The following is a 56446-nucleotide window of genomic DNA, read 5'->3' on the forward strand; positions in this document are numbered from 1 at the left end:
CCCGCAGACCCAGATGACGTTCAAATACGCAAACGAGATCCTGCCGCGCGCCTACGGCTTTCCGATGAAGATCCGCGTGCCGACCAAGCTCGGCTTCAAGAACCCGAAATACGTGGTCTCGATGGAAGTCACCAACGATTACAAGGGCGGCTATTGGGAAGACCAGGGGTATAATTCGTTCAGCGGGAGCTGAGAGGGCGAATAGCGAATGGGGAGTAGGTAAACGCACTCGCGGCTCACAATTCGCCGCTCGCTATTCGCCATTCGCCACTTTGGGCCCCACCTTCCGCTGGCACAACGCCGCCACCGCGCCCAGCGCCAGCAGCGCCGCCGACACATTCAGCGCGTAGCTCAAGCTTCCCAGCGCATCGGTGATCGCGCCGACCACGATCGGCCCGAGCGTCTGACCGACGCCGAACGAGATCGTCATCGCCGCGATCGCGGTCGGCCACACCTCTGGCGGATAGTTGAAGCGGACGAAGGCGGTGGTCGAGCCGACCACGGCGAAAAAGGCGACGCCGAACACGATCGCGGAGACCGCGAGCCAGGCCGGCGAATGCCCGAGCATCGGCAGCGCTGCGCCAGCTGCGTTGGTGCCGAGGATGATGGCGGTGGCGAGCCCGCCGCGGTCGAGCGCCAGCACGCCGCGCCAGGCCCAGGGCGTCACGAACGCGCTCAGACCGATCAACCCCCAGAACGCCGCCTGCGCCGCGGCCCCGCCGCCGCCGTCGCGCACATAGGCGATCATGAAGGTCATGTAGGCGATGTAGCCGGCGCCGAACAGGAAATAGCCGGCCAGATAAATCAGCACCGGCAGGATCGCGAACGAGGCATGACCGCCTTCGGAGAAGCGCGCGCCGCTCTCGATGCGGATCAGGAACAGCGGGATCGTCATCGCGACCGACAGCAGCGTCAGCGCCCACCACACGATCCACCACGAGCCCGGCCCGAAATATTGCAGCGTGAACGGGGCGATCAGCCCCGAGGACAGAATGCCGATGCCGGGTCCGGCATAGAACAGGCTGAGCAGAAAGTTGGCCCGTTCGGGCCGCGACTGGGCGATGGTGGCGGCGAGCGCGCCGCCGGCGACGAAGCCGGCCGCCGCGCCCAGGCCCAGCACCAGGCGCGCCAGGCTCAGCGCGACGAAATCCCCCGTCAGCGCGCAGGTGGCGAGCGCGGCGACGCAGGCAATGGTTCCGCCGCGGATCGCGGCGGCCCAGCCGACGCGCCGGATCAGGCGGGACGCCACCAGCGCGCCGACGAGATAGCCGACGGCGTTGATCGTGTTCATGAAACCGGCCGCCGAGTAGGACCAGCCGAGGTCCTCCCGCATGTCCGGCAGCACCAGCGCATAGGCAAAGCGGCCGATGCCGAGCCCGACGGTGGCTGCCAGCGACAGGGTCAGGATCAGCCGCGCGGGGTGTGCGTCGGGCAGGGGGCGATCAGGGGCGTGCAAGGGGTACTCCGGCCCGTCCAGTGTGGCAGGCCCCGCCGGCCTTGCACAGCCGCAGCGCGGCAATGGTGTCTTGCCAAGCGCGCAACGCCGCTCTAGCACTCCGGCGCCGTCATTCCGGGGCGCGCGAAGCGCGAGCCCGGAATCCATAACCCCGGCTGGTGGCTATGGATTCCGGGCCCGCGCTAAGAGGCGCGTCCCGGAATGACGAGAGAGGATCGAAAAGGACACGACCATGGCGACCCACAAACTGCTGCTGCTTCCCGGCGACGGTATCGGCCCCGAGGTGATGGGCGAGGTGAAGCGGCTGATCGACTGGCTCAATTCGGCCGGGATCGCCAAGTTCGAGACCGACACCGGCCTCGTCGGCGGCTCCGCCTATGACGCGCACAAGGTGTCGATCTCCGAAGGCGACATGGCCAAGGCCAAGGACGCCGACGCCGTGATCTTCGGCGCGGTCGGCGGTCCGAAGTGGGATGCCGTGCCTTACGAGGTGCGCCCGGAAGCCGGCCTCTTGCGCCTGCGCAAGGATCTCGCGCTGTTCGCCAACCTCCGTCCCGCCGTGTGCTATCCGGCGCTGGCGGATGCTTCCAGCCTGAAGCGCGAGGCGGTCGAGGGCCTCGACATCGTCATCGTGCGTGAGCTCACCGGCGGCGTCTATTTCGGCGAGCCGAAGACCATCACCGATCTCGGCAACGGCCAGAAGCGCGCCATCGATACCCAGGTCTACGATACCTATGAGATCGAGCGCATCGGCCGCGTCGCCTTCGAGCTTGCCCGGAAGCGCAAGAACAAGGTGACGTCGATGGAGAAGCGCAACGTCATGAAATCGGGCGTGCTCTGGAACGAGGTCATGACTCAGGTCCACAAGCGCGAATACCCCGATGTCACGCTCGAGCATCAGCTCGCCGATTCCGGCGGCATGATGCTGGTGAAATGGCCGAAGCAGTTCGACGTCATCGTGACGGACAATCTATTCGGCGACATGCTCTCCGACATCGCGGCGATGCTCACCGGCTCGCTCGGCATGCTGCCCTCGGCCTCGCTCGGCGAGGTCGACGTCAAGACCAAGAAGCGCAAGGCGCTGTACGAGCCCGTGCACGGCTCGGCCCCCGATATCGCCGGCAAGGGCCTCGCCAATCCCATCGCGATGATCTCGTCCTTCGGCATGGCGTTGCGCTATTCTTTCGACATGGGCGATCTCGCCGACAAGGTCGACCAGGCCATCGCTGCCGTGCTGGCCAGCGGTCTGCGCACCGCCGACATCAAGTCGGAAGGCACCACGGCCGCTTCCACCACGCAGATGGGCGAAGCGATCCTGAAGGAATTGCAGAAGCTGCACGCGTAAGGTGGGAAGAATCGTAGCCTGGATGGAGCGAAGCGAAATCCGGGTTCTCACCCCGTGGACAGACCTTCCCGGATTGCGCTTCGCTCCATCCGGGCTACGGCCTCATTGGAAACCGCCTCATGGATACACCCCGCCCCAAGATCGCGGAAACCGTCATCCATGAGACGGCGCGCCTGCGCGAGGCGCAGGTCGGGCGGCGTTGCGAGGTGCTTGCGGGCACGCGCATCGAATATGCTTCGCTCGGCGACTACTCCTATCTCGGCGAGAATTGCGACGTCGCCGACGCCGTGATCGGCAAGTTCACGGCGATCGCCAACTCGGTGCGGATCGGTGCGCCAAACCACCCGATGGGCCGTCCCTCGCAGCACCGCTTCACCTACGTCCCCGAATATTACGAGGCGGGCGCGACGCGCGACCGCGACTTCTTCGCAGGTAGGCGCGGCGACCGGGTGATCGTCGGCAACGACGTCTGGATCGGCCACGCCGCTATCCTGCTGCCAGGCGTGAGCGTCGGCGATGGCGCAGTGATCGCCGCAGGCGCCGTCGTTAGCCGCGATGTCGAGCCGTACACCATCGTCGGTGGCGTTCCCGCCCGTCCCATCCGCAAGCGCTTTGACGATACCGTTTCCGCAAGCCTGCGCCGCATCTCCTGGTGGGATTGGCCGGATGCGCTGATCTTCGAACGCCTCAGTGATTTCCGCTCCGAGGCCATCGAAGAATTTTGCCGGCGCTACGATCCGGCAGCCAATGCGTAAGACGGACGCATCTCGCGAAAAACAAAAATGGCCGGGCGTGAGCACCGGCCATTTTGATTCGGTCGTGACGCCCGCCTCAGTACAGCGGGAAGTTCTGCGGATAGCCGCCGACATCCTGCGGCGGGGAGAGCGGCTGGCGGTCGATCGGCCGGTTGAGGTTCTCGCGGGCGAAGGACGGATAGCCCACGGCCGGGGGGAAGGCGTAGTCGGTGAACTTGCGGTCGCCCGGATTGACCTCGGTGCCGCCATCGAGCCAGGAGCGCTTGCTCACATAGAGGCGGGTGCGGCCCTGTTGATAGACCGTGTTGGGGCCGCTCGGGCCGTAATAGGGCCGGCCGCGGTCGTCATAGCGCTGCTTGGTCCTGGTGTCGGCGGAAGCCGGGGTCGCGAACGCAATGGCCATTGCGGCGCCCGCCGCAAGCAATGTCGCCAGTTTGTTCGCGGCAGAAAATTTCAAGCTCATCACGTCCCCTTCAGGCGGCAGGCCGCCAGTCGATTTCACCCCATACTAGCCCGGCCGGGGCGGACGCAACTAGGTCAATTGGGTCACACCAGCTCGGAATAATCGTGCGCGCCGGCAAAAGTTGCATGCAAACCAGCTACTTGAGCTTGATGCAGAATCCTTGATGCAAGTCAAAGCGCTCCGCGCAATTGCGCGTTCGCTGCGCCCAGCAGCCAGTCCGGCGAGCCCTGAGGGTCACAGCCGCGGCGCCTGAGTTCGGCATGGGCGAACAATTCCGCCAGCCTCGGCTCGTTGCCCGAGGCCAGCAGCGTCAGCCGGTTCAGCGTGCAGGCGATCGCCGCGCGGCGGGCGGGCAAGCTGTCGCCCTGGCAGGAGAAGCCGGAGATCTGCAAGGCGGGCTCCTCGTAGCGCTTGAGATAGCCGAGGCAGGCCCGCGTCCCCTCTGTCGCGCCGACCGGCCGGAACAGGGCGACGGGGCCGAATTTGCTGTCAATCAGGCCGGCCTGCTCGAGCGGGGCATCTGCACCCAAACCCATCCGGGCGGCCAAGCCCGCGGCCGCCGGCCGTGTCACGTCGAATTCGACGCCTTGGCGGTAGATTTCGAGTTCGGCCACCGGCTTGTCCGCCATATCGGTCCAGCGCAGCACGTCCCTGCGGCCGCCCTCGGGATGCCTAAAGATGACGTAAGAGGCTGTTTTTTCTGATGAATCGATCCGGCTGACGGCGAAGGCCGGATGCGAGCGGTCGGCGATGCTCCAGCCCGGTCTGTCCGCCGGACCATCGCCACGCAGGTCAGGCAGCTGTCCCAGGCCTGCGAGGGCGAGGATGGCAAACAGGGCGAGCGCCCCCACATAGGCGACCAGATGCGCCAGCGTGCCGACGACCTCGTCGGCCAAGGCCAAGAGCGTCAGCTGGATCTGGGTAGGGCTAACGGCCGTGCTGGCCTCAGGCGACTGCATCCACGTCCCTAAGGCATGGTCTTAACGTTGTCTTGAGGCCGGTTCTCGCATAGAAGCGCTGCTCTTCCTGTTTAAGCGTCAGCTTCGGGAACGGGCTTTTTCATCGGAGAGTGAACGATGGGTTACAAAGTCGCAGTCGTCGGCGCGACCGGCAATGTCGGTCGGGAAATGCTCAACATCCTGGATGAGCGCAAATTCCCCGCGGACGAGGTCGTGGCCCTGGCCTCACGCCGCAGCGTCGGTGTCGAAGTCTCCTACGGCGACCGCACCCTGAAGGTCAAAGCGCTCGAGCATTACGACTTCTCCGACGTCGACATCTGCCTGATGTCGGCGGGCGGGTCGGTGTCGAAGGAATGGTCGCCGAAGATCGGCGCCGCCGGCGCTGTGGTGATCGACAATTCCTCCGCTTGGCGCATGGATCCGGACGTGCCGCTGATCGTGCCCGAGGTGAATGCGGCCGCGACCGAAGGCTTCAAGAAGAAGAACATCATCGCCAACCCGAACTGCTCGACCGCCCAGCTCGTGGTGGCGCTCAAGCCGCTGCACGAGAAGGCGACGATCAAGCGCGTCGTGGTCTCGACCTATCAGTCGGTGTCGGGCGCCGGCAAGGACGCGATGGACGAATTGTTCTCGCAGACCAAGGCCGTCTACACCAACGACGAGCTGGTCGCGAAGAAATTCCCCAAGCGCATCGCCTTCAACGTCATCCCTCACATCGACGTCTTCATGGAGGACGGCTACACCAAGGAAGAGTGGAAGATGATGGCGGAGACCAAGAAGATCCTGGATCCCAAGATCAAGCTGTCCGCCACCTGCGTGCGCGTGCCTGTGTTCGTCGGCCATTCCGAGGCCGTCAACATCGAGTTCGAGAATCCGATCACCGCCGATGAAGCGCGCAACATCCTGCGCGTGGCGCCGGGCTGCCTCGTCATCGACAAGCAGGAGCCCGGCGGCTACGCCACGCCCTATGAAGCGGCCGGCGAGGACGCGACTTACATCAGCCGCATCCGCGAGGACGCGACCGTGGAGAACGGTCTCGCGCTGTGGTGCGTATCCGATAACTTACGCAAGGGCGCGGCCCTCAACGCGATCCAGATCGCGGAAGTGCTGATCAACCGCAAGCTGATCAGCGCGAAGAAGAAGGCGGCGTAACCGGCTTACATTGGCCGGACTTCAACCACGTCAGGCACGAAGTGCTTGAGCAGGTTCTGGATGCCGTGCTGGAGCGTCGCCGTCGATGACGGGCATCCGGAGCAGGCGCCCTTCATGTTGAGATAGACAATACCGTCCTTGAAGCCGCGGAAGGTGATGTCGCCGCCGTCATTGGCGACGGCCGGCCGCACCCGGGTCTCGATCAGGTCCTTGATCATGTCGACGGTCTCGGCGTCGGCCTCGTCGAAGAACTCGTCCTCGTCATCGAGATCGGCCTCGCTTGTGGCCGTGCCGTCGGCCAGCAGCGGCGCGCCCGACATGTAGTGCTCCATGATGGCACCCAGGATCGCCGGCTTGAGCTGCTGCCACTCACCGCTCGCCTTCGTCACGGTGATGAAGTCCGATCCGTAGAACACGCCGGTGACGCCGGGCACCTCGAACAGCTTTTCGGCGAGCGGCGAACGCGCCGCCGATTCGCGGCTCGAAAATTCCATCGGGCTGCCGTCGACCACGACGCGGCCGGGAATGAACTTCAGCGTGGCGGGATTGGGGGTGGCTTCGGTTTGAATGAACATGGTTTTCTCCAGACGTCGCCGGTTCAAGGCCGGCGCGTGCTCTATCCCCTAGCAGATGGCGACGGCTAACGCACGGTCAAGGGGAGGCGGGATATTAGCTCATAAAAATCAGTGGGTTGGCCTTACCCTCCCCTGGAGGGGTCCGGGACGAGCGTAGCTCGCCCGTGGTCGATCGCGCGCAGCGCGAGCGGGGTGGGGTGATCTCTCCACTCGGGCAGTGTCGGATGTGGAGAGACCGTCACCCCACCCCGTCTCATGCCTCGCTTCGCTCAACATGAGCCGACCCTCCCCTCCAGGGGAGGGTAAGATGCATCGTCGCTAGGACAGCGAATCCACGCTCTCATCGCTCAGGGCACCCGAGATGATCGTCACCGGCACCGGGAACGTGCCGAGCGCATGCGCGAGCAGCGAGACCAATGGCCCCGGGCCCTCCGCGCCGGGATTTGCGGCGAGCACCAGCATGGCGATATCAGGATCCTCGTCGATCACTGCGAGCAGCTGTTCCATCGCGCTGCCTTCGCGAATGACGCGCTCCGGCGTGATGGCGGCGATGCCGTTGGCGCGCCCGGCGGCGCGGTCGAGCGCGGCTTCGGCGGCTTCCTGTGCCTCGGCGCGCATGATGTCGGCGACCCCCAGCCATTCCTGGCTCTGCTGCTCAGGCTCGATGATGCGCAGCATCACCACGCCGCCGCCGGCGCGAATCGCCCAGCGGCTGGCGTAATAGACGGCGCGATCCCATTCGGCGCTGTCGTCGACGATGACGAGGCATTTGGGCTTGTGACCCGGCTCGTAGCAAAGTCGCTTGCTGGTCATGCATGTCCCGGATTGTGCACGGGGAGCATGCTGCCACACTCCCGCGATGTTTGGGAGGGGCGAAGCGGCCGGCGCCGTGGCGCCAGCCGGTATCGCGAAGCGCGCCCTAGCGCCGGCGAATGAAGCCGACGATGTCCTTGGAGAGCTTCATGGTCTCGTCGGCGATCGCGCGCGCCCGGTCGGATCCGTCGTTCAGGATCGCCTCGATGTGGCCAGGGTCGGCGACGAGGCGCTTCATCTCGCCGGCGATCGGCGCGAGCTTGGTCACGCACAGCTCCGCCAGCGCGTTCTTGAAGCTGGAGAACTGGCCGCCGCCGAACTCGCGCAGCACGTCCGCCTTGGAGCGGCCGGACAGCGCGGCGAAGATGCCGACGAGATTGTCGGCCTCGGGCCGCGCTTCCAGGCCCTTCTCTTCCGTCGGCAGCGGCTCCGGATCGGTCTTCGCCTTGCGGATCTTCTGCGCGATGGTGTCGGCATCGTCGGTGAGGTTGATGCGCGAATTGTCGGAGGCGTCCGACTTCGACATCTTCTTGGTGCCGTCGCGCAGGCTCATCACGCGCGTCGCCGGACCCGTAATCAAGGGTTCCGGCAGCGGGAAGAACAGCCCGTCATTGACGCCCTGCGCGCGGATCGAGTCGCCGAAGTCGTTGTTGAACTTCTGCGCGATGTCGCGCGACAGTTCGAGATGCTGCTTCTGGTCCTCACCCACGGGAACGTGGGTGGCGCGGTAGAGCAGGATGTCGGCCGCCATCAGCACGGGATAGTCGAACAGCCCGACCGAGGCGTTCTCCCGGTCCTTGCCGGCCTTCTCCTTGAACTGGGTCATGCGTCCCAGCCAGCCCATGCGCGCGACGCAGTTGAAGATCCAGGCGAGCTCGGCATGGCCCGAGACCTGGCTCTGGTTGAACACGATGTGCTTCTTCGGATCGATGCCGGCCGCGATGAACGTGGCGGTCACCTCGCGGGTGTTGCGCGCGAGCTCGACCGGCCCGCCCCAGACGTCCACCCCTTGCGTGATCGCGTGCATGTCGACGACGCAATAGATGCAATTGTGGGTTTCCTGCATCTTCACGAAGTTGACGATGGCGCCGAGGTAATTGCCGAGGTGCAGATTGCCCGTCGGCTGGACGCCCGAAAAGACCCGTTCAACGAATGGCATGGTCAGCCTTCCCATAGGTATTCGGCCGTCGTTTCCAACAGCGGCGCTGCCCCGTCAAGGGTCTTTCGCGGAGGCCGTGGTCTAGCTGGGCCGTTTCAATGCGTTAACCGCCTCGCGCCAGGAGGCGGCACCGAGGATCTGCAGCAACAGGCCGTAGACGGCGATTCCGGCTGCGATCTGCACACCCAGCGCAATGAAGTGGATGAGCCCATGGGCGCCGGCCGGCACCAGACCTGCGGTCAGCCAGAGCAGGGCGCCCATGGCGATCGCGGCCAGCACGATCCGCGGCAGCCGCGTGCGGGCCGCCGCGTCGATCGAGAAGCCGAACTCGCCCGCGCCCTTGCGGAGCAGCGCGAGCGCGCTGCTCCAGGCGCCAGCCGCGATGCTTGCCGCGATTCCGCTTGCGCCAAAGACATGACCGAGCAGAACCGCGAGCACGACCGTCACCACGAAGCCCTTGGCAGTCGCGAGCAGCGGCGTCATCGTGTCGCTGCGGGCATAGAACGCCGGCGACAGCGCCTTGATCAGCACATGCGCCGGCAGGCCCAGCGCCAGCCACATCAGGGCACGCGCGGTGGCCGCGCTGTCCGCCGCACCGAACGCGCCATGCTCGAACAGCAGCCCCACGATCGGCTCGGCGAGCACGATCAGGCCGACCGTGGCCGGCAGTGCCAGCCCGGCGGCAAGCTCCAGCGCGCGGGATTCGGCATGCGCCACCGCGTCGCGATCGGAGCTCGCGACGGCGCGCGTCAGCTCCGGCACCAGCACGGTGCCCATGGCGACGCCGACGATGCCGAGCGGCAGCTCGATCAAGCGGTTGGCGAAATAAAGCCAGGACACCGCGGACGGCGTTGCGGACGCGATGATCGCACCCGCCACCATCAGCCATTGCGGCCCCGAGCTTGCGATCATGCCGGGGATCGCCTTGGCGAAGAAGCCGCGCATCTCCTTGTCGAAACTCGCGCGCAGCGGTGTCGCAAGGCGCGCGCTTCGCTGCGACAGCAGCATCAAGAGTTGCAGCAAGCCGGCGAGGCCGACGGTCGCTGCCAGGATCCACGCGGCGAAGCCGGCGTCTGCATGCCAGACCAGCAGCATCGCGATCGCGGCGATCAGCGCAATGTTGAACAGCAGTGGCGAGAACGCCGTCAGCGCGAAGCGTCCCTGCGCATTGAGCAGCCCCATCAGCACGGTGACGGGACCGGCGAAGGCGAGGTAAGGCAGCATCAGCCGCGCGTTCTGAACCGCGAGATCGAGCGTGCCACTGCCGAGGAATCCCGGCGCGATCACCGTCATGATCAGCGGCATCAACAATGCGAGCAGGAGTGAGATCCCGATCAGGGCCGTGCTGACCGTGCCGATCACGCGCCCGGCGAACGCCGCGGCTTCCGCCACCCCGTCGCGGTCCCGCACCCGCAGCCAGGCTGGGATCAGCGCCGCGTTCAGCGCGCCCTCGCTGAGCAGCCGCCGCACCACGTTGACGAGCTGGAACGCCGCCAGAAACGCATCCGCCACGGCGCCGGTGCCGAGCAGCGCCGCAATCAGGGAATCGCGGGCGAAACCCAGCAGGCGCGAGGCCAGCGTTCCCGTCGAGACGGTCAGGAAGGAGCGGATCATGCTCTCGAAAATACCGTTGCTTGCCCGCCAAGGCCCGGTCGTGATAGGCCGCGAGCTTGGATTTCAGGCCGACAGGAAGCGGATTTCCGGTTAGATCGCAATCCGGCAAACAGGATCAAGGTGAATGGCTGACGTGAAATATGACGTTCTCGGCATCGGCAACGCGCTGTTCGACGTGCTGGTTAGGACCGACGAGGCCTTTCTGGCCAAGCATGGCATGGCGAAGGGCAGCATGTCGCTGATCGACGAGGCGCGCGCGGCCGCCATCTACAAGGACATGGGTCCGGCGACCGAGGTCTCGGGCGGTTCGGCCGCCAACACCATCGTCGGTATCGGCAGCCTGGGGGCGCGCGCCGCCTATGTCGGCAAGGTCAAGGACGACCAGATCGGCAAGCTCTACGTGCACGACATTCGCGCCGCCGGCGTCGCCTTCAACACGCCGGCCGCCAAGGACGGCCCCGCCACCGGCTGCTCCTACATCCTGGTCACCGGCGACGGCGAGCGCACCATGAACACCTATCTCGGCGCGGCGCAGGACCTGTCGCCCGCCGACATCGATCCGGCCGAGATTGCCGGCGCCGGCATCGTCTACCTCGAAGGCTATCTCTGGGACCCCAAGAACGCAAAGGAGGCCTTCGTCAAGGCGGCCAAGATCGCCCATGACGCCAAGCGCAAGGTGGCGCTGACGCTGTCGGATTCCTTCTGCGTTGATCGTTATCGCGACGAGTTTCTCTCGCTGATGCGAGGCGGCACCGTCGACATCGTGTTCGCCAACGAGTCTGAGCTGCACTCGCTCTACATGACCTCGGACTTCGACACCGCGCTGAAGCAGCTGCGCAACGACGTCAATCTCGGCGTCGTCACCCGCAGCGAGAAGGGCTGCATGGTGGTCTCGTCCGAGGATGCCGTCGCAGCGCCGGCCTTCCCGGTCGAGAAGGTGGTCGACACCACCGGCGCCGGCGACCTGTTCGCCGCCGGCTTCCTCTACGGCCTCGCGCGCAACTTCGGCTACAAGCAGTGCGGCGAGCTCGGCGCGCTCGCCGCCGCCGAAGTCATCCAGCACATCGGCGCGCGGCCTCAGGTATCGTTGAAGGAGCTGGCCGAGCAGCGCGGGCTGACGGCGTAAGAAATTATCTCTGCCTCCACGATGCGGTCGGCATAGCGACCGCACTTTGCCGGCGTGCCGCGTAGAACGAGGCGCTCTCTCTGGCTCCTGATCAAAAAAAACGGCTCCGAGCCGAATGGCCGGAGCCGGGATCTTGGGCTTCTTCGCTTCTCAGTACTTGGCCATCATCGGCCCGCCGAACTTGTAGTTCAGGCCGGCCCGCACGGTATGGAAGGTGAGGTCCTGCGAGATGCGTTCGACGTAGTTGGAGCCGGGCGGAGCAAAAGTGCTGCCGGGCACGTAGGTCGATGTGTAATCCACGCCGCCGAGATCGGTGTAGAGATATTCGAGCTTAACCGTCCAATTCGGCACGAAGGCGTGCTCAACGCCGGCGCCGACCGTCCAGCCGACCTTCGTCTCGGACACCGAACCCGTCTTGGTATAACCATTGGACGAGGTGAGATCCCAGCTTCCCTTGACGCTGCCGACGGCCAGACCGCCGGTGACGTACAGCAGGGTCTTGTCGACCGCATAGCCGGCGCGGCCGCGAACGGTCACGAGCCAATCGTTGCGGATGCTTTCGTCGAATGTGCGGATCACCGGCGGATTCGCTCCGGTGAAAACGGTGCGCGCACCGATATCTGTTGCGTTGGCGTCGGCTTCTACACCCAGAACCCAAGCACCGGTCTGCCAGTTCGCGCCGATCTGAAGACCGCCGATAGCGCCGGCCGGATCGAGGCGGCGATTGCTCAGCGCCACAAACTCGTTCCTGAACGCTACGCCTTCCACGGCCCAGCTGCTGGTGGGATCGAGCACGGTGCCGAGATCCGACTGCCCCCAAGCGTAACCCGCATTCACGCCCACGTAAAAACCGGTCCAGTTATAGACGGCTACGGCGGTCGCTGGTGCCTTGAAGGGCCGGGCCGCGAGATCTGCAGCGCTTGCCGAGCCGACGGTTGCAAATCCAATTCCTGCAACCAGGATGGTCCTCCAAGCCAATTTCATGGCATTCCCCCTAGATCAACAATCGATCAAGTCAGGACACGACCGTAACATTGTACTGCCGCCGATGGCTGTGCCGGGCCTGCCACAGGTGATCGACATTGAACGCGCGTGGGAGACGCCACAAGCAGAATGAATGGCGCACCTGTCCAAATAGCTGGAACTAAGGGTGCCGCGCAGCATCCGGCGGCGTAACGCTCGTCATCCCCGTCATTGCGAGCGCAGCGAAGCAGTCCAGAATCTCTGCGGGGAGACAGCTGGATTGCTTCGCTGCGCTCGCAATGACGATGTAGGCAGGCGCGGGCCTCAATCAAAACTGTCATCGCCCGGCGAAGACCGGGCGATCCAGTACTCCGAGCGGCTGTGATGGATCGAGAAGCCGCGGCGTACTGGATTCGCCGGCGGGGGGAATGACGGTCGTTGTATATGGAGAGCGTTCAACACTTTCACGCCGTCTTCGCCGCCTTCAATCCGAGCCGCTGCTCGACTGCCTCGCGCATCAGGAATTTCTGGATCTTTCCGGTCACGGTCATCGGAAATTCGTCGACGAACTCGACGTAGCGCGGGATCTTGTTGTGGGCGATCTGGCCCTCGCAGAAGGCACGTACTTCCTCAGCCGTCAGTTGCTCGCCCGCTCTGACACGAATCCAGGCGCAGAGCTCTTCGCCGTAGCGGGTGTCTGCGACGCCGAAGATCTGCACGTCCTGGATCTTGGGATGGCGATACAGAAACTCCTCGATCTCGCGCGGATAGAGGTTTTCGCCGCCGCGGATCACCATGTCCTTGATGCGGCCGACGATGTTGCAATAGCCTTCGTCGTCGACGGTGGCGAGATCGCCGGTATGCATCCAGCCGTTGGCGTCGAGCACGTCGGCTGTCTTTTCCTTCTCCTCCCAATAACCCAGCATGATGCTGTAGCCGCGGGTGCACAGCTCGCCGCGTTCGCCGCGCTTGACGATCCTGCCCTCGAGATCGACGATCTTGACCTCGACATGCGGATGGATACGTCCGACCGTGGAGACACGTCGCTCCAGCGGATCGTCCACCGCGCTCTGGAAGCTGACGGGGCTGGTTTCGGTCATGCCATAGGCGATGGTGACCTCCCGCATGTTCATCTCGGTGTTGACGCGCTTCATCACCTCGATAGGGCAGGGCGCGCCGGCCATGATGCCGGTCCGCAGCGATGTCAGGTCGAAGCCGGCGAATTCGGGGTGATCAAGTTCGGCGATGAACATCGTCGGCACGCCGTAGAGCGCCGTGCATCTCTCCTGCTCGATGGTGCGCAACGTCGCGAGCGGGTCAAAACCCTCGCCGGGATAGACCATTGCGGCGCCGAGCGTCACGGAGGCAAGGTTGCCCATCACCATGCCGAAGCAATGATAGAGCGGCACCGGAATGCAGATGCGGTCCTGCTCGGTGAGGCGCATCGCGCGGCCGACGAAATAGCCGTTGTTGAGGATGTTGTGGTGGGTCAGCGTCACGCCCTTCGGTGATCCGGTCGTGCCGCTGGTGAACTGGATGTTGACGGGATCGTCGAACTGCAGCTCGGCGCCGAGCGCGGCCAATTGCTGACGGTGCCGGTCGCCACCCATCTGCGCGACCTCGTCGAAGGCAATTGTGCCCGGTGCGGCCGAGCCGCCGATCTGGATGACATTGCGGAGGGCCGGCAGCCGTGCCGCTTGCAGCTGTCCGGGCCTTGCGCCCGCCAGCTCCGGCAACAGCGTGTTGAGCATCTCCATGTAGTTGCTGGTCTTGAACGCCGTCGCGGTGACGATCGCCGCGCAGCCGACCTTGCGGAGAGCAAATTCCAGCTCGCTCAGGCGATAGGCAGGATTGATCGTCACCAGGATCAGGCCGGCCTTGGCGGCGGCGAACTGGGTCAGCGTCCATTCCGGTCGGTTCAGTGACCAGATGCCGATCCGCTGGCCCCGCTCGAGTCCGAGCGCGAGAAAGCCGGCGGCGAGCGCATCGACCCGTTCGGCGAATTCCGACCAGGTCCATCGCACCCCGTGGCTGGGCGAGACCAGCGCTTCGCGATTGCACCAGCGCTGCGCGGCCTGGTCGAGACTCCGGCCGATCGTGTGGCCGAGCAGCGGCGCGTCCGAGATGCCGCAAACGTAGCTGTCCGCTTTGTCCGCCAAGTCGAAATCCTTTCGTGAGTGATGATCGGCACACTCTACCCGTCGTCATGCCCGGGCTTGTCCCGGGCATCCACGTTCTTTGTGCCGCGTGGCAAGTCGTGGATGGCCGGGACAAGCCCGGCCATGACGTCAGGTGAGAGGTTGCGAGTCACGCCGCCTTCTGCCCGCTTCCGGCAGCATCGAGCCCGGCATAAACGCCGCGCTCGAAGCCCGCGAACGCCTCCAGGCATTTCGCATCCGCGAACGGCAGCAGCTGCATCAGGATGACGCCGGTGACGTCGCGCGCCGGATCGATCCAGTAATAGGTGTTGGCAAGGCCTGCCCAGGCGAGGCTGCCGGCGCTGCGGCCCTCGGCGGTCTTGGCGGTGTTGATCATGAAGCTGAGGCCCCACTTCTTCACCTGCTCAGGATAGAGATCGACGTCGTTGGTGTACATCGGCGCCGCCGTCGTCATCTTGCCCATAGCGAGATCGCCGATGTGGTTCTGCCCCATCGTCGCGACCGTCTCGGCTTTCAGCACCTGGTTGCCGTTGCCGCGCCCCTTGTTAAGGATCATCTGGGTGAACTTGATGTAGTCGCCCGCCGTCGAGTACAGGCCGCCGCCGCCCATGTGGAATTCCGGCTCCTGCTCCAGCTCGAACGGGATCGCTGCCAGCTGGCCGTCCTCGCCGCGCGCATGCATGCCGACCAGGCGCTTGCGCATGTCGTCGCTGATCTTGAAAGCGGTGTCCCGCATGCCGAGCGGCGCGAACAGATTGTCGCGCAGGTACGCGTCGAGCCGCTTGCCGCTGGCGGCCTCCACCGCCTTGCCGACGAAATCGATGTTGGTGCCGTATTCCCAGCGCGTGCCGGGGTCGGACATGATCGGCGTCTTCAATGCCGCGTTCTGGCAGGTGGTGATGGCGGGAATGCCGTTCTTGTCCAGATAGACCGCGAGATCGCCGTTCCACATGTTGTAGCAGAAGCCGGCGGTGTGGGTCATGAGCTGGCGCAGCGTGATCGGTCCTTTGGCCGGCCGCAGCTTCGCCTCGCCATTGGCGTCAAAACCTTCGAGCACCTGCGGATTGGCGAGCTCCGGCAAGACATCGCCGATCGGCGCATCCAGCGACAGCTTGCCCTGCTCGACCAGCTGCATGGCGCCCGCTGTGGTCACCGCCTTCGTCATGGAGGCGATCCAGAACACGCTGTCGACACTCATCGCATCGGGCTTGGACAGATCGCGCTTGCCGAACGCGCCCTGATACAGCACGTCTTGACCGCTGGCCGCGATGGCGACGACGCCCGGAATCTCCTTGGTCTCGCTCTTCTGACGCAGAATCTCATCGATCTGTGCTTGGCTTTGCATGGCGTTTCCTCGGGTTTGATTATTGTTGGAAGTGATCGATTGTCTTCCCGGATCTCCGGCGCGGCAAGCGCCATCTATGTACCTGCACCGGTCGCGATGTCGTGACTTGACGGTCTTGATCCAACGCAGGACGACAACGAGGCTGAGCGCGTACGCTCTTCTACAATCTGCGGTGGATCGACGTGTCTCGCCTCACCTTGGATGGGTTGCTCGCGATATGCTTCGTGGCTCTCGAACCCCTGAAACATTTCGTGAGCTGCCGCGTTCAGCACCCGGCCCGATCGACGAGCCGTTAAGACTTGATGCAAATGTGCCGGCCGTGGATGGGCGGCGAGGGGGACCTCAGATGATTTCGACCTGGAGCGAATGGAAGCGCTATCCCCGTCCGGGACGTGGCGAGAACCTGGAGGCGCCGATTTCGCCGGGGATCTACGAGGTCCGCGTCGCCGGTACCGGCGCCCTTTATTCCTTCGGGGCGGTGGACAATCTGGCTCAGGCGCTGGCGCTGCTGCCGGTCGGCTCGAAGTCATGGTTCGGTCGCCGCGACACCTCGTCAGTCCCCGATTTAGAGTACCGGACATGCGCGACGTCCACAAAAGCGGATGCCAAGGCCGCCGCCGAGCGCATGATCGGCCGCCGCGAGACCTATATGAGCGGCGCGGCCTAAGGCCGCTGCCAGTTTAGCTGCCATCTGACGTGCGTTTGCAGGGCGGTGCATTGCGCACCGTCTGTCCCTATATTGCGGCCGATCCGATCGCCGCCAGGGAGAAACGCCATGACCCAGACCACCGCCGCACGCGCCCCGCAAGCCACCGCCACCCTGCGCGACCGGTTGAAGGACCCCTCGCTGCTGAAGGAGGCCTGCTACATCGACGGCGCCTGGGTCGGCACGCCGGTCTTCGCCGTCAACAATCCCGCCACCGGCGTCGAGCTCGCTAAGGTGCCGCAGCTTGGTGCCGACGACACCACCCGGGCGGTTGAAGCCGCCGAGCGCGCCTTTCCGGCCTGGGCCAAGCACACGGCCAAGCAACGCTCCAACATCTTACGCAAATGGTTCGAGCTGATCACCGCCAACCGCGAGGATCTCGCGCTGATCCTCACCTCAGAGCAGGGCAAGCCGCTCACCGAGGCGCTTGGCGAGGTCGATATCGGCGCGGCCTATATCGAGTTCTTCGCCGAGGAAGCGAGGCGCGTATATGGCGAGACCATCCCGACCCAGCGCGCCGATGCGCGCCTGCTCGCCATCAAGCAGCCGATCGGCGTCTGCGGTGCGATCACGCCGTGGAATTTCCCGAACTCGATGATCACGCGCAAAGTGTCGCCGGCGCTGGCGGCCGGCTGCACGGTGGTGCTCAAGCCCGCCAATGAGACGCCGCTGTCGGCGCTGGCGCTGGCCGTGCTCGCCGAGCGGGCCGGCATCCCCAAGGGCGTGCTCAACATCATCACCGGCGATGCACCGCCGATCGGCAAGGTGCTGTGCGAGCATCCGGCGGTGCGCTTCGTCGGCTTCACCGGCTCGACCGCTGTCGGCAAGATCCTCTACCAGCAGGCCTCGGTCGGCGTGAAGCGGCTCGGCCTCGAGCTCGGCGGCAATGCCCCCTTCATCGTATTCGACGACGCCGACATCGACGCCGCGGTCGAAGGCGCGATCGTCTCGAAATATCGCAACATGGGCCAGACCTGCGTCTGCGCCAACCGCATCTACGCCCAGGACAAGATCTACGACGAGTTCGTGCAGAAGCTGTCGAAGAAGGTCGCGGCAATGAAGATCGGCGACGGCACCGAGAGCGGCGTGACGCAGGGCCCGCTGATCAACATGAAGGCGGTCGACAAGGTCGAGCGCCACATCGCCGATGCCGTCAAGCGCGGCGCCAAGGTCGTCACCGGCGGCAAGCGCAGCGAGCTCGGGCGCTCCTTCTTCGAGCCGACGGTGCTCGCCGACGTCAAGCCGGACTCGCTGGTGTCGCAGGAGGAGACCTTCGGCCCCCTCGCACCCGTGATCCGTTTCAAGGACGAGGCCGACGTCATCGCGATGTGCAACGCCTCGCCGTTCGGCCTCGCCTCGTACTTCTATTCCCGCGATATCGGCCGGGTCTGGCGTGTCGCCGAGGCGCTGGAATCGGGCATGGTCGGCGTCAACACCGGCCTCATCACCACCGAAGTCGCGCCCTTCGGCGGCGTCAAGGAAAGCGGCCTGGGCCGCGAAGGCTCCCGTCACGGCATGGAAGAATATGTCGAGATCAAATACGTGATGATGGCGGGGGTGTGAGCGGCTCGCTCGTGTCAGCGCGAATGCGAGCCAGGCGGAGACGTTGGAGAGGCCGACCGGCCTCTCCACGTCATTGCGAGCGCAGCGAAGCAATCCAGAATCCCTCCGCGGAAACACTCTGGATTGCTTCGCTGCGCTCGCAATGACGGAGCGAGACGCGACAGTCGCGCCTAAATCTTCAGCTCTGTCCCCGTCACGCGCCGATACGCTTCCAGGTACCGCTTGCTGGTCGCGTCCACCACGCTGGCCGGCAGCGGCGGCGGCGGGGCGTCGCCGTTCCAGCGGCCGGCGCGGCGCTCGACGTCGAGATAGTCGCGCAGCGGCTGCTTGTCGAAGCTCGCCTGCGGCTGGCCCGGCTTGTAGGCGTCCACCGCCCAGAAGCGCGACGAGTCCGGCGTCATCACCTCGTCGATCAGGATGATGCGGCCGTCCTTGTCGCGGCCGAACTCGAACTTGGTGTCGGCGATGATGATGCCCTGCTCGCGGGCGAGCTCCTCGCCGAGCGTGTAGATCGCGCGCGTCATGCTCTCCAGCGTGTAGGCCACCTCGTCGCCGATCACCGCGCGCATCTTCGCGATGGTGATGTTCTCGTCATGGCCGCTCTCGGCCTTGGTCGCCGGGCTGAAGATCGCGGGCTCCAGCTTCTCGCTCTCGATGAGGCCGGCCTTCAGCTTCTCGCCGGCGAGCGTGCCGCTCGCGGCATATTCCTTCCAGGCGGAGCCTGAGAGATAGCCGCGGATCACGCATTCGATCGGAAACACGGTGGTGCGCTTGCACAGCATGGCGCGGCCAAGGATCTCCGCGCGATGCGGTTTCAACGCCGGCACGGCCGCAATGATCTCGTCGGTATCCGCGCTGATCATGTGATGCGGCACCACGCCTTCGAGCTCATTGAACCACCACGCGCTGATCTGGGTCAGCACCGCGCCCTTCATCGGGATGGTCTCGCCCATCACCACATCGAAGGCGCTGATGCGGTCGGTGGTGACGAGCAGCAGGCGGTCGTCGTCGACGGCGTAGATATCGCGCACCTTGCCGCGTCCGATCTTGGATAGAGGCAGGTCGCTGGAGAGCATGGTGGTCATCGGCAAAGCCTTCGCACAGGACATCCGGCCGCGTCTGATGGCGCGGCCGGACACCGGATTAGCCTATTCCGGCAGCGGAATGAACTCGTGTTCCTGCGGAACTGCGGCGAAGCGCCCGGTTTTCCAGTCCTGCTTGGCCTGCTCGATCCGCTCCTTGCTGGAGGAGACGAAATTCCACCAGATGTGGCGCGGGCCTTCCAGCGCATCGCCGCCGAGAAACATCATTCGCGTCGCCTTCAGCGCCTTCACGGTGATGCGGTCGCCGGGCCGGAAGATCAGCAGGCGCGGCCCCTCGTAGCGCTCGTTGGCGATCTCGACCTCGCCGTCGACGACATAGATCGCACGCTCCTCATGATCGGGGTCGAGCGGCACGCTCGCGCCCGCGAGCGCCGTGACCTCGGTGTAGAACCAGGGCGAGACCATCGAGACCGGCGAGGTGATGCCGAAGGCGGAGCCTGCGATCACCCGCGCGGTGAAGTCGCGCTCGGAAATCATCGGCAAATCGCCTGCCGCATAATGCTGGAACGACGGCGCGATCTCTTCGGAGCCCGCCGGCAGCGCGATCCAGCTTTGCAGGCCGAGCATCTTCTGGCCCGCGGCGCGCTGCGCATCCGGCGTGCGCTCGGAATGCGCAATGCCGCGGCCGGCCGTCATCAGGTTCATTGCGCCGGGAGCGATCTCCTGGACGTTGCCCTCGCTGTCGCGATGCATGATGGCGCCGTCGAACAGATAGGTGACGGTGGCGAGCCCGATATGCGGATGCGGCCGCACGTCCATGCCCTTGCCGGAGACGAACTGTACCGGGCCGAAATGATCGAAGAAGATGAAAGGCCCGACCATCTGCCGCTTGCCGTGCGGCAACGCCCGCCGCACCGCGAACCCGTCACCGAGATCGCGCGTGCGCGGCACGATGACGAGATCGAGCGCATCGCAGGACATGGGATCGCCGAGCACGGGATCGTTCGAGGGCTGCCAGCTCATGGGGGGACTCCTTTTGGCTTTGTTGAACGCGACGCTAGCAGGATTTGGCGTCGCCGTCGCGACAAAGCTCCGCTAACCCTTGCATGCGGATCGTCCTTGAAAAACCGGGCGCAACGAACGATGTTCGGCTGCCTTCAACCGCGACCGTTCGCCCCAGCCGATGACCCTTGCCGCAACCGAACTTGCCTTCCGCGCTGCCAGCGTCGCGCTGCTATTGGTGCTGGCGGCGTCACTGCTCTCCGATTTCCGCAATGTGCTCGCGGCCCGCCTCGGCGCGGCCTTCGCGCTAGGCTCGGCGGCGCATGCCGCGAGCTATTCCATCGGCGTGTCGTCGCTCGTTCCAATCTGGCACGCGCCGCTGATTGCACTGTCGACCGGCAACATCGTCGTGTTCTGGCTGTTCACGCGCGCGCTGTTCGACGACGAGTTTCGGTTACGCTGGTGGCATGGTTTGATCTGGGCCGCGGTGACCGCCTTCAGCTTCGTCGGATGTCTCTGGATCGCGCCGGGCGGCAACGCGCGGTTCTCCGTGACGGCAGTGAACCTGATTGTGCTCGGCTTCATCGCGCTCGCGGTGGTGCAGACGATCGGATCGTGGTCCGCCGATCTGGTCGAGCGTCGCCGCCGCCTGCGCGTCGTCATCGTCTGCGCCGCCGCACTCTATGGCGGGTTGAATGCGCTGCTCCAGATCCTCGTTGCCTTCAGCGCGAGCGATGTCGCCGACACCGTCAATACAGGCGTGCTCGCCTGCATCGTTGCCGCGATCGCCTACGCAATGTTGCGAGTCGATGGCGCCGATCTGTTTCCGATTGCGCCAGAGCCCGCACCCGCGATCGCGCCGATCCAGCCTTTGGCCGAGGACTCCGACCAGAAACTCATCGATGCCCTGATGCGCCTGATGGCGGACGAGCGGATCTATCGCCAGGAGAACATTACCATCGGTGTGCTGGCGGGCCGGCTCAGGATTCCCGAATACAGGCTGCGCCGCCTGATCAACCAGCGGCTCGGCTATCGCAATTTCAATGTGTTCCTGAACAACCACCGCATCGAGGAAGCCAAGGCCGCGCTCGCCGATCCCTCCCAGGCCGAGGTCCCCGTCATCACCATTGCCATGGACGCCGGCTTCCAGTCGCTGGGACCATTCAACCGCGCCTTCAAGGCGGTGACAGGCGTAACGCCGACCGAGTACCGGCGGTTGAAGACGAGTGCGGCTTGATCTTTCTTTACCTCTCCCCGCTTGCGCGGAGAGGTCGGATCGCTCTTGCGATCCGGGTGAGGGGGTACGGGTCCGTCGGCAGTCTCGCGTGCGGAGAGGCCCCTCACCCCAACCCTCTCAGCGCGAGCGAAGCTCGTCGCGGCCCCGTAAGAACGGGGCGAGGGAGCGCACCACCGCTGTGACGGCACGGTACCTCTAAGAATTTGGAATGGCTTCACAATTCCAAAATCGGCCAGCCCGCCCCGATTTCAACCAACCCCTTTTCCAAATCCGGCGAGCATCCCCCGCCCGCATCCCGCTTCCTCCCCGGCATACGCCTCAGCCGGAGAACGCCCGTGACCCGCCGCCGCAAGATCCTCCTTTTCGCCTCCGCCATCGCCGCAGCCGGCCTCGCGCTCGGCGCGGCTCGAGCCCACGACGTGCCGAAGGTCGCGACCGGCTTCGTCGCCGACATCCTGTGCGCCGAGACGTTCGTGTCCGGCCTCGATCCCGGGCGCAACTTCGCCGAGACCACCGACGCCATGCCCGGAGCGGGCCTGATCAGCTGGGCGATGGAGTACAGAATCGACCGCGTCCGCAAGGATGTCACGGTGACGCTGTTCGGCCTCGGCCGCAGCCACGCCATCTATCGCGAGGGCCTCGGCTGCACGCTCGAGCACGGCGCTGGCATTGCCTCCGTCGAGCCGCTGCCCGACGACAAGCGGCCCGCGTTGCTTCCCGCGATCGCCGGCCCCGCGATCGTGCCGCCGCAGAGCCCCGAGCTCGGCGCCGCGCTCGACCGCGCCTTCGCCGAGCCCGCTCAGCCGCCTTACCGCCGCACCCGCGCCATCGTCGTGATGAAGGCCGGCCGCGTCGTCGCCGAACGCTACGCCGACGGCATCGGCCCCGAGACGCCGCTGCTCGGCTTCTCCATGACCAAGTCGGTGGTCTCGGCGCTGATCGGCGTGCTGGTGCGCCAGGGCAAGCTGAAGCTCGACGGCCCCGCACCGGTCGCCGCCTGGAAGGATCCCGACGATCCGCGCCATGCCATCAATGTCGATCAGCTGCTGCGCCACACCGCGGGCCTCGCGCTCGGCAGCTCGTTGCAGGCCTCGCTGGGCTCCGCCTTCGAGCCGGTCAACAGGATGAAATTCGCCGAGAAGGACATGGCCGCCTATGCCGAGGGCATGCCGCTCGCGACCGCGCCCGGCACCGCATGGAATTATCACGACGGCAACACCCTCATTCTCTCGCGTCTGATCCGCGATGCGGCCGGCGGCACACCGCAAGACGCACTGCGCTTTGCGCGCCGCGAATTGTTCGCCCCGCTCGGCATGCGCCATGTCGTGCTCCAGCTCGACGGCGCCGGCACGATCGAGGGGTCGACCGAGATGCTCGCCTCCGCCCGCGACTGGGCGCGCTTCGGCCAGCTCTATCTCAATGACGGCGTCGCCGGTGGCAAACGCATCCTGCCGGAAGGGTGGGTCACCTATTCGGCGACGGCCACGCCGAATGCGTGGGTCGGCATCGGCGCCGGCTTCTGGACCAACCAGGGCGACAGCTTCGGCGCAAATCTTCGCATGGAGCACGGCTGGCCGCGCGATGCCTTCTTCGCCAAGGGCACGATCGGGCAGTACACCATCGTGATCCCGTCGGAGCAGCTGGTGATCGTGCGCATGGGGCGCTCGCCGAATGCGCCGCCGCACGCCGATGGTGTGTTCGACCTCGTGCGCGATGTGGTGGCGGCAACGCGCGAGAAGGGGAGGCTGGCGGGAGGGGATTGAGGTCTTCTTACCCTCCAGGGGGGAAGCGGAGCGCCGCGGTGAACTTACCTCCCCAATTCCGTTGCCTGCGCCACGCGGTCGAACCGCTCCAGCGTCATGATCGCATCCGCGAACTTTTCCGCGCGCGCGTTCAGCACGGGGCGGGCCAATGTCAAAAATTTCTGCTGCATCGCCTGTGTATCCGGGAACGAGGTCGGCTCTCCGGACGGATCGGCGTAGAGCCGCTCGTGCACGCCGTCGTCCGTGGTGATGCTCACGCGCGCGCCGAAGGGATGAGTGCGGCCGATCTCGAGCCGGTCGTCCTGCACCACGTCGAACTTGTCGGCGAGCGCGTCGATGGTGGCGTCGCCGAGCCGGCTGTAATCGTCCCAGCCGAATGAACCCTGGTCGAGTGCGAGCGCGCCGGTGAAGAACATCGAGAACTGGCCGCCGACGATCGAGCGCGGGTGCCGCTTGGTCGCGGCGTCGCCGGTCAGCGTGATGCCGTTGCGGTGCAGGCCGATCTCGACGCGCTTGACCTGCTCCGGCGTCAGATTGTGCTCGCGCCGCATCGCGATCAGCGCGTCGATCGCGGCATGGGTGTAGCGGCAGCTCGGATAGGGCTTCACGCCGATCTTCATGGTCTCATAGGTCTTGCCGAGCTCGGCGACTGCCTTGTCGGGATGCGCATCGTCGGTGTAGCCGGCGAGCAGGCCGTGCTTGCCCTCGACCGACTCGGTCGCGCCGACGAAATCGTTACGCGCCAGCGTCGCGGCGATCACGCCGTTCATCGCGGCGGCGCCGACCTGGTAGCGCTTGTTCCAGGCGCCGTTGACCAGGAATTGCAGCGAGCCCGCGGCCTGGCTGCCGGAGACGCCGAACGCGGCAATCAGCTGCTTTTCGCTCAGGCCGAACAGCTTGCCCGCCGCTGCAGCCGCGCCATAGGTGCCGGCCGTCGCCGTCGGGTGGAAGCCGCGCGCGTAATGCGAGGTCGGATCGAGCGCATTGCCGAGGCGGCAGCAGACCTCGTAGCCAGCAACGATCGCCGTCAGCACGTCGCGCCCGGAGGCGCCGACCATCTCGCCGACAGCGAAGGCGGCCGGCACCACCGGTGCGCTCGGATGCAGCGAGGAATCGGCATGGGTGTCGTCGAAATCGAGGGAGTGGCCGAGCGCGCCGTTGAGCAGCGCCGCGACCGCCGGCGTCCAGGTCTTGGTATCGCCGAACACGGTGGACTCGCCCTTGGTGTCGAGCGCCAGCGCCTCCAGCATCTTCAGCATCGACGGGGTCGATTCCGCCTCGCGCCGCGCCCTGATGGCGATGCCGAGGAAGTCCAGCGTCAGGACCTTGGCGCGCTCCAGCACCTCCGCCGGAATATCCTGGTACTTGAGATTGAAGACATAGGCGGCGAGCGTTGCGGTTTCGTGAGCCATCGTGTTTCCTCGATTTGGCGCGCAAGTTAGGCGGGCTGATTTGGCCTTTCAAGCGGCCTTGCGTCGGCGGGGATCAGCCATGCTTTTGCTTAGGCGAAAAGGATCGGGATATTCCGCATGACGCGCGCAAGGCAGCTGTTCGACCGGATTCGAGCGCGGCGGACGCAATTGGGGCTGGCGATCCGGGTCACGGTCGCCGCGACAGCGGCCTATGCGATCGCGACCGCGCTGCATCTGCTGCTGCCGCTCTGGGCGGTGCTGACCTCGCTGATCGTGACCCAGATGAGCGTCGGCCGCTCGCTGAAGGCGACGCGCGACTACATGCTCGGCACCATCGGCGGAGCCGTCTATGGCGGCGCCATCGCCATCCTGATTCCCTATTCCAGCGAGGCGGGCCTGCTCGGCCTGCTGGTCCTCTCCGTCGCCCCGCTCGCCTTCATCGCCGCGATCAATCCGAGCCTCAGCGCCGCCACTGTCACCGCCGTGATCGTGCTCCTGGTTCCGACCCTGCATCATGCCGATCCGCTGACCTCGGCGATTGATCGGGTCAGCGAGGTCGGTGTCGGTGCCGTCACGGGATTGCTGGTCTCCTTCCTGGTGCTGCCCTCGCGCGCGGTGCGGCAGATCCGCGCCAGCGCGGCGGTTCTGCTCGAATTGATCGCCGATGCCCTCGCCGAGCTGCTGGCAGGCCTCACGCGCGGCCGCGACAACGACGCGCTGCACCGGATCCAGGACGGCATCGGCACCGCGATGGTCAATCTGAATGCGATCGGCTCCGAAGCCGAGCGTGAGCGCGCGGCGCGGCTGTCGAGTGGCCCGGACACCGGCCCGTTGCTGCGAACGATCCTGCGGCTGCGCCATGACGTCGTGATGATCGGCCGCGCCACGGTGGTGCCGCTGCCGGTGGAAGTGCAATTGCGGCTGGCAGCGCCCCTGTCGGAAGTGTCGACCGTGATCGCCCGCTTCCTCCGCTCGGCCGCTGGCGCCTTGCGCGAGGGCGCCGGCGCGCCGCCGATCCATCCCGTCCATGTCGCGCTCCAGCACTACGCCGAGGCCGTCGCGTCCGTCCGTCAGGATGGCCTGATCCGCGGTCACCCCAGCGACACCGCCGAGCGCTTCTTCGCGCTCGGCTTCTCCCTGGAGCAGATGCACCAGAATCTCGGCGACCTCGACCGCGTCGTCGGCGAATGGTCGGAGGCCTCGACAGATAAAACCGCACGCGTTGCGGAGTGAGTTCGGGCGCGTCGTCGTCAACGTCGGCTTTCGACAGTAATGCGCGTGTGCGAAGCGCGGCGGTGATCGGCGGTCTGCGGCTCTGAGTCGCTCCACGCACGAGGTTCCATCGGGTCATGTTGCTGACGCATTTTCTGTTTTAATCGGCGAGAAGCTAAACACGACGTGAGACCACTCCGGTTCTCACAACGGTTCCGTAGCCAGGGGTTGGCTCGAATCCGCAAAACGTTCGGCAAGTTCATGAGCGCTGCTGCGTTCGCTTGACCACGTTTGCGGTTCTGGAACCGGACAATCTAAAAAATCACAGGACTCATGATGCTCTTCCGCTCGAGCGCCGCAGTTTGCGGCGCCCTGGTTACGCTTGCCTTCTCTGTTGCCGTTGCTCGAAGTGAAACGCGTGGGGATCACTCAAGTGCCGTCGTCGATGCCGCCTCGGGCGATGCGATTATTGGCGCGGCGTCCACCTATAATCCGTTCAAGCCCGGCAAGGAGGAGGGCGGTCCGCAGACGGCTTCCGGCGAACGTTATGATCCCTCCGCCTGGACGGCTGCCATCAAGACGAGCCTGCGCCGGAAATTCGGTGGGGTCGGATTCGGCGCGAGGCCGAAATATGCTCTCGTCGAGGCCGTGGGCAAGAAGGTCATCGTCAAGATAAACGACGTGGGACCACTAAGACCTGGCCGCATCATCGACCTCAATGAGCGAACGATGCGCCATTTCGATCCGAGCATGGACCTCGGTGTCATTCCTGACGTGAAAGTCAGTCCGCTCGCTGGCGACAATTGGACTGCAGGGCCGGTGGGCTGAACAGGGCGTGTTCGTTCAATGTCGGCCCGCACAGTTCATCGGGCCGTCTCCACGATGCGTCCCATCATGTTGCGGACCACGAGCTTGTGGAAGGGCATGATCAGCGCAAGATAGGTCCGGCCGAGCAGGTTGTGCGTGCGCACCAGCGTGGTCGAGGTCACATGGCGGCGCGCGGCATTGCCTGAAACGTCGACTACGATGCGGAAATCGAGGTGCGAATCATCGAAGCCCGCGACCAGCTGCTCCGGCGTCTCGCTCAGCACCGGAAACAGGCCGATCATGCCGCCCGGCGCCGGGGCGCCTTCGCCCGATGTCTTCAGCCCGAACGGCCTCACCAGAATGTTGCGCAGGCGCAGCAGTGCGTCGATCCAGCGCGGCCCGTGCAGCACCATCCTGGTGCAGGCTTCGCGGGCATTCACCGCCGCGGCGCCGATGTCCACGCAAAACGCGTCGATGAACTGCGCGCCGGCGAGCAGCGCATCGGCATCGACTTCAGGCGCGACTTCGCGGACCGTCCCGATCATCCCGCCATTTTGCGCGTCAGCATCCGGAAGCGCAAGATCAGGAGCCCGGCATAGACGAACGTGCCGATCGAGAATCCGATCCAGACGCCGATCGCGCCCAGCCCTGTGTGGAACGCCAGCAACCAGCCGATGGGAAAAGAGACGCCCCAATAGCCGATCGCGGCGAACAGCAGGGTCATCTTGGTGTCGTTGATGCCGCGCAGCGCGCCGCCCATGATGGTCTGCAGGCCGTCGGCGATGAAGAAGCTGGCCCCGACCAGCAGCAGCGTTGCCGTCAGCTCGACGGTGGCCGCACTTTCGCTGCCGGCGCCGAAGAACAGCCGGCCGAGCTGATAGCGACCGATCACGATGGCGATCGTCAGCGCGGAGACCAGCGCGAGGCCGAGCACGGCTGCGACGAGTCCTGCGCGCTTCACCGCCGCCGGATCCTTGCGGCCGAAGGCATGACCGACCCGCACGGTCGCCGCCATGCCGATGCCGAGCGGCACCATGAACAGCACGGCGGTGACCTGGAGCGCGATCTGGTGCGCGGCAATCGCGGTGGTCGAGATCAAGCCCATCAGCAGGGCGGCCGAGGAGAACAGGCCATATTCCAGCAGCAGGGAGAACGAGATCGGCGCGCCGATCGAGATCAGCTGGCGCATCAAGGGCCAGTCGATCCGCCAGAGGCGGGCGAGCGGATGATAGTCCGCGAACGGCTTGCGTAGCCCGGCGATCGCGAGCGCGGCGAGGAAGGTGCCGAGATTGACCAGCGTGGTCGCAAGCCCCGCGCCGAACAGGCCAAGCTCGGGCAGGCCGAACAGTCCGTGGATCAGGGCATAGACCAGCGCGGCATTGACCGGGATCGCCGCCAGCGTGATCCACAGCGGCGCCTGCGGCCGGTTCACCGCGCTCATCATGCTGCGCAGCGCGATGAATCCGAGTGCCGGTGCGATGCCCCAGGCGAGGCCATTCAGGTAGTGCTGTGCCAGCGCGGCCGAGTGCGGCATTTGACCGAGCGTGAGCAAAATCTGCTCGCCATAGAGCGGCGAGGCCATCATCGGCAGTGAGATCAGCAGCGCGGCCCACAGACCGACGCGCAAGGAGCGCCGAATGCGCCTGACGTCGCCGGCGCCGTACGCCTGCGCCGCCAGCGGCGACACTGCGGAGGTCAATCCGAGCCCGAAGGTGAAGCTGACGAAATAGACCGTATGTGCCAGCGCCGCCGCGGCCACCGCCTCCTCGCCGAGCCGCCCGATCATCGCAAGATCGGTAGTGATCATTGCGATCTGCCCAAGCTGGGTCAGCATCAGCGGCACGGCGAGGCGCAGCGTCTCGATGAATTCTTCGGCAAGATGGTTCTGCCGTGCGTCCAGGCGTGCCCGGTACCGCCGTTTGGTATCCAAAAGCTCGGTCATGCCGGGGACATAGCAGCCTCGATCGGCGAAGTAACGGCAAAGAAATGTGAGGGCGGGTGCCGCTGAAAAAAGGCGGGGGCTCAGGCGAAGGAAAGGTCGGGTTGCACCGTATTCGTCATGTGCGGCGAATCTGGGCCGGTCTCACATTGGGAATTGAGTATGATAACGAGATTTAGACTGACGTTCGCCGCACTGTTCATCGGTTCTGCCATCCTGGGTGCCGGCGCCGCTGCAGCGGCCGACCTGAGGCTGCCCGCAGCACCGCCGGCGCAGGCGGCGTCGGCAGCCCTGCTGAGCTGGGCGGGGCCCTATTTCGGCGTTCAGGCCGGCTATCTTTCGGGCCGCTCCGAGATCTCGCTGCCCGCGACGGGTGAATTCCACTTTGTCGATCCGAAGGGCGCGATCGTCGGTGCAACGGCGGGCTTCTCGGCGCAATGGGGCCGGATCGTCGCCGGGCTCGAGGGCGACGTGAACTTCGTCGATGCGCGCGCGACGATCGATACCGGCTTTGCGCCTACCCCCGCGGTCACGCAGCTTCAATCCGCGGTCAATTGGAACAGCCATCTCCGTGGACGGATCGGCTATGCTTTCGACCGCACGCTGCTGTTCGCCGCCGGTGGCCTTGCCGTCGCGGGCGTCGAGAGCAAGGCGTTCGACAATGGGATCGGGGCCGTTGCGAGCTGGAGCGATACACGGATCGGCTGGTCGATCGGAGCGGGCGGGCAATTCCGCCTGGCACCGCAGGCCTCGGTCCGGCTCGAATATCTCTATGACAATTACGGCTCGAAGACGCTGGCCGCCCAGACGGTCGGCGCGACGACCTTCGGCGCGCGCGAGTCCCGGCTCGACACGCACACGGTGCGAGCCGGAGTCTATTGGCGCTTTTGATGCTCGGTTGGAGGCGGCTATCGCCTGGTAGGATCGGTTCGCAATTCTCGACTACGATGTCCGCAGGCCAGAGCAACAGATCGATGTGATGGAAGAGCCATCGGACGAGGCCTTGATGGCGGAGGTTTCGGCGCAGCGGCAGCATGCGTTTCGCGTCCTCATGCGGCGCCATATGCCTCGGGCGCTGCGGGTCGCGGAGCGGATCGTGCGCGACCCGGCCGAGGCCGACGATATCGGCCAGGAGGCGTTCATGCGGGTCTGGACGCACGCAGCCTCTTTCGACCCAGAGGTTGCGAAATTCACGACCTGGCTCTACCGCATCGTCCTCAACCTGACGTTCGACCGCACGCGGCGGCGAACGTTCCTGCCGCTCGAAGACGCCGGCGACGTACCCGACATGGGACCGCATGCTGTCGAGCGGCTGATCGCGGATGAGGAGCTCAGTCTTCTCAATCGCGCGATGGCCGGCCTGTCGGACCGGCAGCGCGGCGCGATCGCCCTCTTCCACATGGAGGGATTGAGCGGCGAGGAGGCGGCGAACGCGATGAATCTCAGCGCCAAGGCGTTCGAATCGCTGCTGGGCCGCGCCCGCACGGCGCTGAAGGCAAACGTCCAGAAAATACAGGAGACAGGGAGCTACGCATGACGCCGGATCAGTTCAGACGATTGGCCGAGACATGGGGAGGCGATGTCGAGCGTTGGCCCGCGGCAACGCGCGAGGCCGCGCGGCGATTTGCGGCAAGTGCGGAAGGCGCGGCCGTCCTGGATGAGCAGGGACGGCTCGATCGCCTGCTCGCGGTGGCCCCGGAGATCGACGAGGCGAGGGCGGATCGTTCGAGCCTGCTCGTCCTGCAGCGGCTCGCCGCGGTCCCGCAGCAGCATCGGCCGGCATGGTATCGACGCCTGCTGCGCTGGCCCACGCTCGTTCCCGCCGCAAGTCTCGCCTGCTCCGCGATCGTCGGCGTGTGGCTGGCGGGGGCGATGCCCTATGTCCATTCGGCGTCGGACCCGTTGTCCGTCATGAGCGGCGTCTTCGACGTCTACTCAATCGGTTTGGGATCGGTGCAATGAAGTTCCGGCGAGAATGGTCCATACCCTGGCGGGCGCTCATGCTGCTGTCGCTGTGCGTCAACGTCGTCCTGTTCACCTATGTCTCGGTGCAATGGCTGCGGCCCGGCGGCTTCCGGGCCGGCGCGGGCGTGCCGCTCCGCATGATCGAGCGCGTCGCGGAGCGATTGCCGGCGGAAGACGCGGAGATCCTGTGGAGCATCTATCGCGGCAAGGAGGCGGAGCTGGCCCCGCTCCAGGCCGAGTACCGGCTCGCGTTGATGAAGGCGATGAAAACGGCGGCGCAGACGAATCTCGACAAGGCCGAGCTGGAAGCAGCCGTGAAGGATGCCCGCGACAAGCGCGTGAAGATTGGCGACCTCGTCGTCTCGACCTTCGTCGAGATGCTGGAACGAATTTCAGCGAAAGGACGCCGACAGCTCGTCGGCGGCTATTTTCGCTGAGCCGCGCAGAGTGAACGAGGGATTCGGCCCGTCCAGACGTATCACCTACATCGATGTCTGCGAATTGATGGAGGTGACATGGTGCAACGATTTGACAGGACGGCAAGCGGACCAGTGGTGAGGTTCTCGCATCGGACGGCCGTCTACGTGCGTGCGGGGCTTGCGGCCGCGAGCCTGATCGCAATTCTCGTGCTGTTTCTTTCGCAAGCCTCCGCAGGTGATGCGCGGAGTGAGGCGAAGCAGGCCTGCAAGGCAGACTATTCACGGTTCTGCGCCGGCACCATGCCCGGGGGCGGCCGCATCCGCAAATGCCTCGGCGACAATTACGCGAGCTTGTCCGCGGCCTGCAAACAGGCCTTCGACGCGAATCCGCCAAAATAGAACAGGTTAGCTCCGCTCCGGCACGCGCTTGATCTTCGCACCAAGCGCGTTCAGCCGCTCCTCGATGCGCTCATAGCCGCGCTCGATCTGGTCGGCGTTGTTGATGGTCGAGGTGCCCTCGGCGCAGACGGCCGCGAGCAGCATCGCCATGCCGGCGCGGATGTCGGGCGAGGTCATTGTGGCGCCGTGCAGGCGGCTGGGGCCGGCGATGATGGCGCGGTGCGGATCGCACAGCACGATGCGCGCGCCCATCGCGATCAGCTTGTCGACGAAGAACATCCTGGATTCGAACATCTTCTCGAACATCAGGATCACGCCCTCGCATTGCGTGGCGGTGACAATGGCGATCGACATCAGGTCGGCCGGGAAGGCCGGCCAAGGCTGGTCCTCCAGCTTGGGTACATGGCCGCCGAAATCGTCCTGGATCTTCAATGTCTGGTTGGAGGGCACGATAAGATCATCGCCCTCGATGCGGCAGACGATGCCGAGCCGCTCGAAGCCCATGCGGATCGAGCGCAGATGCTCGACGCCCGCGCGGGCGATGCGCAAGGGCGAGCGCGTCACCGCGGCAAGCCCGATCAGCGAGCCGACCTCGATGTGGTCGGGCTGGATTCGGTACGTCGTCCCGCCGAGCGTCGCTTGACCATGGATGATCATGGTGTTGGTGCCGATGCCTTCGATCCTGGCGCCGAGCGCGACCAGGAAATTGGCGAGGTCCTGCACATGCGGCTCGGAGGCCGCGTTGCGCAAATAGGTGATGCCGTCGGCGGCGACCGCCGCGACCAGCGCGTTCTCGGTGGCGGTGACGCTCGGCTCGTCCAGGAACACGTCCGCGCCCGCGAGCTTTGGCGCGCGGAATTCGAGCCGATCGGTCGCGGTGACCTTGGCGCCGAGCTGCTCCAGCGCGAGCACATGCGTGTCCAGTCGCCGGCGGCCGATGACGTCGCCGCCCGGCGGCGGCAGCATCACCTCGCCGCAGCGGGCGAGCAGCGGCCCGGCGAGCAGGATCGAGGCGCGAATGCGCACGCACAGCTCGGGGTCGAGGTCGGCGGCGCGGATGCTCTTGGCGTGGATGTGAAGCGTGTTGCGCGCGGACCATTCGGCCGACGCGCCGACCGAGCGGACCAGCTCGACCAGCGTCTCGGTGTCGCGGATCCGCGGCACGTTCTCCAGCACGACCGGATGCTCGGTCAGCAGCGCGGCGGCGATGATCGGCAAGGCCGAGTTCTTATTGCCGGACGGCTCGATCGAGCCCGAGAGCCGGTGACCGCCCTCGACGATGTATTGGATGGGCGCCACGGGGTTCTCGCTGTCCTGTTGGGTGGGCTGTTTCGGGCGGAAACTACAGAGATTTGAGCGCGGGAGCAATTGTGCCGGCTGGGACCCGCACACGTCCGTCCGTCGCTTGTGGCAGGACCCGCCCTCAGAACAACCCGATGATACTCCCGACCACATAGAGGAACGCGATCAGGATCAGGACGCCCATCAGGAAGAAGGAGATTTCGATGGCGATGGCGCCGGTGCCGAGTGCGGCGGCGACAGCGGCAAGGAGCCGTTCCTCCCGAAAGATCAGCGAGAGCACCGACAGCAGGATGGCGAGCAGGCCGAGCGAGATCGCCGTGACCGATGCGATATCACGCCAGCTTCTTCCAGCCGACTTCTCGAGGTCCGGAGCCTTGAACTCCACGCCCTTCACCTTCGCGACGATGCGGTCCTTGATGCGATGTCCGGTATCGACGATCACCTTGTCCGCCGGCGGCGGCGGAAACACCATCGGCACGACCCAATGCGGCAGCACCGCCGCTATCAGAGCCAGCACGCCGACGATGCTGCCGATGATGCCGAGGCGGCGCGAGGGCGCGGCGGAGCTGGTCGTTGCAGAGGCGGTCATGGCGCGACACTTCCCGGCCCGAATTGGCCTTGCGGGGGCATGCCGTTTCGTCGCGATGGCGGGTGGGGAGGTTCAGGGCCGGATTGGTGCTGCCGTCATGCCAGGGCTTGTCCAGGCTTGTCCCGGGCATCCACGTTCTTTGTTCCGCGCGGCAAGACGTGGATGGCCGGGACAAGCCCGGCCATGACGCCGCGGAAGCAGCGAGCCCTCAAATATCGATCGTCGCGCTCAGCGAATGTTCCTGAATGAAATCGCGGCGCGGCTCGACGACGTCGCCCATCAGCTTGGTGAAGATGTCGTCGGCCTCGTCGACCTCCTTGACCTTCACCTGGAGCAGCGAGCGTGCCTCGGTGTCGAGCGTCGTTTCCCAGAGCTGCTCCGGGTTCATCTCGCCGAGGCCTTTATAGCGCTGCAGGCTGATGCCCTTGCGACCCGAATCGGTCACGGCCTCGAACAGATCGACCGGGCCGTGGACCACGTGCTCGGAATCCTTGCGCCGCAGCTTGCCGGAGCGGGCGTAAACGTCCTGGAGCTTGGTCGTGTATTCGTCGAGCTTGCGCGCCTCGGCCGAGCCAAGCAGCGCATCGTCGATGACGGCGGCTTCCTTGACGCCGCGCACGGTGCGCTCGAACAGGAAGCCCTGGCCCTCGATGAATTGTCCGACCCAGCCCCGCTCGACCTCCTCGGCCTGGTTGTCCAGCCGGCTCGCGATGTATTGCGCGGCGGCCGCCGCCTTCTCGGGATCGCCGTAGATCTCCTTGTTCAGCACGCCGGTGATGGCGGCCTGCTCGACCACCTTGCGATTATAGCGGCTGTGCAGGTTGCGCAGGACGCTGCGGACTACGCGGGCGTCGTCGACCAGCGCGCGCAGATCGCGCCCGGAGCGGTCGCCGCCGGTGCCGGGGATGTACACGCAATCATCGAGGCCGGCGTCGATGAGATAGTCTTCCAGCGCCCGCTCGTCCTTCAGGTACTGCTCGGACTTGCCGCGTGAGACCTTATAGAGCGGCGGCTGGGCGATATAGAGATAGCCGCCATCGATGATGTCGCGCATCTGCCGGTAGAAGAACGTCAGCAGCAGCGTGCGGATGTGAGCGCCGTCGACGTCGGCGTCCGTCATCACGATGATCTTGTGATAGCGCAGCTTCTCGACCGAGAACTCGTCGCTGATGCCGGTGCCGAGCGCGGTGATCAGCGTGCCGATCTGCTCTGACGACAGCATCTTGTCGGGACGGACGCGCTCGACGTTCAGGATCTTGCCGCGAAGCGGCAAGACGGCCTGGAATTCGCGGTTGCGGCCCTGCTTGGCGCTGCCGCCTGCCGAGTCGCCCTCGACGATGAAGAGCTCGGACTTGGCCGGATCCTTTTCCTGGCAGTCGGCGAGCTTGCCCGGCAGCGAGGAGACCGAGAGCGGGCTCTTGCGCGTCAGCTCGCGCGCTTTTCGCGCAGCTTCACGGGCCGCCGCGGCCTGGATCACCTTGCCGACGATCATCTTGGCTTCGCTCGGGTGCTCCTCGAACCAGGCGGCAAGCGCCTCGTTAAGGACGTTCTCGACCACGGGGCGCACTTCCGAGGACACCAGCTTGTCCTTGGTTTGCGACGAAAACTTCGGATCGGGCACCTTCACCGAGAGAACGGCGGTGAGCCCTTCGCGGCAATCGTCGCCGGTCAGCGCGATCTTTTCCTTCTTGGCATTGGCCTCGGCATAGCCGTTGACCTGGCGCGTCAGCGCGCCGCGGAAGCCGGCGAGATGGGTGCCCCCGTCGCGTTGCGGGATGTTGTTGGTGAAGCACAGCACGTTCTCGTGGTAGCTGTCGTTCCACCACAAAGCGGCCTCGACGCCGATGCCGTTGGCTTCCGAGCGCACCATGATCGGCGCCGGCACCAGGGCCTTCTTGTTGCGGTCGAGATATTTGACGAACTCCTCGACGCCGCCGGAATAGAACATCTCCTCGCGCTTCTCGACCGCGTGGCGCATGTCGGAGAGCACGATGTTGACGCCGGAATTGAGGAAGGCGAGCTCGCGTAAGCGATGCTCGAGCGTGGCGAAGTCGTATTCGATGTTCTTGAAGGTCTCGGTCGAGGCCAGGAACGTCACCTCGGTGCCGCGCTTGCCCGGGGCATCGCCGACGACCTTGAGCGGTGCGACGGCATCGCCGTGGGCGAACTCGATATAGTGCTCCTTGTTGTCGCGCCAGATGCGCAAGCCGAGCTTGCTCGACAGCGCGTTGACGACGGAGACGCCGACGCCGTGCAGGCCGCCGGAAACTTTGTAGGAGTTCTGGTCGAACTTACCGCCGGCGTGCAGCTGGGTCATGATGACCTCGGCCGCCGAGATGCCTTCGCCCTTGTGGATGTCGACGGGAATGCCGCGGCCGTCGTCGCGCACGGTGACGGAATTATCCGCGTTGAGGATCACCTCGACGCGCGAGGCATGGCCGGCGAGCGCCTCGTCGATGGCGTTATCGACGACTTCGTAGACCATGTGGTGCAGGCCCGAGCCGTCGTCGGTGTCGCCGATATACATGCCCGGGCGCTTGCGGACGGCATCGAGTCCCTTGAGCACGCGGATCGATTCCGCGCCGTAATCGCTCGCGTTGGAGGGCTCGTTTTCGGCAGCGTGCTGCCGAGCAGGTTCTGTCATGAGAGGCCTTCGAGATGTCGCCCGAATCAGCGGCGCAAAAGGCGCTGATTTGCGGGGCTATTTGTGCCATGAAAGACCGCTTGCGCCTAGCGCAAAGTATCCTCCGGCAACCCTTTGAGCAGATAGGGTTTTTCGGCCGGCTTTCAAGGCGCCGGAGGGCCGATTCTGGGCGCCGCAAAAAGCCCGATTCGAGGGCAGTTTTTTGCCTCGAAAAGCCGTGGATTTTGCGGGGCCAGGAAGAGTGGTTTTGGGGCACCTGAAACTGATTCATCGATCGCCGTCATGCCCGGCCTTGTCCTGGCATCCACGTTCTTGGCGTCGCGGAAGACGTGGATGGCCGGGACAAGCCCGGCCATGACGATACCGCGAATCTGAAAGCGTGCAGCCTCAATACATCTGCAGCGGCAGCACGTCGCCGCTCGGGCCCACCAGAAGGCCCCAGGCCTCGCCGGCGGCAACGGTCAGGGACTCGCTACGCGCAGGGCGGCCGGGCAGGCGCAACGCGTACACGTATTTGCCGGGCGGTAGGTCGAGCATCGGGCCTTTCGGTGATTGCGGGCCGCCGGCGCCGGCTGCGATCTTCACCGTCTGCTTGTTGATCGTCAGCGCGACCTCGTTCGCTGCCATGTTTCCGAGCATGAGCCGCGCTTGTCCCGCCTTCGGCATGATCTCGGCCTTGGCCGCGGCATCGGCATTCTTCTGCGCCAGGCTGACCGTGGTCTCGCCCTTGGCGCGGCCGAGCTTGAGCACGGCGGGACCTTGCGGCGAGGTGAAGTCGATCTGCGCGCGTTCCGCGGACACGGTCGCGCCGTCGGCTCTCTCCCGCCAGCCCAGCTTTGCAAGCTCGGCCCGGTAGAAGGCGAGGACCTCGTCGAGCGAAGCGGGGATGCGGGCCTCGAGCTCGCGGCGGAGCGGCGCTTCACCTCCGGGTATCTTGGTGGTGGCGAGCGATTTCGACGAACGCTGCGTCGGCACCGGCAGCGGGGACTCAGGATCGGGCTTGAGCGGCTCGGCGGATTTGGCCTGAACCTCCACCTCCGCGCCGGCCGCAGCCTTGGCCGCTTCGGTCACCAGGCCCGATCCGTCGGCGCGGACATTCACCTTCGGGCCCATCTGCATCACCGTCATCGAGATCGACTTGCCGCCCTTCGAGAACGCCATCACCGCCATGTTCGGCTGGTTGATGACGGAGGGCTGCTCCTTCCAGCCCGAGCTCTTCAGCGCGGTCCGATAGAAGCTGCTGAGCGCCTTCACGCTCGACGCCGAGGAGAATTCCAGGTGGCCGTCGCCGCCTTCGAACTTCACGGCTTCGGCGTTTTCGGGCAGCGGCACCGGCGTCTTGCTGTCAGCGAGCGCATTGAGCGGGGCGTCCGACAGGGAGGCGGCCTGCGTCTTGCGCCTGATATCATCGGCCGCAATGAGCTGCTGAGCCGTACCCAAGGCATCGCTCAGGAACCTCGCGTCGGCCTCCTTCTTCGCCTTGGCGCGAGCGGCGAGCGCGGATTCCTTCACCTGCGCGGTCAGGCTGACCATGGTGAAATCATACTTGCGGCCGAGCCGCAGCACGCCGGTTTCATCAGTGTTGGAAATCTTGATCGCGATCTCGTCGCCGGGTGCGAGCGGCGCGTGGCCGTCCTCCTGCCAGCCGCGCGCGGCGAGCTCGCGCTGATAGAAGGCGCGCACGGCGGGCAGCTCGGCGATCGCGGCGGCCGAGATCTCGCGCTTGTTCGAGCTGGCGCTGCCGAGGCCCCGCGCAGATTTGGTTGGCTTCGGCCGCGGCAGGCCGGCCATGTCGTCGTCGGCCTCGAGCACCTCCGGCAGCGCGAACGGCGCGACCCGGATCTCGACATTGGTGCGACCATCGTCGCGGCGCGTCAGGGTCAGCATCACCGGCTTCTGGTAGACGTGCGTCGCGTCGCGATCGGGGTGGTCGTAGAAGGCGCGAACGCCGTTCGGAACGTCCCCGGCAAGATCGGCGTTCGGCCAGCGCGATGCCGTATCGGGGTTCAGCTTGCGCCATCCCATCGCCGCCATGTCCTTGGTAAAGAATGCTGCGGTCGCATCGAGCGCGCCGGGCGCAATGCAGCTGAGATAGGGCCGGGTCTCGTCGAACACGAGATCGATCGCACCTTCCGGAAAGGGCACGTTCGCATAGATCCGGTTCGGCGTGTAGAACACGGCGGACTGGTCGGGTCGCCCGCGCGCCTGTGTGAAGGAAACGCGCAGCCCCTGCCGTCCCTTCTTGAAGGTCAACGCTGTGCTTTTCTCATCCAGCGGATACACATAGGGCACCCAGCCGTCGGCGCTCAGCAGCTTCCTGGTGGCGTCCGACGTGGCGGCAAGCGGGGTCGGCACGGTGTAGATCACGCGATAGGTGTCGGGACGCGAAGTGTCCTCCACCGCGCCGTCGAGCCGCGGCAGCGTATGGACGTCGACGATGCCGTCGTCTGCCGCGCCGGCGGGACGCGAGGGGATCACTATCGCGAGAATGCCGCAGGCAAGCAGCAGCCATCTTGCCGGGACTTGCGCCCCGCGCCGGATCATCGGCATCGTCAAAAAACTCCTGGATGTCGCGCGGGTCGTCATGCCCTTGCGCATTGGCGGGCTGCGGCGCCGTCGGTGCGGCCTCAGACGAGAAGTCGCGCCGGGAACCGGAGAGGTTCAACAGGCTCAGTACAGCTGCAGCGGCGGCCAGGCGTCACCGTCGCGCCCGACCGTGAGCTCCCAGGTGTCGCCGGCGGCGACGGTGAGGATGTTCGTGGTGGCGGGTTGGCCCGGGACGCCCAGCCTGTACAAATATTCGCCCGGCGCGAGGTCTAGCGCGACGGCGTTCGCGCCGGCCGGGCGCGGGATGGTCCGCCCGTTGATGGTGAGGACCGCTTCCTTGTCGCCGATATTGCTGAACACCAGCTTCGCCTGGCCGGGCTCGGGCAGCACGTTCGCCTTCGTCGCCATGACCGCGTTCTTCTGCACCAGATGAACCGAGGTGCCGGAATCCTTGCGGTCGAGCTTCAGCGCGGCCGGCCCCAGCGGCGAGACGAAGGCGAGCCGGACGTGATCGGCGTTGATCACGGCGCCATCATGCTGCTCTTGCCAGCCGAGCTTGCGAAGCTCGGTCCGGTAGAAGGCGAGCACGTCGCTGATCCCCGCGGGCACGGTGGCCTCCAGCCTGACGCGGAGCGGCGCGTCGACGCCCTGCATCAGGGTGGTATGGATCCCCCTGTAAGTATAGCGGGTCGGTGCGGGCAGCTTGGCATCGGAATCCAGCGTCAGCGGCGTCGGAAACAGATGCGGCAGCGAGGCACCGGCGCTGGCCGCGAGCATGCACATCGCAAACAGGGCGAAGCCGCACGCAAACAACTGCCATCGTGCCGGAGCTTGCGCCCCATGCCTCACCGCCGTCATGCTCATGCTCCAAAAATATCGCGAAGGATGTCGCGCATGTCCGAGTGCTGCGCGATGGCCGCTTCTTGCGGCCTCAAGCAGCTAGTCGCGATCTGGAACAGGCGGGTTCAATGCGGCGGCCTAGCTGCGGGCCGAGACTCGTCCGCTCTCGACGTCAAACACTTCGCCCCCCGCGCCGATCTCGGTGAAGGCGGCAGGATCCGCACCGGTCAGCCACACCTGCGCGCCGAGCTTCTTCAGCTCATCGAACAGCGCCGCCCGGCGGTTCGGATCGAGATGCGCAACCACCTCGTCGAGCAGCAGCAGCGGCACGATGCCGGTCATCTCGGCGACCAGGCTCGCATGCGCCAGCACGAGGCCGATCAAGAGCGCCTTCTGCTCGCCGGTGGAGGCATCGCGCGCCGGCATGCTCTTCGGCGCGTAGATCACCTGGAGGTCGGTGAGATGCGGGCCGTCGGTGGTGCGGCCGGCGATCGCATCGCGCGGGCGGTTGTCGCGCAGGATCTGGCGGTAGCGGTCCTCGACCGAGGTCGCTGTCTCCTCGAGCAGCGCGTTCTCCATCCAGCCGTCGAGCGCGATTTGAGCGGACGGAAATGCGGATGCTTGCGCGCGCGCGTTGAGCATGCCGGTGAGCCTTGCCGCGGTCTGGCCGCGGGTGGCCGCCACCGCGACGGCGAGCTCGGCCGTCTCGCGCTCGATCGCGTCGCACCAATGATCGTCGTAATTGCGTGTCTCGAGCAGGCGGTTGCGCGAGCGCAAGGAGCGCTCGAGCGCGTTGATGCGGCTGGAATGCTCGCTGTCGATGGCGAGCACGAGACGGTCGAAGAAGCGCCGCCGTTCGGACGCTGCGCCCATGAACAGCCCGTCCATCGCCGGCGTCAGCCACACCATGCGGATATGATCGCCGAAGGCGCTGGCCGAGCCCACCGGCTCGCGGTCGATGCGGCAGCGCCGGCTCACCGTGGTATCCGCGCGCGGCGCATCGATGCCGGTGCCGAGCGTGGCGAGCCCCAGCGCGCCCTCGACCTGCGCCGACACCGCCCAGGAGCCGTCGCCCTGGTTGTCGGCGACATCCTCCAGCGTCGCCCGGCGCAGGCCGCGGCCCGGCGACAGGAACGAGATCGCCTCGATGCAATTGGTCTTGCCCGCCCCGTTCGGTCCGACCAGCGCCACCAGATCAGCCGCCGTCTCGAGCCCCGCCGCCCGGTAATTGCGAAAATGCGTCAGCGTCAGCCGATGAATGCGGGAGGGGGTCATGAGATCCGTTTTCCGTCATGCCCGGCCTTGTGCCGGGCATCCACGTTCTTGGCTCCGAAGACGTGGATGGCCGGGACATAGGCGGAGCAAAGCGACGCCGTCCTTTCGGACGGCTACGCCGGCCATGACGATGTAGTGACAGGTGTGGATGCCGGTAGGTCTCACACCCGCATCGGCATCAGCACGTATAGCGCGCTCTTGTCGTCGCGGTCCTGCACCAAGGTCGGCGAGCCGGGGTCGGCGAGGCGGAGCGTTGCGACGTCGCCTTCGATCTGGGCGGCGATGTCGAGCAGATAGCGGGAGTTGAAGCCGATATCGAGCGCGTCGGAGGCGTATTCGACCTCGAGCTCTTCGGTCGCGCTGCCGGAATCCGGATTGGTCACCGACAGCACCAGCTTGCCCGCCGACAGCGACAATTTGACCGCGCGGCCGCGCTCGCTCGAAATCGTGGAGACGCGGTCGACCGCGTTCTCGAAATCCTTCTTGTCGACCACGAGCTCCTTGTCGTTGTTCTGCGGAATGACGCGGCCGTAATCGGGGAAGGTGCCGTCGATCAGCTTCGAGGTCAGCACGACGTTGCCGATGGTGAAGCGGATCTTGGCCTGCGACAGCTCGATCGTCATCTCGGCCTCGGTGTCCTCGATCAGGCGCTGCACCTCGCCGACCGTCTTGCGCGGCACGATCACGCCGGGCATGCCCTCGGCCCCCTTGGGCTGCACCAGGTCGAGCTGGGCGAGGCGGTGGCCGTCGGTGGCGACACCGCGCAGGGTGGCGGCCTTTGGCGTGCCGGCGGCATGCAGATAGATGCCGTTGAGGTAATAGCGCGTCTCCTCGGTCGAGATCGCGAACTGGGTGCGGTCGATCAGCCGCTTGACGTCCTTGGCGGCGAGCGAGAACGAATGCGACATGTCGCCGGCGGCCAGATCCGGGAAATCGTTCTCCGGCAGCGTCTGCAGCGTGAAGCGCGAGCGGCCGGCGCGGATCGCGAGCACGGCGCGGTCGCCGTCGGCCTCCAGCACGATCTGCGAGCCGTCCGGCAGCTTGCGCACGATGTCGTAGAACATGTGCGCCGGCACGGTGGTGGAGCCCGCGGTCGCGGTTTCCGCCGGCAGCGTCTCGGTCACTTCGAGGTCGAGGTCGGTCGCCTTCAGCGACAATTTCGCGTTCTCGGCGCGCACCAGCACGTTGCCGAGAATCGGGATCGTGTTGCGGCGCTCGACCACGCGGTGGACATGGCCCAGCGACTTCAGCAGTTGTGCGCGTTCGACCGTAACCTTCATTGCACTACTCGCCCGATCCCTTAGGAAAACACAGCGTTGAGAAGGCCGGGCGGCGGGACGCGCGCCACGGCATCGAAGACCCCGACCGGCCGGATCATTCCTGCCGATATGACCAAAGCCGTCTGGGTCGCGCAAGGTGGCGCGGATAGCCCGCAGATTCAAGGCATTGGGGCCAGTTCCCCACGATTTACCGCCTCAAAACGAAGACGCCGCCCAGGCAAGCCGGGGCGGCGGGAGCAGGGCGGGAGCCCTAGGCCTTTATTCCTGAAGCTGGCGCTTCAGCGATTCCACTTCCTCCGACAGCGCGGTGTCCTTGGAGACCAGCGCCTCGATCTTGCGCACCGCGTGCAGCACGGTGGTGTGGTCGCGCCCGCCGAAGCGGCGGCCGATCTCGGGCAGCGAGCGTAGCGTCAGCGTCTTGGCGAGATACATCGCCACCTGGCGCGGGCGCACCACGTTGGCGGTGCGGCGCGAGGACAAGAGGTCGGAGCGGCTGACATTATACTGCCGCGCCACCACGCGCTGGATGTCCTCGATCTTGATCCGCTTGGGCTCCTGCGGCCGCACCAGGTCGCGCACCTCGTGCTCGGCCATCTCCAGCGTCACCGGCCGGTTGTTGAGCTTGGAATGCGCCAGCAGCCGGTTGATAGCGCCTTCGAGGTCGCGGCCGTTATGGGTGATGGTGCGCGCCAGATAATGCAGCACCTCCTCGGGCACCTCGAACGTGGCGTGATGGGCGCGGGCCGCCGCGACGCGCGACTTCAGGATGCCGTGGCGCAGCTCCTCGCCGAGCGATCCCATCTCGACCACGAGCCCGCCGGCGAGCCGCGAGCGGACGCGATCGTCGAGGCTTTCCAGATCCGATGGCGGACGGTCGGCCGCGATCACGACCTGGCGGCCGGCGTCGATCAGCGCGTTCAGCGTGTGGCAGAACTCGGCCTGGGTCGACTTGCCCTGCAGGAATTGGAGGTCGTCGATGACAAGCACGTCGATGCCGCGCAGCGCTTCCTTGAAGGCCAGCGCCGTCTGCGTCTTCAGCGCGGCGACGAAGCCATACATGAATTTTTCGGCCGTGAGATACAGCACCTTGCGCTCGTTGCCGGAATTGCCGGCCCAGGTCACGGCCTGCAAGAGATGCGTCTTGCCGAGGCCGACACCGGCATGGATGTAGAGCGGGTTGAACATCACGGAGTCGCCGCGACGCCCTTCGGCGACCTGGCGCGCGGCCGCATGGGCCAGCGTGTTGGAGCGGCCGACGACGAAGCTGGCGAAGGTCAGGCGCGGATCGAGCGGCGAGCCGCCGAGCGCGTCGTGATTGGCCGAGACCGGCGCGGTCGCGGTCGAGCGCAATTCCGGCATCGGCGCGCGGCGCGCCTCGACCGGCGCGGGCGCTTCCTTCGGCTGCGCCGAGGGGCGCACGGCGGACCGCACCGTGAGGTCGATGCGATGCACTTCCGGCATCTCGGCCTGCCAGCACGACAGCACGCGCTCGGCATAATGGGCCTGAATCCAGCTCTTCAGGAACCGCGTCGGCACCGAGAGCCGCACGCTCTCGTCCTGCACGCCTTCCAAATCCATGCGCGCAAACCAGCTTGTGTAGACGTCCTCGCCAACGCTCGAGCGCAGCCGACCCTTCACGCGTGACCAGCGATCCTGTTCCATTGTCATCGTCAGAAAACTTCTCTTGAGAGATATAGTTGCGTTTGTGAGCGCCATGCAGGGTTCCTGCCACGGTCCCTGGAGTGGCGCGACCTCGAGCGAGTCCATCGTCGGGCATGGCTCGACCGTTCGGCGCGAACGCCGCGGGTCAGATCAGCGATGTCAGAGATGGAGCAGTCGCGAGGTCAGCGCGTACTCGGCGCTCCGTCACGCGCGGGAGGCTGGAGATCCGACGGAGCTGAAACGGCATCGTTGGAAAAGGAAACGTGCTGCAATACCGCGTTGAGTCCGTAAGACATGATACCTCCCCGTCCTGCCGTGATCGCCCACGACAAGGTCCTGCGTGTCCTAAAGACAACCGCGCCGTACTCCTGTCGCGGATGCCTGCCCAAATGTACTAGTCGTCCGCTCGACTTCGCCACCTTGCGTGCCGGGGTAGCTTCGCGATGTCTCTCATATGAGCCTGGCGCGAGTAGATGCGCCTGGCGCGAGCGGGAAAGGTCCCGCTTGGAAACATTCAGACAAAGAGCTACCATTCCCACATTGCTGTGGGTTTTGCACCGACATCACTTTTTGAAGCGTCGCCTACGTGCACACCGCCGCCGATTTGCACGCTCGCCCCGTTTCCTAAACCGCGCTGGTCTGAAGATCGTGGGCGCCGCTGACTGGGTTAAGGAATACACTAAGCGGAAAGACTCGCAACGAAATTGATTCACAGTTGAGCCGTCAAAAAACTTGACCTCGGTTAACGTCGCACAGGAGTTGTTCACAGGCTGCGAAGCAAGTTTTTGAATCCGTGCACAGAATCGAGAAGGCCGCGCGTCATGTGACAATTCTCGTTCAGCGCCAAATTATTTTTATAAATTCGTCATGCGCCCGACGTGCGGGCGAATTTTCCAAATGCTTGTCCCTGCTATGTTGATAAGTGATTATCGAGCCATCGCTTTTCGAGACTCGTTTTGCAGGGTAACTCCACCGTGACACACGTTCCGGTGAATCTACGGTGTGCAGAACTCTCATCGGCCATCGATTCAATTCGCGCCCGCCTCACAGGGGTTTTTTGCAACGCAGTGAAGTTTCCTCTGTTGCAGAACATCGGCAGGTAGAATTACGGAATGAAGACTGACGCAGACGATGTAAATCATCCAAGCGAGGCGTGAGCCTCGCGTGACTGCTTGCGTGAATGTGACAGTCAACAAAAAAGCCCGGCGCGAGGCCGGGCTGTTTGACGCGCTGACCGGATCGACCGATCAGACGATGTCGCCAAGATGACTTGGCAAGATTTACTTCGCGAGCTTGGCGATCTGCGCGGTGAGGCGCGAGACTTTGCGGCTGGCGTTGTTCTTGTGAATGATGTTGCGCTGGGCGGCGCGCATCAAGGCGGGCTCGGCCGTCGCGAGCGCCTTCACGGCAGCGGCGCGGTCGCCGCTCTCGATGGCTTCCTCGACGTTGCGCACGGCGCCACGCATCTGGGTGCGGCGCGACTTGTTGACGGCAGTGCGGCGGGCGATCTTGCGCGTCGCTTTCTTGGCGGAAGTGGTATTGGCCATGGTCTCAATGTCCTTTGCGGGTACCGGTCGCGTCTTGGTCGGGTAGCGCCGGCTTGCTTGACCGCGGAATCGACGCTCGGATTTAGGGTGTTCGGTTGCTGGGCCGTTCCCGGAACATGAGCGACCGCCTTGCGGCTGTCTCTGAGGCTCCAAGGTGTCTTCAAGCTCGGATGAGTCCTGAAGCCCAGGGTGCCTGCAACTGCTCAAAGAACAGCGGCGGCGGGATTGCGCCCACCGCCAGTTGGCGCCCTTATAGAGAGGGTCTTTCGCACCGTCAACGCTTTCGGGCGCCGGAAACGCCCCTTTGGCGGCCTGGATGAGTGCCGTAACGCCCTGAAGAGGTTGAATTTCTGCCGTCGCCCGGCTATTGGCTGGCATCGTTCCGAAAAGGTCGTCCGCTTCGACGGCCATCGTAGGTGAGGCATGATCCGCGGCTTTTTCCGACTGATTGGGCTGTTGCTGCTCGCCGGCGGGTTCATCTTCATGGTCTATGACGGCGCCCGCTGGGTGGCCGACCAGACCCTCAAATTCACCCGCTTCGGCCAGTTCTGGAACGATATCAATCAGGCCAGCCAATCGGCCTTCCGCACCTGGGTCGAGGCCAAGGCGCCCTGGCTCTGGACCTCGGTGATCCGCCTGGTGCTGGAGCAGCCGGTCTTCGCCGTCCTCGGCATTCTCGGCATCCTCCTGATGATCTTGTTCCGCCCGCGGAAACCGCTGATCGGCTATTCCCGGGATTGAGCCTGCAGCTGGCGCCGCGTAACAGCGCTGCCTCCAACCCTCCCCCTCCAGGGGAGGGTTGGAGCCCCACTCAACGCTTTATTAACCATAACCGGTGCATCACTGGAGCCGTCTCGTTTCGAGGATGGGTCCGGTGCCGGTTGCACGCGCGTTTCGATGGTCGAACTTGGCGTCCTTGGCAGCGTCCGCCGCGCTCGCTTTGGGCGGCTGCATGCAGACCGCAACTCCCGTCGCGATGGTGCAGCCTCGTCCCGATCTCGATGCCATGGCCTATGGCCAGCCCTATAATGCGCCGCGGCCGGTCGTCGTCGCCAATAACGGCGGTGGCGCGATCGCAGCGCTCAGCAATTCCTTTGCCGCTTCGCCCGCACCGATGCCTGTCGGCTACGCCGCGCCGATGGCGGTGCCGGTGCGCAATGGCCCCTCCTACCATCTCGACGCCGGCGACAAGCTCCGCGTCGTGGTCTACGGCCAGGAAGGTCTCACCAACAGCTATGCGATCGACGCCGGCGGCTCCATCACCATGCCGCTGATCGGCGCGGTGCCCGCCCGCGGCCGCACCACGGCAGGGCTGGCCGGCGAGATCGCCGCACGCCTGCGCAACGGCTACATCCGCGAGCCTTCGGTGGCGGTCGAGATCGAGACCTATCGTCCGTTCTTCATCCTCGGCGAGGTCCTCGCGCCCGGCCAATATCCATACGTGCCGAACATGACGGTCGAGAGCGCGGTCGCCATCGCCGGCGGCTTCTCGCCGCGCGCCAAGCGCGACATGGTCACCGTCACGCACACCGAGAACGGCGGCGCCATGCGCGCCGTGGTGCCGCTCGGCACGCCGCTCGCGCCCGGCGACACCGTGTTCGTCGGCGAGCGCTGGTTCTAGGGTTCAAGCCCGACTCTCTCCTTCGTCATTCCGGGGCGCGACGAAGTCGCGAGCCCGGAATCCATTCATCCACGAACGCTGACGCACGATGGATTCCGGGCTCGCGCTGCGCGCGCCCCGGAATGACAGTGGAAAGAGCCGCGCGCTACTTCGTCAAATGCTTCGCGAAAAAATCCATGCTGCGCGGCCAGGCGATGTCTGCGCTGGCCTTGTCGTAGCTGGCGCGCTCGTCGCAATGGAAACCATGCTGGGCGCCTGGATAGATGAAGACCTCCACATCCGGCCGCTTCGACTTGATGGTCTCGACATCGGCGAGCGGAATGCCGGCATCCTTCTCGCCGAAATGCAGCTGGGTCGGCACCTTCGGCGTCTCGTCGGCGAAGCGCACGACGGCGCCGCCGTAATAGCCGATCGCAGCCTTCAGGCCGGTCAATCGCGTCGCCGCGACGAAAGCGATGCTGCCGCCTAAGCAAAAGCCGATGATGCCGACGGGCCCGATGCTCTTCACCGCATCGATCGCAGCTTGCGTGTCGCGCAGCATCGCGGCCCAGTCCGGATTGGCCACGAACTTGCGCGCCTCCGCGATCTCGTCGGGCGAATAGCCCGACTGGAAGTTCGGCGCCGTCCGGTCGAAGATCGACGGCGCGATCGCGACATAGCCTTCCCCGGCAAGGCGGTCGCAGACCGAGCGGATGTGGTGATTGACCCCAAAGATCTCCTGGATCACCACCACCGCGCCCTTCGGCGTGCCGGCGGGATCAGCGCGATAGGCGCCGAGCTGGAAATTGTCCGAGGCTGTCAGCTTGATGTCCTGTCCCACGCGGGTTGTCCTTCTTGGTTGGTATTGATCCGAGGTCGCGTTCGTTCCACGCGCTCGTCATGCCCGGGCTTGTCCCGCCTGCGCGCCGAAGCCGCTTCGGCGAGGCGAAGGCCCGGGCATCCACGTCTTGTCTCAGCGCGAGAACGTGGATGGCCGGGACAAGCCCGGCCATGACGATCCGGAATATCGGCGCTCAACACTACTCCCACATCCAGTTCTCGCCGTAATCCTCCTTCCATCCGGCCAGCCGGCCGTGGCGGAATTGCAGGAACAGGCGATGGCGATAGGGGATCAGGCCGCTGCCGCCGATGTTGCGCAAGGCGAGATAGATCTCGTGGCCGGGACGTCCCCGCACATATTGCAGCCTCTGCCCGAGGGCGCGCGCGGTCTGTTCGGCATCCATGCCGAAGGCGAGCGGCGTGTTGTTCGACAAGGTCGTGACGAAGGGCTGGCGCGGCGGCACGGCGCCGATCGGCTCGGCCTGTGCGGATAGCGACAGCAACATCGTCCCCGCAGCCAGCATCATCAGCTTCATCGCCTGTGTCCCTGCTCGATCGGCCTATGCCGGCAAGTTCTTCAGGAAAGGCACGACCGCGTCAACAAAAGCCTGGGGCTGATCGATGTTGACGGCGTGGCCGGCGGCGGGGATCACGACCTTTTGTGCGCCGGGGATTTTTGCGGCCATGTAGTCGGACGCGGCGAGGAACGGGGTGTCGTCGGCGCCGACCACGATCAGGCTGGGCACCTTGATCTCAGGCAACAGCTCCATCACGCGCGCATCGCGCTGGGTCAGCATGCCGCGCGCGGCGAGCGCAAGCCCGCTGGCGTTGCGATGGTTCGCGGTGGCGCGCTCGCGCGTCGCCGCTTTCAAGACATCGAGGCCTTCGCGGTCGAGCCGGTCGGCGGTCGCAAGCGCCCGCGCGTTCCAGGCTTCGCGCGCATCGTCCTTCCTGAAGCCGGGGCCGGTGTCGATGATCAGCAGCGCGCGGGCCCGCTCCGGATGTGCGCGATAGAACGCCAGCGACATGTAGCCGCCGAGCGAAAGCCCGCCGATGATGGCGCGCTTCGCGCCGACCGCATCGAGGATCGCCGCCATGTCACCGACCGTGAGGTCTTCGCTATAAGCACTCGCATCGTCAGGGTAATCGGACTGGCCGTGGCCGCGCATGTCCCACAGGATCAGCGTGTGGTCCTTCGCCAGCGCGTCGATTTGCCCATGCCACATCGCCGAGGTCGAGGAATAGCCGTGGGTGAGCAGCAGCGGCGGCCCGTTGCCATGAACCTCGTAGTAGATGTTGACGCCGTCGCGATTGATCTCCGGCATTGTTCCTGCCCTTTCTTTTTTTCTCGCCGCGACATCGGCGCACCCTCTCCCCTTGTGGGAGAGGGTGGCTTCGCTGAAAGCGAAGCCGGGTGAGGGGTCTCTATCCGCGCATGACTCTCTCAATGCGAGTGCGCGGATACAACCCCTCATCCGGCGCTTCGCGCCACCTTCTCCCACAAGGGGAGAAGGAAGAAAGCGGCGGCAGCTGCACCTTAGCTCGCTAAGTTACCTCGAAGAAACTGCCTGAATGCGATGGCACGCATGCCGGAGGCATGCGCTGTTGTGTTCAGTGGCTGCGTCGACGCCCTTGGCGCGGCGCACAACGGGCGAGTGTGGCGAGCGCTTTTTCGACTCGTTCCAAATTGCATTTGCCTCCGCGTCGGAACGCGATCATTCTCGCCGGCAAGGCTGACGCCAGCCCGGTGGGCGTCAGCCATTCAAATTGCCGCCGTAAGCGGCTTCATGCACCGGCAGGGGAAGACGCCTATGCCAACTCTCACCATCAACGGGCGGAGTCTGTCCGTGGATGCGGCGAACGACACGCCGCTCCTCTGGGCGATCCGCGAGCAATTGCAGATGACCGGTACCAAGTTCGGCTGCGGTGCCGGGCTGTGCGGTGCCTGCACCGTGCACGTCAACGGTGAAGCCGTGCGCTCGTGCCAGACCATGCTCAGTGACGTCGCCGGCAAGAAGATCACCACCATCGAAGGTCTCTCCGCCAAGGGCGATCATCCCTTGCAGAAGGCCTGGATCGCCGAGCAGGTGCCGCAATGCGGCTACTGCCAGTCCGGCCAGATCATGCAGGCGGCTTCGCTGCTCGCCAAGAATCCCAATCCGACCAAGGAAGAGGTGGTCGCCCATATGGACGGCAATCTCTGCCGCTGCATGACCTATTCGCGGATCCAGAAGGCGATCATGCGCGCCGCATCCGAGATGCGCACCGCCTCGGCCACCTCGAGCGAGCGGAGGCCCACATGAACGAGCATGTGAAGAAATTGACGCCCGAGACGACGGATCTCAGCCGCCGCTCCTTCCTCGTCGGCACCGCCGCGACCGGCCTCGTGCTCGGCTATGCCGGCGTGCCCGGCATCGAATCGGCAGCCGCCGCGCCCGCCAATTTCGAGCCGAGCGTGTGGTACGCGATCGCGCCGGACGGGCTTGTGACCGTGACCTGCGGCAAGGCCGATATGGGCCAGCACATCGCCTCCACCATGGCGCAGATCGTCTGCGAGGAATTGGGCGCGAAATGGAGCGACATGCGCGTGCAGCTCGCCTCCAACGATCCCAAGTTCAACGATCCCGTGCTGGGCGCGCAGATCACCGGCGGCAGCTGGTCGACCATGATGAACTTCGAAGCGATGAGCCGGGCCGGCGCCGCCGGTCGCATCGCATTGACCGAAGGTGCCGCCGCCGCCATGGGCGTGCCGGCATCGGAGCTCGTGGTGCGCGATTCCATGATCGTGCATCCGAAATCGAAGAAGCAGATGTCGTTTGCCGATGTCGTGAAAAGCGGCAAGGCGACGAAAACCTTCACGCCCGACGAGCTGAAGGCGATCAAGCTGAAATCGCCGGACCAGTACACCATGATCGGCGTCTCGGTTCCGCAACTCGACATCCCCTCAAAGACCAACGGCACGGCCAAGTACGGTATCGACGTGATGCTGCCGGGCATGGCCTATGGCGCCCTGGTCACGCCGCCGGTGCGCTTCGGCGCCACCGTGAAATCGGTCGACGACAGCGCGGCAAAGAAGGTGTCGGGCTTCATCAAGGCCGTCACGCTCGACGACAAGACCGGCACGACATCGGGCTGGGTCGTCGCCGTCGCCAGCACCTACGCCAACGCCAAGAAGGCGGCCCAGGCGCTGAAGATCGCCTATGACGCGGGACCGAATGCGAAGGTGTCGAGCGAGTCGCTGCTCGACGAGGCCAAGCGGCTCCAGAAGCTGGACGATTCCGGCCAGTTCTTCGTCAAGGACGGCGATCCCAATGCAGCCTTCGGCTCGGCGGCCAAGGTGGTGGAGGCGGAATACACCACCAGCATCAACATCCACGCGCCGCTGGAGCCGATGAACGCCACCGCGGAGTTCAAGGGCGACATCCTGCACATCTATTCCGGCAACCAGTTCGCAACGCGCTCCGGCGCGATCGCGGCGGGCGCTGCCGGGATCGATCCGAAATTCGTGGTCATGCACCAGATGTGGCTGGGCGGCGGCTTCGGCCGGCGTCTCGATGCCGACATGATGATTCCGGCGGTGCAGGCGGCCAAGGCCGTCGGCAAGCCGGTGAAGGTGATCTATTCGCGCGAGAACGACATGACGATGGATTTCTCGCGTCCGCTCACCTATCAAAAGGTGAAGGCCGGCGTGGACGGCGATGGCAAGCTCATTGCGATCAGCCACGACGTGGTCTCGGCCTGGCCGACCGCGCGCTGGGGAATCCCCGATTTCCTGACGCCCTCGGTCGACAAGAAGGGCCCGCTCGATTCCTTTACGGTGAACGGGGCGGACTTCTTCTACACCGTGCCCAACCATTATGTGCGCGCGATCAAGAACGAGCTCGCGCACAACGCCACGCCCTCCGGCCAGCTTCGCTCGGTGGCGCCGGGCTGGACCTTTTGGGCGGTCGAAAGCATGATCGACGAGATCGCGGCGGCGACGGGCAAGGATCCCGCCCAGTTCCGCATCTCGTTGCTCGACGGCGCCGGCAAGAACGACGGCGGCGCGCAGCGCTTGCGCAACACGCTGCTCGCCGCGATGGGACTGTCCGGCTACGGCACCAAGCAATTGCCGAAAGGCGAGGGCATGGGCGTCGCCTGCGTCTCCTCGCAGGAGCGGGCGACCGCGAGCTGGACGGCGTGCGTGGCTCACGTCGCCGTCGCGCCGTCGGGGGAGGTGACCGTGAAGAAGCTCACGGTCGCAACCGACGTCGGCACGCAGGTGCATCCCGACAATGTCCGCGCCCAGGTCGAGGGTGCGGCGCTGTGGGGCCTGTCGCTGGCGATGTACGAGAAGGCGACGCTGAAGGACGGTGGCATCGAGCAGACCAATTTCGATGGTTACACGCCCTTGCGCATGAGCCAGACGCCCGAGGTCGCGATCGCCGTGATCGCCAATGGCGAGAAGGCCACCGGCGTCGGCGAGCCCGCGGTCACCGTGGTCGCGCCGGCCATCGGCAACGCCATCTTCAATGCCAGCGGCGCCCGCGTCCGCGCCCTGCCGATCACCGCGGAAGCCGTGAAGGCGAGCATGAAGGCGTAAAGCCGCGCTGCGATTGCCAAATGGACTGATCCGCCGGAGGGCAACCTCCGGCGGATTTGTTTTGGAGCCGCCTCCACACCCTCACCGTCATGCCCCGGCTTGACCGGGGCATCCAGTACGCCGCGGCTTCTCGGTTTCAGCCGGACCGTCACGGCATACTGGGTCGCCCGGTCAAGCCGGGCGACGACAGCGGAGGGCGGGGCGATAGCGTTCAAAATTCCCCTTATCCATCAATGCCCGTTCTACTGTGCATGGGGTTGTTTTCGCCGGTTGTGAAATTCCCCCCTGAACCCCAATCCGTAAAATTGCGTGCGATTCCCCAAGGTTCCATTGAGCACGCCTCTTAAGGGCCGGAGAACCTGATCCGGCTTAGGCTCATCGGCCAATACGCCCGAGTTTCCGGTCCTTGTGGGGGAAGCCATGAACGCCACAGCCAAATCCGCCGCCAAACGCCGGCTTCTGCTCGCCTCCGATCGGAGCGACGGGAGCAGCGAGCTCGCCAGCATCCTGAAAGCGGTCGGCGACGTCTCCACGGTGAAGACGGACGAGATCCCCGCCCAGCCCTCGCGCGATCTCTCCGGGCTCGTGGTCGACATCAACCTGCGCTCGCCCGACAGCGTGCAGCGGGTGCGCAACAAACTGCGCGGCGATGCCTATCGTTCGATGCCGCGGCTGTTCGTGCTCGCGGACGCCCTGCATCACGGCACCATGCAGGCCTGGGCGTTAGGAGCCACCGACACCATCTCACGGCCGCTCCAGGCCGAGGCCATCCTGCAGCGCATTCGCGCCGCCTTCCCGGACACCGCGGCCTATGACGCGACCGATCGCGGCAAGACGCTCAACCGCGGCGTCGAGGCGGCGCATGCGGTGCTGACCAAGATGTTCGAGAAGCTGCCGCTCGGCGTGGCCCTGACCTTCGACGACGTCATCGCCGCCGAGAGCAAGATCCTGAAGGCGATCAAGCATTCCTCGCTGCGCGAATGGCTCACCACGGTCGGCTGTCACCATGTCGGCAGCTACCGCCATTGCCTGTTCGTCACCGGCTTCGCCGTCGCCTTCGCCCAGCATCTCGGCATGCGCGAGGACGACCAGCGCCGCCTGACCCGCGCCGCGCTGCTGCACGACGTCGGCAAGGCCTTCGTTCCGGCCTGGCTGCTCGACAAGCCCGGCAAGCTCACCGACGAGGAGATGGCTGAGGTCCGCCAGCATCCGCGCCGCGGCTATGATGCGCTCGCTGCGCAAGGCGGCTTCCCGCCGGAGATGCTGGACGTGGTGCTGCATCACCACGAATTCCTCGACGGCTCCGGCTATCCGAACGGCCTGTCGTCGAACCAGATCAGCGACATCGTGCGCCTGACGACAATCGTCGACATCTACGCCGCGCTGGTCGAGAAGCGCGCCTACCGCATGCCCTTCACCCACTCCCGCGCCTTCACGATGATGGAAGGCATGGGCGGCAAGCTCGACCAGCAGCTGCTGCAGGCGTTCCGTCCGGTCGCGCTGGGGTCGTTTTAGTCGGGATGCCGTAGTCGTAGGGTGGGTTAGCCTCGCGGCTGCGCGAAGCGCAGGCGCCAGGCGTAACCCACCATGCCTCCGCAATTGCCGAACGAAGTAGGTGGGTTACGCCTTCGGCTAACCCACCCTACGAGATCACCCCACCAGCTTCCGCAGCTCCGCCTTCGCCACCTTCTCCAGCGTCGAGCGCGGCATGTCGTCGACGAGCCTGATCTCGCGCGGCAGCTTGAAGTCGGCGAGGCCCTTGCGGCAGGCTTCCATCACGCGATCATGCAGATCGGGCGCAGCGCCTGCGACGCCGCCCTGCGGGATGATGAAGACCACCGGCACCTCGTCCAGCATCGGGTGCTTCTTCGCCACCACCGCGGCCTCGCGCACGCCCGGCACGAGCGCGATCACCTGCTCGATCTCGGAGGCCGCAACGTTCTCGCCGCCGACCTTCAGCATGTCCTTGGCGCGGTCGCCGAACTTGATGAAGCCGTTCTCCAATCGCTCGACGCGGTCGCCGGTGAGGAAGAAGCCGTGCTCGTCAAAACTCTCGCGCGTCGCCTTCTCGTTGTGCAGGTACTCGGCGAACAGCGACAGGCCGGGGATGCCCCTGATCGCGAGATTGCCGGTGTCGCCGACCTCCGTCGGCCGTCCGTCGTCGTCAGTGATGCGGATCTGATATTCGGGCGCGGCGCGACCGATCGACATCGGGATGTTGGGCTGATCGACCTCGCCGACGATGCCGTGGGTGATGGTCTCGGTCATGCCCCACCAGCCGATCATCTTGACGCCGAAGGCGGCAAAGGCCGGCGGCTCGTTGATGGCGGTGCCCCACAGGCGGAACTTATGGTCCTTCGGGATCTCCTGCTCGAGCAGTGCCTTCATGCAGAACGGGATCGTCGAGGTCCAGGTCGCGCCGTGCTCGCGCGCGACGCTCCAGAACCGGCTGGCGGAGAAACGCGGCTGGATCACGCAAGTGGCGCCGACCCACAGCGCCGCCAGCATGGAATAGGCCAGCGCATTGGTGTGGAACAGCGGCAAATACGCCTGGTGCACGTCGCCGGCGTGAAGGTCCTCATGCGCGGCGTTGATCTTGGCGCCCCACAGCGCGTTGGCATGGGTCCACAGCACCGCCTTCGGCCGCGACGTCGTGCCCGAGGTGTATTGCACGCTGCATGGCGCGAGCGGATCGGTCGCGCGCCGGGGACGATCGGTGCTGTCGGCGAACAGCGATTCGAAGCTGTCGCCGCGCGAGACGCCCCGCGCGGGCGCCGCGCCCGCATCATGCGAGGTCACCGCGAGCCAGCGTATGTTGCGGCAGTTCTGCGCGACGGCTTCCGCATAGGCCGGCTGCGTGATCGCGGCGACCGCGCCGCAATGATCGGCGAAATACGCGATCTCGGCCGGCGCCGAGCGCGTGTTGGTGGTGACGGCGACGGCCCCGAGCTCGACGCAGGCGAACCAGGCCAGCATCGCCTCGATGCAATTGTCGAGATGAATGAGCACATACTCGCCCGGCTTGACGCCGCGCCTGGCGAGGCCGGCCGCGAGCGCGCCGACGCGCTCGTGAAACTCGCCGTAGCTCCAGCGCCGCGCCGGCGCGTCGAACGGCGCCCAGATCAGGAATGGATGATCACGCCGGACTTCGGCGCGCAGCTTGAGCAGCCAGGGCACGTCGAGCCCGTCGAACGGGCCCACGATTCCAGCTGTGGTCTGTTGAACTGGCATGGCTCCTCCCGGTGCAGCCGCATCTTGCCGGCGGCTGTCTTTTGATGATTGCGTCTTCCTGCCATTGGACGACGCGGGACGCAATCGGGGGTATGCGTGAGCGCGCTCTCTCCACCGTCATTGCGAGCGCAGCGAAGCAATCCAGACTCTCTCCACGGAGGCAGTCTGGATTGCCTCGTCGCAAGCGCTCCTCGCAATGACGGCGTTCGGGGGCGCGGCGGCCCTATCAGCCGGCGTCCCCGTACGACGAGATCTCGATCAAACTTCCATCGGGATCCCGGCAATAGACCGAGCGCAACGTGCCGCGGGCGCCTTGCCTCGGGCCCGGACCTTCCTCGATCGCGACGCCATGTGCCCGCAAATGCGCCACCACCTCGTCCGGCGTGGCCGAGGTGAGAAAGCACAAATCGTCGCTGCCCGCCGTCGGTTGGTCCGCGGTGAACCACTCCACCTTGCCGGCATCGCGCTGTCGGACGTTGATCCTCTGGTTACCGAATGTAAGGAAAGTCCGCGGCGCTTTGCCGCCGCCGGGATCGAACACCTTGACTTCCATGCCGAGAATCTTGCCGTACCACGCAGCACTTGCCGCGACGTCGCTGACATTGATCACGAGATGATCCAGGGCATGAACCTTGACCGGCATGTCTCATCCTTTCGTCGTGATGTGCCCCGCGCACTTTCCGCACGCGGCAAGCTTTGTTACAACCGCAGCGACGTGGCTTTCAAGCCATCCGACTTCAAGAACAACACTGGGAGAACCCTTGAGATGATCACTCGCCGTACCGCGCTGGGCCTGCTCGCCGCCAGTCCGCTTGCAGCCACCCCGCTGTCGAAGGCCCTTGCCGCCGATTATCCGGCCCGTCCGGTGAAATGGGTGGTGGGCTATCCGCCGGGCGGCGCCACGGACATCCTGGCACGACTGATCGGCCAGCGCCTGTCGGAAAAGCTCGGCCAGCAATTCGTGGTCGAGAACAAGCCCGGCGCCGGGAACAACATCGCGACCGAATCGGTCATCAATGCCGAGCCCGACGGCTACACGCTGCAGCTGGTCAACCCGGCCAACTACATCAACGCCTCGCTCTACAAGAATCTCAAGTTCAACTTCGTGAACGATATCGCGCCGGTCGCCTCGTTCCAGCGCGTGCCGAACGTGATG

Annotated in this window: 51 protein-coding genes (2 of these 51 running past the window's edge); 22 read left to right on the forward strand and 29 right to left on the reverse strand. The window is 65.5% G+C overall.

Annotated elements, in window-relative coordinates:
- Positions 1-193, forward strand: partial view of a molybdopterin-binding protein gene (locus ACTEK7_RS14395; protein ID WP_036024153.1) — the final stretch only. The gene continues 590 nt to the left of window position 1, outside the view; 193 of the gene's 783 nt are visible here — the last part of the coding sequence; its start codon lies off the left edge, out of view; the stop codon is at positions 191-193.
- Between the two features lie 60 nt (positions 194-253).
- On the opposite strand, the gene ACTEK7_RS14400 is transcribed toward ACTEK7_RS14395, so the two are convergent.
- Positions 254-1456, reverse strand: coding sequence for a YbfB/YjiJ family MFS transporter (locus tag ACTEK7_RS14400; protein ID WP_036038720.1), 1203 nt, complete (start codon positions 1454-1456; stop codon positions 254-256).
- A gap of 232 nt (positions 1457-1688) precedes the next feature.
- Here ACTEK7_RS14400 and leuB point away from each other — a divergent pair, with 232 nt between their 5' ends.
- Both leuB and ACTEK7_RS14410 read left to right on the forward strand, forming a co-directional pair.
- Positions 1689-2801, forward strand: a complete 1113-nt coding sequence (gene leuB, locus ACTEK7_RS14405) for a 3-isopropylmalate dehydrogenase (protein WP_036002726.1) — start codon at positions 1689-1691, stop codon at positions 2799-2801.
- A gap of 119 nt (positions 2802-2920) precedes the next feature.
- On the forward strand, positions 2921-3556 hold the full coding sequence (locus ACTEK7_RS14410) for a DapH/DapD/GlmU-related protein (protein WP_225148720.1): 636 nt from the start codon (positions 2921-2923) through the stop codon (positions 3554-3556).
- 76 nt (positions 3557-3632) lie between these two features.
- On the opposite strand, the gene ACTEK7_RS14415 is transcribed toward ACTEK7_RS14410, so the two are convergent.
- Positions 3633-4019 carry a hypothetical protein gene (locus ACTEK7_RS14415; RefSeq protein ID WP_225148719.1) on the reverse strand — a complete coding sequence of 129 codons (387 nt, stop codon included), beginning with the start codon at positions 4017-4019 and terminating at the stop codon, positions 3633-3635.
- Between the two features lie 170 nt (positions 4020-4189).
- Positions 4190-4978 (reverse strand): hypothetical protein, encoded by a 789-nt coding sequence (locus tag ACTEK7_RS14420; RefSeq protein ID WP_225148718.1) that lies wholly within the window; start codon positions 4976-4978, stop codon positions 4190-4192.
- A gap of 117 nt (positions 4979-5095) precedes the next feature.
- On the opposite strand from ACTEK7_RS14420, the gene ACTEK7_RS14425 reads away from it, so the two are divergent.
- Positions 5096-6130, forward strand: coding sequence for an aspartate-semialdehyde dehydrogenase (locus ACTEK7_RS14425; protein WP_057025860.1), 1035 nt, complete (start codon positions 5096-5098; stop codon positions 6128-6130).
- A gap of 5 nt (positions 6131-6135) precedes the next feature.
- Here the strand turns inward: ACTEK7_RS14425 and ACTEK7_RS14430 are convergent, their stop codons facing one another.
- The 4 genes from ACTEK7_RS14430 to murJ all read right to left on the reverse strand — a co-directional run bounded on the left by ACTEK7_RS14430 (position 6136) and on the right by murJ (position 10291).
- A complete protein-coding gene (locus tag ACTEK7_RS14430) occupies positions 6136-6705 on the reverse strand; it encodes a NifU family protein (RefSeq protein ID WP_036038709.1) in 570 nt (189 codons plus the stop codon).
- Between the two features lie 318 nt (positions 6706-7023).
- Positions 7024-7518, reverse strand: a complete 495-nt coding sequence (locus tag ACTEK7_RS14435) for a universal stress protein (RefSeq protein ID WP_036002710.1) — start codon at positions 7516-7518, stop codon at positions 7024-7026.
- A 106-nt stretch (positions 7519-7624) separates the two neighbouring features.
- Positions 7625-8677 (reverse strand): tryptophan--tRNA ligase, encoded by a 1053-nt coding sequence (gene trpS, locus ACTEK7_RS14440; protein WP_225148717.1) that lies wholly within the window; start codon positions 8675-8677, stop codon positions 7625-7627.
- A gap of 81 nt (positions 8678-8758) precedes the next feature.
- Positions 8759-10291 (reverse strand): murein biosynthesis integral membrane protein MurJ, encoded by a 1533-nt coding sequence (murJ, locus tag ACTEK7_RS14445; protein ID WP_225148716.1) that lies wholly within the window; start codon positions 10289-10291, stop codon positions 8759-8761.
- A 124-nt stretch (positions 10292-10415) separates the two neighbouring features.
- Here murJ and ACTEK7_RS14450 point away from each other — a divergent pair, with 124 nt between their 5' ends.
- The gene (locus tag ACTEK7_RS14450; protein ID WP_109142029.1) at positions 10416-11417 is read left to right on the forward strand and encodes an adenosine kinase; all 1002 of its coding nucleotides are present in this window, start codon (positions 10416-10418) and stop codon (positions 11415-11417) included.
- A 150-nt stretch (positions 11418-11567) separates the two neighbouring features.
- Here the strand turns inward: ACTEK7_RS14450 and ACTEK7_RS14455 are convergent, their stop codons facing one another.
- The 3 genes from ACTEK7_RS14455 to ACTEK7_RS14465 form a co-directional block, all read right to left on the reverse strand.
- Entirely contained in the window at positions 11568-12401 is an 834-nt protein-coding gene (locus tag ACTEK7_RS14455; protein WP_036024125.1) for an outer membrane protein, read from the reverse strand.
- A 443-nt stretch (positions 12402-12844) separates the two neighbouring features.
- On the reverse strand, positions 12845-14539 hold the full coding sequence (locus tag ACTEK7_RS14460) for an AMP-binding protein (protein ID WP_225148715.1): 1695 nt from the start codon (positions 14537-14539) through the stop codon (positions 12845-12847).
- Between the two features lie 148 nt (positions 14540-14687).
- A complete protein-coding gene (locus ACTEK7_RS14465; RefSeq protein ID WP_225148714.1) occupies positions 14688-15884 on the reverse strand; it encodes a serine hydrolase domain-containing protein in 1197 nt (398 codons plus the stop codon).
- Positions 15885-16230: 346 nt separating this feature from the next.
- Between ACTEK7_RS14465 and ACTEK7_RS14470 the strand changes: the two genes are divergently transcribed.
- The gene (locus ACTEK7_RS14470; RefSeq protein ID WP_036002694.1) at positions 16231-16551 is read left to right on the forward strand and encodes a hypothetical protein; all 321 of its coding nucleotides are present in this window, start codon (positions 16231-16233) and stop codon (positions 16549-16551) included.
- 108 nt (positions 16552-16659) lie between these two features.
- On the forward strand, positions 16660-18153 hold the full coding sequence (locus ACTEK7_RS14475; RefSeq protein WP_225148713.1) for an NAD-dependent succinate-semialdehyde dehydrogenase: 1494 nt from the start codon (positions 16660-16662) through the stop codon (positions 18151-18153).
- A 170-nt stretch (positions 18154-18323) separates the two neighbouring features.
- On the opposite strand, the gene ACTEK7_RS14480 is transcribed toward ACTEK7_RS14475, so the two are convergent.
- On the reverse strand, positions 18324-19238 hold the full coding sequence (locus ACTEK7_RS14480) for a phosphoribosylaminoimidazolesuccinocarboxamide synthase (RefSeq protein ID WP_225148712.1): 915 nt from the start codon (positions 19236-19238) through the stop codon (positions 18324-18326).
- A 63-nt stretch (positions 19239-19301) separates the two neighbouring features.
- The gene (locus ACTEK7_RS14485; RefSeq protein WP_225148711.1) at positions 19302-20219 is read right to left on the reverse strand and encodes a pirin family protein; all 918 of its coding nucleotides are present in this window, start codon (positions 20217-20219) and stop codon (positions 19302-19304) included.
- Between the two features lie 160 nt (positions 20220-20379).
- Here ACTEK7_RS14485 and ACTEK7_RS14490 point away from each other — a divergent pair, with 160 nt between their 5' ends.
- Both ACTEK7_RS14490 and ACTEK7_RS14495 read left to right on the forward strand, forming a co-directional pair.
- Positions 20380-21435, forward strand: coding sequence for a helix-turn-helix domain-containing protein (locus ACTEK7_RS14490; protein ID WP_036002675.1), 1056 nt, complete (start codon positions 20380-20382; stop codon positions 21433-21435).
- A gap of 335 nt (positions 21436-21770) precedes the next feature.
- Entirely contained in the window at positions 21771-23198 is a 1428-nt protein-coding gene (locus ACTEK7_RS14495; protein WP_225148467.1) for a serine hydrolase domain-containing protein, read from the forward strand.
- 44 nt (positions 23199-23242) lie between these two features.
- On the opposite strand, the gene ACTEK7_RS14500 is transcribed toward ACTEK7_RS14495, so the two are convergent.
- Positions 23243-24610: an MmgE/PrpD family protein gene (locus ACTEK7_RS14500; protein WP_225148465.1), complete on the reverse strand. Its 1368-nt coding sequence runs from the start codon at positions 24608-24610 to the stop codon at positions 23243-23245.
- A 117-nt stretch (positions 24611-24727) separates the two neighbouring features.
- Between ACTEK7_RS14500 and ACTEK7_RS14505 the strand changes: the two genes are divergently transcribed.
- Together ACTEK7_RS14505 and ACTEK7_RS14510 are read left to right on the forward strand one after the other, a co-directional pair.
- On the forward strand, positions 24728-25843 hold the full coding sequence (locus ACTEK7_RS14505) for an FUSC family protein (protein ID WP_225148464.1): 1116 nt from the start codon (positions 24728-24730) through the stop codon (positions 25841-25843).
- Positions 25844-26155: 312 nt separating this feature from the next.
- Positions 26156-26650 (forward strand): septal ring lytic transglycosylase RlpA family protein, encoded by a 495-nt coding sequence (locus ACTEK7_RS14510; RefSeq protein WP_192893029.1) that lies wholly within the window; start codon positions 26156-26158, stop codon positions 26648-26650.
- A 35-nt stretch (positions 26651-26685) separates the two neighbouring features.
- Here ACTEK7_RS14510 and ACTEK7_RS14515 read toward each other — a convergent pair whose 3' ends face one another.
- Entirely contained in the window at positions 26686-27174 is a 489-nt protein-coding gene (locus ACTEK7_RS14515) for a DUF2867 domain-containing protein (RefSeq protein WP_225131875.1), read from the reverse strand.
- The gene (locus tag ACTEK7_RS14520; RefSeq protein WP_225148463.1) at positions 27171-28571 is read right to left on the reverse strand and encodes an MATE family efflux transporter; all 1401 of its coding nucleotides are present in this window, start codon (positions 28569-28571) and stop codon (positions 27171-27173) included. Before ACTEK7_RS14520 ends, ACTEK7_RS14515 begins: the two co-directional genes overlap by 4 nt.
- Before the next feature lie 159 nt (positions 28572-28730).
- On the opposite strand from ACTEK7_RS14520, the gene ACTEK7_RS14525 reads away from it, so the two are divergent.
- The 5 genes from ACTEK7_RS14525 (at position 28731) to ACTEK7_RS14545 (ending at position 31351) form a co-directional block, all read left to right on the forward strand.
- A complete protein-coding gene (locus ACTEK7_RS14525; protein ID WP_225148462.1) occupies positions 28731-29459 on the forward strand; it encodes an outer membrane protein in 729 nt (242 codons plus the stop codon).
- 79 nt (positions 29460-29538) lie between these two features.
- On the forward strand, positions 29539-30105 hold the full coding sequence (locus ACTEK7_RS14530; protein ID WP_074447594.1) for an RNA polymerase sigma factor: 567 nt from the start codon (positions 29539-29541) through the stop codon (positions 30103-30105).
- The gene (locus ACTEK7_RS14535; protein ID WP_036024094.1) at positions 30102-30530 is read left to right on the forward strand and encodes a hypothetical protein; all 429 of its coding nucleotides are present in this window, start codon (positions 30102-30104) and stop codon (positions 30528-30530) included. The genes ACTEK7_RS14530 and ACTEK7_RS14535 overlap by 4 nt, the downstream gene beginning before the upstream one ends.
- The gene (locus ACTEK7_RS14540) at positions 30527-30970 is read left to right on the forward strand and encodes a periplasmic heavy metal sensor (RefSeq protein ID WP_036024092.1); all 444 of its coding nucleotides are present in this window, start codon (positions 30527-30529) and stop codon (positions 30968-30970) included. The genes ACTEK7_RS14535 and ACTEK7_RS14540 overlap by 4 nt, the downstream gene beginning before the upstream one ends.
- Positions 30971-31048: 78 nt before the next feature.
- Entirely contained in the window at positions 31049-31351 is a 303-nt protein-coding gene (locus ACTEK7_RS14545) for a cysteine rich repeat-containing protein (protein WP_225148461.1), read from the forward strand.
- A 6-nt stretch (positions 31352-31357) separates the two neighbouring features.
- On the opposite strand, the gene murA is transcribed toward ACTEK7_RS14545, so the two are convergent.
- The 9 genes from murA to rpsT form a co-directional block, all read right to left on the reverse strand.
- A complete protein-coding gene (murA, locus tag ACTEK7_RS14550) occupies positions 31358-32650 on the reverse strand; it encodes a UDP-N-acetylglucosamine 1-carboxyvinyltransferase (RefSeq protein WP_036024088.1) in 1293 nt (430 codons plus the stop codon).
- A gap of 124 nt (positions 32651-32774) precedes the next feature.
- Positions 32775-33242 carry a hypothetical protein gene (locus ACTEK7_RS14555; protein WP_225134669.1) on the reverse strand — a complete coding sequence of 156 codons (468 nt, stop codon included), beginning with the start codon at positions 33240-33242 and terminating at the stop codon, positions 32775-32777.
- Positions 33243-33450: 208 nt separating this feature from the next.
- Positions 33451-35886 carry a DNA topoisomerase (ATP-hydrolyzing) subunit B gene (gene gyrB / locus ACTEK7_RS14560; protein WP_036024084.1) on the reverse strand — a complete coding sequence of 812 codons (2436 nt, stop codon included), beginning with the start codon at positions 35884-35886 and terminating at the stop codon, positions 33451-33453.
- Between the two features lie 387 nt (positions 35887-36273).
- Entirely contained in the window at positions 36274-38436 is a 2163-nt protein-coding gene (locus ACTEK7_RS14565) for a hypothetical protein (protein ID WP_225148460.1), read from the reverse strand.
- Between the two features lie 120 nt (positions 38437-38556).
- Positions 38557-39291, reverse strand: coding sequence for a hypothetical protein (locus ACTEK7_RS14570; protein ID WP_225148459.1), 735 nt, complete (start codon positions 39289-39291; stop codon positions 38557-38559).
- Between the two features lie 120 nt (positions 39292-39411).
- The gene (gene recF, locus ACTEK7_RS14575) at positions 39412-40548 is read right to left on the reverse strand and encodes a DNA replication/repair protein RecF (RefSeq protein WP_225148458.1); all 1137 of its coding nucleotides are present in this window, start codon (positions 40546-40548) and stop codon (positions 39412-39414) included.
- 161 nt (positions 40549-40709) lie between these two features.
- On the reverse strand, positions 40710-41828 hold the full coding sequence (gene dnaN, locus ACTEK7_RS14580) for a DNA polymerase III subunit beta (protein ID WP_036002613.1): 1119 nt from the start codon (positions 41826-41828) through the stop codon (positions 40710-40712).
- 258 nt (positions 41829-42086) lie between these two features.
- Positions 42087-43496: a chromosomal replication initiator protein DnaA gene (dnaA, locus tag ACTEK7_RS14585; protein WP_225148457.1), complete on the reverse strand. Its 1410-nt coding sequence runs from the start codon at positions 43494-43496 to the stop codon at positions 42087-42089.
- Between the two features lie 1274 nt (positions 43497-44770).
- Positions 44771-45037: a 30S ribosomal protein S20 gene (rpsT, locus tag ACTEK7_RS14590; RefSeq protein ID WP_036002606.1), complete on the reverse strand. Its 267-nt coding sequence runs from the start codon at positions 45035-45037 to the stop codon at positions 44771-44773.
- Positions 45038-45460: 423 nt separating this feature from the next.
- Between rpsT and ACTEK7_RS14595 the strand changes: the two genes are divergently transcribed.
- Together ACTEK7_RS14595 and ACTEK7_RS14600 are read left to right on the forward strand one after the other, a co-directional pair.
- Positions 45461-45778 (forward strand): hypothetical protein, encoded by a 318-nt coding sequence (locus ACTEK7_RS14595; RefSeq protein WP_025033220.1) that lies wholly within the window; start codon positions 45461-45463, stop codon positions 45776-45778.
- 133 nt (positions 45779-45911) lie between these two features.
- Positions 45912-46658, forward strand: a complete 747-nt coding sequence (locus ACTEK7_RS14600; RefSeq protein ID WP_036002627.1) for a polysaccharide biosynthesis/export family protein — start codon at positions 45912-45914, stop codon at positions 46656-46658.
- 145 nt (positions 46659-46803) lie between these two features.
- Here the strand turns inward: ACTEK7_RS14600 and ACTEK7_RS14605 are convergent, their stop codons facing one another.
- The 3 genes from ACTEK7_RS14605 to ACTEK7_RS14615 all read right to left on the reverse strand — a co-directional run bounded on the left by ACTEK7_RS14605 (position 46804) and on the right by ACTEK7_RS14615 (position 48802).
- A complete protein-coding gene (locus ACTEK7_RS14605) occupies positions 46804-47478 on the reverse strand; it encodes a dienelactone hydrolase family protein (protein ID WP_225148456.1) in 675 nt (224 codons plus the stop codon).
- 199 nt (positions 47479-47677) lie between these two features.
- Positions 47678-48013 (reverse strand): hypothetical protein, encoded by a 336-nt coding sequence (locus ACTEK7_RS14610; protein ID WP_225148455.1) that lies wholly within the window; start codon positions 48011-48013, stop codon positions 47678-47680.
- A 24-nt stretch (positions 48014-48037) separates the two neighbouring features.
- Positions 48038-48802, reverse strand: coding sequence for an alpha/beta fold hydrolase (locus ACTEK7_RS14615; protein ID WP_225148454.1), 765 nt, complete (start codon positions 48800-48802; stop codon positions 48038-48040).
- Between the two features lie 486 nt (positions 48803-49288).
- On the opposite strand from ACTEK7_RS14615, the gene ACTEK7_RS14620 reads away from it, so the two are divergent.
- The 3 genes from ACTEK7_RS14620 to ACTEK7_RS14630 all read left to right on the forward strand — a co-directional run bounded on the left by ACTEK7_RS14620 (position 49289) and on the right by ACTEK7_RS14630 (position 53574).
- Positions 49289-49780: a (2Fe-2S)-binding protein gene (locus ACTEK7_RS14620; protein ID WP_025033225.1), complete on the forward strand. Its 492-nt coding sequence runs from the start codon at positions 49289-49291 to the stop codon at positions 49778-49780.
- Positions 49777-52059 (forward strand): xanthine dehydrogenase family protein molybdopterin-binding subunit, encoded by a 2283-nt coding sequence (locus tag ACTEK7_RS14625; RefSeq protein ID WP_225148453.1) that lies wholly within the window; start codon positions 49777-49779, stop codon positions 52057-52059. The genes ACTEK7_RS14620 and ACTEK7_RS14625 overlap by 4 nt, the downstream gene beginning before the upstream one ends.
- A gap of 420 nt (positions 52060-52479) precedes the next feature.
- On the forward strand, positions 52480-53574 hold the full coding sequence (locus ACTEK7_RS14630) for an HD-GYP domain-containing protein (RefSeq protein WP_036002556.1): 1095 nt from the start codon (positions 52480-52482) through the stop codon (positions 53572-53574).
- A 135-nt stretch (positions 53575-53709) separates the two neighbouring features.
- Here the strand turns inward: ACTEK7_RS14630 and ACTEK7_RS14635 are convergent, their stop codons facing one another.
- Both ACTEK7_RS14635 and ACTEK7_RS14640 read right to left on the reverse strand, forming a co-directional pair.
- Complete coding sequence (locus ACTEK7_RS14635) at positions 53710-55290, reverse strand: ATP-dependent acyl-CoA ligase (RefSeq protein WP_225148452.1); 1581 nt, start codon at positions 55288-55290, stop codon at positions 53710-53712.
- Positions 55291-55516: 226 nt separating this feature from the next.
- Complete coding sequence (locus tag ACTEK7_RS14640) at positions 55517-55933, reverse strand: VOC family protein (RefSeq protein WP_036002526.1); 417 nt, start codon at positions 55931-55933, stop codon at positions 55517-55519.
- Positions 55934-56056: 123 nt separating this feature from the next.
- Between ACTEK7_RS14640 and ACTEK7_RS14645 the strand changes: the two genes are divergently transcribed.
- A protein-coding gene (locus ACTEK7_RS14645; protein ID WP_225148451.1) for a Bug family tripartite tricarboxylate transporter substrate binding protein crosses the window boundary here: on the forward strand, positions 56057-56446 show its start. Its footprint extends 585 nt past the window's final position; 390 of the gene's 975 nt are visible here — the first part of the coding sequence; the start codon lies at positions 56057-56059; its stop codon lies off the right edge, out of view.

This window comes from Bradyrhizobium sp. JHI2711, from assembly GCF_056156565.1.

Excerpts from the sequence above, each read along its gene's own strand:
- trpS (WP_225148717.1), bottom strand. The coding sequence starts at position 8,677 with ATGCCATTCGTTGAACGGGTCTTTTCGGGCGTCCAGCCGACGGGCAAT.
- ACTEK7_RS14525 (WP_225148462.1), top strand. The coding sequence starts at position 28,731 with ATGATAACGAGATTTAGACTGACGTTCGCCGCACTGTTCATCGGTTCT.
- ACTEK7_RS14480 (WP_225148712.1), bottom strand. The coding sequence starts at position 19,238 with ATGACCACCATGCTCTCCAGCGACCTGCCTCTATCCAAGATCGGACGC.
- gyrB (WP_036024084.1), bottom strand. The coding sequence starts at position 35,886 with ATGACAGAACCTGCTCGGCAGCACGCTGCCGAAAACGAGCCCTCCAAC.
- ACTEK7_RS14610 (WP_225148455.1), bottom strand. The coding sequence starts at position 48,013 with ATGAAGCTGATGATGCTGGCTGCGGGGACGATGTTGCTGTCGCTATCC.
- ACTEK7_RS14565 (WP_225148460.1), bottom strand. The coding sequence starts at position 38,436 with ATGCCGATGATCCGGCGCGGGGCGCAAGTCCCGGCAAGATGGCTGCTG.
- ACTEK7_RS14540 (WP_036024092.1), top strand. The coding sequence starts at position 30,527 with ATGAAGTTCCGGCGAGAATGGTCCATACCCTGGCGGGCGCTCATGCTG.
- ACTEK7_RS14420 (WP_225148718.1), bottom strand. The coding sequence starts at position 4,978 with ATGCAGTCGCCTGAGGCCAGCACGGCCGTTAGCCCTACCCAGATCCAG.
- ACTEK7_RS14475 (WP_225148713.1), top strand. The coding sequence starts at position 16,660 with ATGACCCAGACCACCGCCGCACGCGCCCCGCAAGCCACCGCCACCCTG.
- ACTEK7_RS14570 (WP_225148459.1), bottom strand. The coding sequence starts at position 39,291 with ATGACGGCGGTGAGGCATGGGGCGCAAGCTCCGGCACGATGGCAGTTG.
- dnaN (WP_036002613.1), bottom strand. The coding sequence starts at position 41,828 with ATGAAGGTTACGGTCGAACGCGCACAACTGCTGAAGTCGCTGGGCCAT.
- ACTEK7_RS14430 (WP_036038709.1), bottom strand. The coding sequence starts at position 6,705 with ATGTTCATTCAAACCGAAGCCACCCCCAATCCCGCCACGCTGAAGTTC.
- ACTEK7_RS14470 (WP_036002694.1), top strand. The coding sequence starts at position 16,231 with ATGATTTCGACCTGGAGCGAATGGAAGCGCTATCCCCGTCCGGGACGT.
- ACTEK7_RS14520 (WP_225148463.1), bottom strand. The coding sequence starts at position 28,571 with ATGACCGAGCTTTTGGATACCAAACGGCGGTACCGGGCACGCCTGGAC.
- ACTEK7_RS14625 (WP_225148453.1), top strand. The coding sequence starts at position 49,777 with ATGAACGAGCATGTGAAGAAATTGACGCCCGAGACGACGGATCTCAGC.
- ACTEK7_RS14515 (WP_225131875.1), bottom strand. The coding sequence starts at position 27,174 with ATGATCGGGACGGTCCGCGAAGTCGCGCCTGAAGTCGATGCCGATGCG.
- dnaA (WP_225148457.1), bottom strand. The coding sequence starts at position 43,496 with ATGACAATGGAACAGGATCGCTGGTCACGCGTGAAGGGTCGGCTGCGC.
- ACTEK7_RS14500 (WP_225148465.1), bottom strand. The coding sequence starts at position 24,610 with ATGGCTCACGAAACCGCAACGCTCGCCGCCTATGTCTTCAATCTCAAG.
- ACTEK7_RS14595 (WP_025033220.1), top strand. The coding sequence starts at position 45,461 with ATGATCCGCGGCTTTTTCCGACTGATTGGGCTGTTGCTGCTCGCCGGC.
- ACTEK7_RS14490 (WP_036002675.1), top strand. The coding sequence starts at position 20,380 with ATGACCCTTGCCGCAACCGAACTTGCCTTCCGCGCTGCCAGCGTCGCG.
- ACTEK7_RS14455 (WP_036024125.1), bottom strand. The coding sequence starts at position 12,401 with ATGAAATTGGCTTGGAGGACCATCCTGGTTGCAGGAATTGGATTTGCA.
- ACTEK7_RS14545 (WP_225148461.1), top strand. The coding sequence starts at position 31,049 with ATGGTGCAACGATTTGACAGGACGGCAAGCGGACCAGTGGTGAGGTTC.
- ACTEK7_RS14415 (WP_225148719.1), bottom strand. The coding sequence starts at position 4,019 with ATGAGCTTGAAATTTTCTGCCGCGAACAAACTGGCGACATTGCTTGCG.
- ACTEK7_RS14620 (WP_025033225.1), top strand. The coding sequence starts at position 49,289 with ATGCCAACTCTCACCATCAACGGGCGGAGTCTGTCCGTGGATGCGGCG.
- recF (WP_225148458.1), bottom strand. The coding sequence starts at position 40,548 with ATGACCCCCTCCCGCATTCATCGGCTGACGCTGACGCATTTTCGCAAT.
- ACTEK7_RS14505 (WP_225148464.1), top strand. The coding sequence starts at position 24,728 with ATGACGCGCGCAAGGCAGCTGTTCGACCGGATTCGAGCGCGGCGGACG.
- ACTEK7_RS14485 (WP_225148711.1), bottom strand. The coding sequence starts at position 20,219 with ATGAGCTGGCAGCCCTCGAACGATCCCGTGCTCGGCGATCCCATGTCC.
- ACTEK7_RS14435 (WP_036002710.1), bottom strand. The coding sequence starts at position 7,518 with ATGACCAGCAAGCGACTTTGCTACGAGCCGGGTCACAAGCCCAAATGC.
- ACTEK7_RS14510 (WP_192893029.1), top strand. The coding sequence starts at position 26,156 with ATGATGCTCTTCCGCTCGAGCGCCGCAGTTTGCGGCGCCCTGGTTACG.
- ACTEK7_RS14640 (WP_036002526.1), bottom strand. The coding sequence starts at position 55,933 with ATGCCGGTCAAGGTTCATGCCCTGGATCATCTCGTGATCAATGTCAGC.
- ACTEK7_RS14635 (WP_225148452.1), bottom strand. The coding sequence starts at position 55,290 with ATGCCAGTTCAACAGACCACAGCTGGAATCGTGGGCCCGTTCGACGGG.
- ACTEK7_RS14450 (WP_109142029.1), top strand. The coding sequence starts at position 10,416 with ATGGCTGACGTGAAATATGACGTTCTCGGCATCGGCAACGCGCTGTTC.
- ACTEK7_RS14630 (WP_036002556.1), top strand. The coding sequence starts at position 52,480 with ATGAACGCCACAGCCAAATCCGCCGCCAAACGCCGGCTTCTGCTCGCC.
- leuB (WP_036002726.1), top strand. The coding sequence starts at position 1,689 with ATGGCGACCCACAAACTGCTGCTGCTTCCCGGCGACGGTATCGGCCCC.
- ACTEK7_RS14615 (WP_225148454.1), bottom strand. The coding sequence starts at position 48,802 with ATGCCGGAGATCAATCGCGACGGCGTCAACATCTACTACGAGGTTCAT.
- murJ (WP_225148716.1), bottom strand. The coding sequence starts at position 10,291 with ATGATCCGCTCCTTCCTGACCGTCTCGACGGGAACGCTGGCCTCGCGC.
- ACTEK7_RS14465 (WP_225148714.1), bottom strand. The coding sequence starts at position 15,884 with ATGCAAAGCCAAGCACAGATCGATGAGATTCTGCGTCAGAAGAGCGAG.
- ACTEK7_RS14535 (WP_036024094.1), top strand. The coding sequence starts at position 30,102 with ATGACGCCGGATCAGTTCAGACGATTGGCCGAGACATGGGGAGGCGAT.
- ACTEK7_RS14555 (WP_225134669.1), bottom strand. The coding sequence starts at position 33,242 with ATGACCGCCTCTGCAACGACCAGCTCCGCCGCGCCCTCGCGCCGCCTC.
- ACTEK7_RS14425 (WP_057025860.1), top strand. The coding sequence starts at position 5,096 with ATGGGTTACAAAGTCGCAGTCGTCGGCGCGACCGGCAATGTCGGTCGG.
- ACTEK7_RS14410 (WP_225148720.1), top strand. The coding sequence starts at position 2,921 with ATGGATACACCCCGCCCCAAGATCGCGGAAACCGTCATCCATGAGACG.
- rpsT (WP_036002606.1), bottom strand. The coding sequence starts at position 45,037 with ATGGCCAATACCACTTCCGCCAAGAAAGCGACGCGCAAGATCGCCCGC.